Source organism: Christiangramia portivictoriae DSM 23547 (assembly GCF_000423045.1).
Taxonomy (GTDB): domain Bacteria; phylum Bacteroidota; class Bacteroidia; order Flavobacteriales; family Flavobacteriaceae; genus Christiangramia; species Christiangramia portivictoriae.
In genome coordinates, this window is the sequence record NZ_KE383971.1 from 298,449 (window position 1) to 355,754 (window position 57,306).

At 40.2% G+C, this 57,306-nt stretch carries 57 protein-coding genes and 3 tRNA genes (1 of these 60 cut by a window edge); 31 read left to right on the plus strand and 29 right to left on the minus strand.

Going from position 1 to position 57,306, the window contains the following annotated elements; all coding sequences use genetic code 11:
* Both G529_RS0109740 and G529_RS0109745 read left to right on the plus strand, forming a co-directional pair.
* Window positions 1-584 carry the 3' portion of a tetratricopeptide repeat protein gene (locus G529_RS0109740; protein ID WP_026915345.1) on the plus strand. It extends 2,437 nt beyond the left edge of the window, so only the last 584 of its 3,021 coding nucleotides appear in the window; its start codon lies beyond the left edge, outside the window; the stop codon is at window positions 582-584.
* 26 nt (window positions 585-610) lie between these two features.
* Complete coding sequence (locus tag G529_RS0109745) at window positions 611-2,347, plus strand: TonB-dependent receptor (RefSeq protein ID WP_026915346.1); 1,737 nt, start codon at window positions 611-613, stop codon at window positions 2,345-2,347.
* A gap of 47 nt (window positions 2,348-2,394) precedes the next feature.
* Here the strand turns inward: G529_RS0109745 and G529_RS0109750 are convergent, their stop codons facing one another.
* Window positions 2,395-2,964 (minus strand): hypothetical protein, encoded by a 570-nt coding sequence (locus G529_RS0109750; RefSeq protein ID WP_026915347.1) that lies wholly within the window; start codon window positions 2,962-2,964, stop codon window positions 2,395-2,397.
* Window positions 2,965-3,086: 122 nt separating this feature from the next.
* Here G529_RS0109750 and G529_RS0109755 point away from each other — a divergent pair, with 122 nt between their 5' ends.
* From G529_RS0109755 to G529_RS0109765, 3 genes are all read left to right on the plus strand, one after another.
* Window positions 3,087-4,715, plus strand: coding sequence for an amidohydrolase (locus G529_RS0109755; RefSeq protein WP_026915348.1), 1,629 nt, complete (start codon window positions 3,087-3,089; stop codon window positions 4,713-4,715).
* A 36-nt stretch (window positions 4,716-4,751) separates the two neighbouring features.
* Window positions 4,752-5,684 carry a peptidylprolyl isomerase gene (locus G529_RS0109760; protein WP_026915349.1) on the plus strand — a complete coding sequence of 311 codons (933 nt, stop codon included), beginning with the start codon at window positions 4,752-4,754 and terminating at the stop codon, window positions 5,682-5,684.
* Between the two features lie 61 nt (window positions 5,685-5,745).
* Window positions 5,746-6,294: a YfiT family bacillithiol transferase gene (locus tag G529_RS0109765; RefSeq protein WP_051201410.1), complete on the plus strand. Its 549-nt coding sequence runs from the start codon at window positions 5,746-5,748 to the stop codon at window positions 6,292-6,294.
* Window positions 6,295-6,323: 29 nt separating this feature from the next.
* On the opposite strand, the gene G529_RS0109770 is transcribed toward G529_RS0109765, so the two are convergent.
* Window positions 6,324-6,968 carry a peroxiredoxin gene (locus G529_RS0109770; protein WP_026915351.1) on the minus strand — a complete coding sequence of 215 codons (645 nt, stop codon included), beginning with the start codon at window positions 6,966-6,968 and terminating at the stop codon, window positions 6,324-6,326.
* Window positions 6,969-7,061: 93 nt separating this feature from the next.
* Window positions 7,062-7,619 carry a thioredoxin family protein gene (locus G529_RS0109775; protein ID WP_026915352.1) on the minus strand — a complete coding sequence of 186 codons (558 nt, stop codon included), beginning with the start codon at window positions 7,617-7,619 and terminating at the stop codon, window positions 7,062-7,064.
* A 65-nt stretch (window positions 7,620-7,684) separates the two neighbouring features.
* Between G529_RS0109775 and G529_RS0109780 the strand changes: the two genes are divergently transcribed.
* Window positions 7,685-8,026: a tRNA-binding protein gene (locus G529_RS0109780; protein ID WP_026915353.1), complete on the plus strand. Its 342-nt coding sequence runs from the start codon at window positions 7,685-7,687 to the stop codon at window positions 8,024-8,026.
* Here the strand turns inward: G529_RS0109780 and G529_RS0109785 are convergent.
* The 5 genes from G529_RS0109785 to G529_RS0109805 form a co-directional block, all read right to left on the minus strand.
* Window positions 8,023-8,733: a potassium channel family protein gene (locus G529_RS0109785; protein ID WP_026915354.1), complete on the minus strand. Its 711-nt coding sequence runs from the start codon at window positions 8,731-8,733 to the stop codon at window positions 8,023-8,025. The two genes, G529_RS0109780 and G529_RS0109785, sit on opposite strands and share 4 nt — an antisense overlap.
* Window positions 8,734-8,736: 3 nt before the next feature.
* On the minus strand, window positions 8,737-10,500 hold the full coding sequence (locus G529_RS0109790; RefSeq protein ID WP_026915355.1) for a TrkH family potassium uptake protein: 1,764 nt from the start codon (window positions 10,498-10,500) through the stop codon (window positions 8,737-8,739).
* A 177-nt stretch (window positions 10,501-10,677) separates the two neighbouring features.
* The gene (locus G529_RS0109795; RefSeq protein WP_026915356.1) at window positions 10,678-13,191 is read right to left on the minus strand and encodes a M14 family metallopeptidase; all 2,514 of its coding nucleotides are present in this window, start codon (window positions 13,189-13,191) and stop codon (window positions 10,678-10,680) included.
* Window positions 13,192-13,269: 78 nt separating this feature from the next.
* Window positions 13,270-13,650: a PUR family DNA/RNA-binding protein gene (locus tag G529_RS0109800; RefSeq protein WP_026915357.1), complete on the minus strand. Its 381-nt coding sequence runs from the start codon at window positions 13,648-13,650 to the stop codon at window positions 13,270-13,272.
* A 73-nt stretch (window positions 13,651-13,723) separates the two neighbouring features.
* Entirely contained in the window at window positions 13,724-15,481 is a 1,758-nt protein-coding gene (locus G529_RS0109805) for an ABC transporter ATP-binding protein (RefSeq protein WP_026915358.1), read from the minus strand.
* A 133-nt stretch (window positions 15,482-15,614) separates the two neighbouring features.
* Here G529_RS0109805 and G529_RS0109810 point away from each other — a divergent pair, with 133 nt between their 5' ends.
* The 4 genes from G529_RS0109810 to yajC all read left to right on the plus strand — a co-directional run bounded on the left by G529_RS0109810 (window position 15,615) and on the right by yajC (window position 18,567).
* Window positions 15,615-16,718, plus strand: coding sequence for a Glu/Leu/Phe/Val family dehydrogenase (locus G529_RS0109810; protein WP_026915359.1), 1,104 nt, complete (start codon window positions 15,615-15,617; stop codon window positions 16,716-16,718).
* An 84-nt stretch (window positions 16,719-16,802) separates the two neighbouring features.
* Window positions 16,803-17,747 (plus strand): transcription antitermination factor NusB, encoded by a 945-nt coding sequence (gene nusB, locus G529_RS0109815; protein WP_026915360.1) that lies wholly within the window; start codon window positions 16,803-16,805, stop codon window positions 17,745-17,747.
* Window positions 17,748-17,800: 53 nt separating this feature from the next.
* Window positions 17,801-18,265 carry a DUF1573 domain-containing protein gene (locus G529_RS0109820; protein ID WP_026915361.1) on the plus strand — a complete coding sequence of 155 codons (465 nt, stop codon included), beginning with the start codon at window positions 17,801-17,803 and terminating at the stop codon, window positions 18,263-18,265.
* A gap of 8 nt (window positions 18,266-18,273) precedes the next feature.
* Complete coding sequence (gene yajC / locus G529_RS0109825; protein WP_026915362.1) at window positions 18,274-18,567, plus strand: preprotein translocase subunit YajC; 294 nt, start codon at window positions 18,274-18,276, stop codon at window positions 18,565-18,567.
* Between the two features lie 47 nt (window positions 18,568-18,614).
* Here yajC and G529_RS0109830 read toward each other — a convergent pair whose 3' ends face one another.
* Together G529_RS0109830 and pepT are read right to left on the minus strand one after the other, a co-directional pair.
* Entirely contained in the window at window positions 18,615-18,818 is a 204-nt protein-coding gene (locus G529_RS0109830; RefSeq protein WP_026915363.1) for a hypothetical protein, read from the minus strand.
* A 325-nt stretch (window positions 18,819-19,143) separates the two neighbouring features.
* A complete protein-coding gene (gene pepT / locus G529_RS0109835) occupies window positions 19,144-20,385 on the minus strand; it encodes a peptidase T (RefSeq protein ID WP_026915364.1) in 1,242 nt (413 codons plus the stop codon).
* A 110-nt stretch (window positions 20,386-20,495) separates the two neighbouring features.
* Between pepT and G529_RS0109840 the strand changes: the two genes are divergently transcribed.
* From G529_RS0109840 to G529_RS0109870, 7 genes are all read left to right on the plus strand, one after another.
* Window positions 20,496-21,518 carry a quinone-dependent dihydroorotate dehydrogenase gene (locus G529_RS0109840; protein ID WP_026915365.1) on the plus strand — a complete coding sequence of 341 codons (1,023 nt, stop codon included), beginning with the start codon at window positions 20,496-20,498 and terminating at the stop codon, window positions 21,516-21,518.
* Between the two features lie 5 nt (window positions 21,519-21,523).
* Window positions 21,524-22,138, plus strand: a complete 615-nt coding sequence (locus tag G529_RS0109845; RefSeq protein ID WP_026915366.1) for a LysE family translocator — start codon at window positions 21,524-21,526, stop codon at window positions 22,136-22,138.
* Between the two features lie 105 nt (window positions 22,139-22,243).
* Window positions 22,244-23,107 (plus strand): hydroxymethylglutaryl-CoA lyase, encoded by an 864-nt coding sequence (locus tag G529_RS0109850; protein ID WP_026915367.1) that lies wholly within the window; start codon window positions 22,244-22,246, stop codon window positions 23,105-23,107.
* Between the two features lie 134 nt (window positions 23,108-23,241).
* Window positions 23,242-24,453 (plus strand): DUF4856 domain-containing protein, encoded by a 1,212-nt coding sequence (locus G529_RS0109855; RefSeq protein ID WP_026915368.1) that lies wholly within the window; start codon window positions 23,242-23,244, stop codon window positions 24,451-24,453.
* Between the two features lie 43 nt (window positions 24,454-24,496).
* Complete coding sequence (locus G529_RS0109860; protein WP_026915369.1) at window positions 24,497-25,615, plus strand: imelysin family protein; 1,119 nt, start codon at window positions 24,497-24,499, stop codon at window positions 25,613-25,615.
* A gap of 7 nt (window positions 25,616-25,622) precedes the next feature.
* Complete coding sequence (locus G529_RS0109865) at window positions 25,623-26,987, plus strand: HTTM domain-containing protein (RefSeq protein ID WP_026915370.1); 1,365 nt, start codon at window positions 25,623-25,625, stop codon at window positions 26,985-26,987.
* Complete coding sequence (locus G529_RS0109870; protein ID WP_026915371.1) at window positions 26,968-29,400, plus strand: TonB-dependent receptor domain-containing protein; 2,433 nt, start codon at window positions 26,968-26,970, stop codon at window positions 29,398-29,400. The genes G529_RS0109865 and G529_RS0109870 overlap by 20 nt, the downstream gene beginning before the upstream one ends.
* Window position 29,401: 1 nt before the next feature.
* Here the strand turns inward: G529_RS0109870 and G529_RS15740 are convergent, their stop codons facing one another.
* Window positions 29,402-29,644 carry a hypothetical protein gene (locus G529_RS15740; RefSeq protein ID WP_035695904.1) on the minus strand — a complete coding sequence of 81 codons (243 nt, stop codon included), beginning with the start codon at window positions 29,642-29,644 and terminating at the stop codon, window positions 29,402-29,404.
* Window positions 29,645-29,844: 200 nt separating this feature from the next.
* On the opposite strand from G529_RS15740, the gene guaB reads away from it, so the two are divergent.
* Window positions 29,845-31,317 (plus strand): IMP dehydrogenase, encoded by a 1,473-nt coding sequence (guaB, locus tag G529_RS0109880; protein WP_026915372.1) that lies wholly within the window; start codon window positions 29,845-29,847, stop codon window positions 31,315-31,317.
* Window positions 31,318-31,388: 71 nt separating this feature from the next.
* Here guaB and G529_RS0109885 read toward each other — a convergent pair whose 3' ends face one another.
* Both G529_RS0109885 and G529_RS0109890 read right to left on the minus strand, forming a co-directional pair.
* Window positions 31,389-31,940, minus strand: a complete 552-nt coding sequence (locus tag G529_RS0109885) for an OmpH/Skp family outer membrane protein (RefSeq protein WP_026915373.1) — start codon at window positions 31,938-31,940, stop codon at window positions 31,389-31,391.
* A gap of 61 nt (window positions 31,941-32,001) precedes the next feature.
* The gene (locus G529_RS0109890; RefSeq protein ID WP_026915374.1) at window positions 32,002-32,454 is read right to left on the minus strand and encodes an SRPBCC family protein; all 453 of its coding nucleotides are present in this window, start codon (window positions 32,452-32,454) and stop codon (window positions 32,002-32,004) included.
* 196 nt (window positions 32,455-32,650) lie between these two features.
* On the opposite strand from G529_RS0109890, the gene G529_RS0109895 reads away from it, so the two are divergent.
* From G529_RS0109895 to G529_RS0109920, 6 genes are all read left to right on the plus strand, one after another.
* On the plus strand, window positions 32,651-33,511 hold the full coding sequence (locus G529_RS0109895; protein ID WP_051201411.1) for a hypothetical protein: 861 nt from the start codon (window positions 32,651-32,653) through the stop codon (window positions 33,509-33,511).
* Entirely contained in the window at window positions 33,474-34,922 is a 1,449-nt protein-coding gene (locus G529_RS0109900) for a peptidylprolyl isomerase (protein WP_026915376.1), read from the plus strand. Before G529_RS0109895 ends, G529_RS0109900 begins: the two co-directional genes overlap by 38 nt.
* 3 nt (window positions 34,923-34,925) lie before the next feature.
* Complete coding sequence (locus tag G529_RS0109905; RefSeq protein ID WP_026915377.1) at window positions 34,926-35,876, plus strand: AAA family ATPase; 951 nt, start codon at window positions 34,926-34,928, stop codon at window positions 35,874-35,876.
* Between the two features lie 74 nt (window positions 35,877-35,950).
* Window positions 35,951-36,178 carry a PLDc N-terminal domain-containing protein gene (locus G529_RS15745; protein ID WP_157514602.1) on the plus strand — a complete coding sequence of 76 codons (228 nt, stop codon included), beginning with the start codon at window positions 35,951-35,953 and terminating at the stop codon, window positions 36,176-36,178.
* 184 nt (window positions 36,179-36,362) lie between these two features.
* Window positions 36,363-38,630 (plus strand): aconitate hydratase, encoded by a 2,268-nt coding sequence (locus G529_RS0109915; RefSeq protein WP_026915378.1) that lies wholly within the window; start codon window positions 36,363-36,365, stop codon window positions 38,628-38,630.
* A 192-nt stretch (window positions 38,631-38,822) separates the two neighbouring features.
* Window positions 38,823-39,389 (plus strand): TlpA family protein disulfide reductase, encoded by a 567-nt coding sequence (locus tag G529_RS0109920; protein WP_026915379.1) that lies wholly within the window; start codon window positions 38,823-38,825, stop codon window positions 39,387-39,389.
* On the opposite strand, the gene G529_RS0109925 is transcribed toward G529_RS0109920, so the two are convergent.
* The 8 genes from G529_RS0109925 to G529_RS0109960 all read right to left on the minus strand — a co-directional run bounded on the left by G529_RS0109925 (window position 39,384) and on the right by G529_RS0109960 (window position 44,701).
* Window positions 39,384-40,520: a lycopene cyclase family protein gene (locus G529_RS0109925; RefSeq protein ID WP_026915380.1), complete on the minus strand. Its 1,137-nt coding sequence runs from the start codon at window positions 40,518-40,520 to the stop codon at window positions 39,384-39,386. The genes G529_RS0109920 and G529_RS0109925 overlap by 6 nt on opposite strands.
* 13 nt (window positions 40,521-40,533) lie before the next feature.
* Window positions 40,534-40,983 (minus strand): sterol desaturase family protein, encoded by a 450-nt coding sequence (locus G529_RS0109930; RefSeq protein ID WP_026915381.1) that lies wholly within the window; start codon window positions 40,981-40,983, stop codon window positions 40,534-40,536.
* Between the two features lie 10 nt (window positions 40,984-40,993).
* Window positions 40,994-41,833 carry a phytoene/squalene synthase family protein gene (locus G529_RS0109935; protein WP_026915382.1) on the minus strand — a complete coding sequence of 280 codons (840 nt, stop codon included), beginning with the start codon at window positions 41,831-41,833 and terminating at the stop codon, window positions 40,994-40,996.
* Between the two features lie 3 nt (window positions 41,834-41,836).
* A complete protein-coding gene (locus G529_RS0109940; protein ID WP_026915383.1) occupies window positions 41,837-43,303 on the minus strand; it encodes a phytoene desaturase family protein in 1,467 nt (488 codons plus the stop codon).
* Window positions 43,304-43,312: 9 nt separating this feature from the next.
* A complete protein-coding gene (locus tag G529_RS0109945) occupies window positions 43,313-44,215 on the minus strand; it encodes a MerR family transcriptional regulator (RefSeq protein ID WP_026915384.1) in 903 nt (300 codons plus the stop codon).
* 158 nt (window positions 44,216-44,373) lie between these two features.
* Window positions 44,374-44,457, minus strand: a tRNA-Leu gene (locus G529_RS0109950).
* Window positions 44,458-44,528: 71 nt separating this feature from the next.
* Window positions 44,529-44,601, minus strand: a tRNA-Lys gene (locus G529_RS0109955).
* 27 nt (window positions 44,602-44,628) lie between these two features.
* Window positions 44,629-44,701, minus strand: a tRNA-Lys gene (locus tag G529_RS0109960).
* A 125-nt stretch (window positions 44,702-44,826) separates the two neighbouring features.
* Between G529_RS0109960 and G529_RS0109965 the strand changes: the two genes are divergently transcribed.
* Entirely contained in the window at window positions 44,827-45,348 is a 522-nt protein-coding gene (locus tag G529_RS0109965; RefSeq protein WP_026915385.1) for a shikimate kinase, read from the plus strand.
* Here the strand turns inward: G529_RS0109965 and G529_RS0109970 are convergent.
* Genes G529_RS0109970 through G529_RS0109980 form a run of 3 tightly spaced genes read right to left on the minus strand, consistent with a single transcriptional unit; the run spans window position 45,340 to window position 46,834 of the window.
* Entirely contained in the window at window positions 45,340-45,840 is a 501-nt protein-coding gene (locus G529_RS0109970) for a phosphoribosyltransferase family protein (RefSeq protein WP_026915386.1), read from the minus strand. The genes G529_RS0109965 and G529_RS0109970 overlap by 9 nt on opposite strands.
* A 3-nt stretch (window positions 45,841-45,843) precedes the next feature.
* Complete coding sequence (locus G529_RS0109975; protein ID WP_026915387.1) at window positions 45,844-46,419, minus strand: methyltransferase domain-containing protein; 576 nt, start codon at window positions 46,417-46,419, stop codon at window positions 45,844-45,846.
* Entirely contained in the window at window positions 46,412-46,834 is a 423-nt protein-coding gene (locus tag G529_RS0109980) for an RNA-binding S4 domain-containing protein (protein ID WP_026915388.1), read from the minus strand. The genes G529_RS0109975 and G529_RS0109980 overlap by 8 nt, the downstream gene beginning before the upstream one ends.
* 80 nt (window positions 46,835-46,914) lie before the next feature.
* Between G529_RS0109980 and G529_RS0109985 the strand changes: the two genes are divergently transcribed.
* The gene (locus G529_RS0109985; protein ID WP_026915389.1) at window positions 46,915-47,862 is read left to right on the plus strand and encodes an FKBP-type peptidyl-prolyl cis-trans isomerase; all 948 of its coding nucleotides are present in this window, start codon (window positions 46,915-46,917) and stop codon (window positions 47,860-47,862) included.
* Between the two features lie 51 nt (window positions 47,863-47,913).
* On the opposite strand, the gene G529_RS0109990 is transcribed toward G529_RS0109985, so the two are convergent.
* Window positions 47,914-48,690, minus strand: a complete 777-nt coding sequence (locus G529_RS0109990; RefSeq protein WP_026915390.1) for a hypothetical protein — start codon at window positions 48,688-48,690, stop codon at window positions 47,914-47,916.
* Between the two features lie 40 nt (window positions 48,691-48,730).
* Window positions 48,731-49,432: a class I SAM-dependent methyltransferase gene (locus tag G529_RS0109995; protein ID WP_026915391.1), complete on the minus strand. Its 702-nt coding sequence runs from the start codon at window positions 49,430-49,432 to the stop codon at window positions 48,731-48,733.
* On the opposite strand from G529_RS0109995, the gene G529_RS0110000 reads away from it, so the two are divergent.
* Together G529_RS0110000 and G529_RS0110005 are read left to right on the plus strand one after the other, a co-directional pair.
* A complete protein-coding gene (locus G529_RS0110000) occupies window positions 49,432-49,926 on the plus strand; it encodes a YkgJ family cysteine cluster protein (protein ID WP_026915392.1) in 495 nt (164 codons plus the stop codon). The genes G529_RS0109995 and G529_RS0110000 overlap by 1 nt on opposite strands.
* A 43-nt stretch (window positions 49,927-49,969) precedes the next feature.
* Window positions 49,970-50,812, plus strand: coding sequence for a thioredoxin family protein (locus tag G529_RS0110005; RefSeq protein ID WP_026915393.1), 843 nt, complete (start codon window positions 49,970-49,972; stop codon window positions 50,810-50,812).
* 7 nt (window positions 50,813-50,819) lie between these two features.
* On the opposite strand, the gene G529_RS0110010 is transcribed toward G529_RS0110005, so the two are convergent.
* Window positions 50,820-52,058: an exo-beta-N-acetylmuramidase NamZ family protein gene (locus tag G529_RS0110010; RefSeq protein ID WP_026915394.1), complete on the minus strand. Its 1,239-nt coding sequence runs from the start codon at window positions 52,056-52,058 to the stop codon at window positions 50,820-50,822.
* 6 nt (window positions 52,059-52,064) lie between these two features.
* Between G529_RS0110010 and G529_RS0110015 the strand changes: the two genes are divergently transcribed.
* The 3 genes from G529_RS0110015 (at window position 52,065) to G529_RS0110025 (ending at window position 56,511) form a co-directional block, all read left to right on the plus strand.
* Entirely contained in the window at window positions 52,065-53,297 is a 1,233-nt protein-coding gene (locus G529_RS0110015; protein ID WP_026915395.1) for an ABC transporter permease, read from the plus strand.
* An 89-nt stretch (window positions 53,298-53,386) separates the two neighbouring features.
* Window positions 53,387-54,367 (plus strand): PLP-dependent cysteine synthase family protein, encoded by a 981-nt coding sequence (locus tag G529_RS0110020; RefSeq protein WP_026915396.1) that lies wholly within the window; start codon window positions 53,387-53,389, stop codon window positions 54,365-54,367.
* A gap of 38 nt (window positions 54,368-54,405) precedes the next feature.
* The gene (locus G529_RS0110025; RefSeq protein ID WP_026915397.1) at window positions 54,406-56,511 is read left to right on the plus strand and encodes an alanine/glycine:cation symporter family protein; all 2,106 of its coding nucleotides are present in this window, start codon (window positions 54,406-54,408) and stop codon (window positions 56,509-56,511) included.
* Window positions 56,512-56,553: 42 nt separating this feature from the next.
* On the opposite strand, the gene G529_RS0110030 is transcribed toward G529_RS0110025, so the two are convergent.
* Window positions 56,554-56,925 (minus strand): hypothetical protein, encoded by a 372-nt coding sequence (locus tag G529_RS0110030; protein ID WP_026915398.1) that lies wholly within the window; start codon window positions 56,923-56,925, stop codon window positions 56,554-56,556.
* A complete protein-coding gene (locus G529_RS0110035) occupies window positions 56,922-57,119 on the minus strand; it encodes a hypothetical protein (protein WP_026915399.1) in 198 nt (65 codons plus the stop codon). Before G529_RS0110035 ends, G529_RS0110030 begins: the two co-directional genes overlap by 4 nt.
* Window positions 57,120-57,306: the final 187 nt, after the last annotated feature.

Genomic DNA, 57,306 nt, shown 5'->3' on the forward strand with positions numbered 1-57,306 from the left:
AGGCACTTCCTTTGCTGGAAAAACTGGAAACCCAGGCAGATAATAACGAAAATGTGGTGTTTGCTCAGCAAAACCTGATGAAGTCTTATTATGAAACTGGAAATTTCGCGAAGGCTAATGTGTATGCTGAAAAAGTATTAAGCAATACTACAGCTGATGCTGAAGCAAGAAATGATGCGAGAATTATGGTGGCCAGAGCGGCCATCAAATCTGGGAATGAGTCCAAGGCAAGATCTGCTTATAAGGAAGTTCAGAAAACTGCCACAGGAGAACTTGGAGCAGAAGCTTTGTATTATGACGCTTACTTTAAGAATCGCGATAAGAACTTTGAAGCTTCCAATGCTGCCGTACAGATCCTGGCGAAAGACTTTTCAGGTTACAAAATGTGGGGAGCAAAAGGCCTGGTACTAATGGCTAAAAACTTCTATGCTCTGGGTGATGCTTACCAGGCTACTTATATTCTGGAGAATGTGATCAAAAACTTCCAGAAATTCCCGGAGATTGTTTCTGAAGCCAAAGCTGAGCTAAGTAGGATCAAAGCTCAGGAAGCAAAAACCAATTCTTCAGTAGAAAACAACAACTAAAAATAATCTAATAGATTCACTGCTATATGCGATTTCAAGCAATTAAGAAAAATCTGTTTTTCGGTCTAATCCTTTTCGGTGGGATATTATATGCCCAGGACCCATTAGGTAGCGAAACGGTAACCGTAGTTAAACCATATACGCCATCTGTTCGCGATGCGAGTAAGATCAAAGCCACTCCGGTTAGAAACGATTCGGTTACCTTGCAAAAAAAGCCTGTACAATATTCCATATTTTCGGTTCCGGTGGCATCAACGTTCACTCCGGTAAAAGGTCGGGCTACCACCGTAGAGCGTGTACGACCACCAAAAGTTTATGACAACTACGCGACTCTGGGATTCGGTAATTATTCCAATGTGCTGGCAGAATTCTATTCTAATATCGAAATTGACCGTAGTAAGAATTTTGGTGTTTTTCTAACGCATAATTCGTCCCAGGGAGGGATTGATGATGTATATCTGGATGATAAATTCTACGATACCGAGTTAAATTTAAATTACAATACTCGTAACAGGGATCTTTCCTGGATCGCTGAGTTTGGAGCGGAGCATCAGTTATTCAACTGGTATGGGTTGCCGGAATATAGCATACCGGCAAATCCTGATACTTCTCAATTTCTGGCCAATCTCGATCCTCAGCAAAATTATTATTCAGTGTATGCCGGAAGTGAGATCGAATTATATGACAGCTTTTTTGAGAAAGCGAAAGCTAAATTCAGACATTCCGGAGATGCATTTTCCACTGCCGAAAATCACCTGAATGTGGATGGTCTTTTTGAACTCGAAATTGCGGAAGAGCTGATCACTACCAATGTTGGAGCAGATATTCTAAACGGAAAGTTCGAGCAACGTTATGACTCTAATGAAGGCTATGATTATACCTATATGATCTTCAATGCAAACCCAAGTTTATTGATCCTGAGAGATGATCTTAGTATTAACCTTGGTGTGAACTTCGTTTATGGCGCAGATGTGGAGAACAGCGATGGAGACATCTATATCTATCCTACCGTGAATGCAAGTTATAAGCTTGCCGGCGATTACTTTACGGCCTACGCCGGTCTTGAAGGTGATCTTGATCAAAATACTTACTATAATTTTTACCAGGCGAACCCATATATTTCACCAACGCTTACCATCAGACCAACCGATAGTAAGTACAATGCATACGTTGGTGGAAAGGGAAAGCTGTCTAATGCGATCTCTTATGATCTTAAGGCCAGCTACCAGTCTCAATTTGATAAGCCATTGTTCCAAAGAAATTACGATGCGATGGTTCTTGACGGGGAACCATATACCAATGGGAACAGTTTTGATGTGGTGTACGATGACGTGAAAACTCTGGCTTTTGCTGCGGAATTAAATGTGGATGTGAACAGGAATTTCAGACTTGGAATCAATACTGAGTTTTTAAACTATAATACAGATGACCAGGCAGAAGCATGGAATTTGCCAAATATGACGGCAAGTCTGAATGCAGATTATCAAATCACTGAAAAGTGGTATACTGGCGCGAACCTGTTTTTTGTAGGTGAGCGTAAGGATGAGAACAGGTCTTTAAGCCTTACGTTCGCAGACCCGGTGGTAACGCTAGACAGCTATTTTGATGCTAATGCTCATGTTGGTTATAGATTTAATGATCAATTATCTGCCTTTGTAAAAGGAAGTAACCTTCTCGACAATAATTATCAGAAATGGCTGGACTACAATGTTCAGGGAATACAGGTTCTGGGTGGAGTGACCTATAAGTTCGATTTTAATTAATCATTAAAACACTATAAAATTAAAGGAACCTGAAAAGGTTCCTTTTTTTATTCTACAGTAAATCTAAATAGATCGGGCTCATCTGAATCTTTAAACGTAGTAAGTAGATAAACCAGTACTCCGTTATTAGTATCTACAAGAAGGTTGAGAGGTTGCTGATAGTAACTGCTAATAAAAAACTCCCCTGGCTGTTTTAGAACAATACCAAATTCACTTTGAAAGTTCTGTCCGTTTAAAAAAGCGGTAGCAATGAGCGCGCTATTAGTAGAAACTTCCCCTTCCCGAATGATTACTTCATCAGGGCTCAGACTCAGTAGCGTAGGATTCTCAAATCCTGTTTGCTGGTATAGGTCCAGGTAGGCATATAATCTGTCTGAATTTCCAGTTACTTCAGAAATATTGATAATTTCATCTTGATGTTCCAGATTTACAGGAACTTCAGTTTTAATCCAGATAGTATCGTTCAATGCATAGGTGGTCCTTGAATCTGTAATTTCAATAAGTTCAGGTGTTTCAATAGTGTAGGTGGCGGGCTCGATATAGTCATCTTCTTCCGGACAGCAGAAACCTGCGCAAACGAAAACAAGTGACCAGCTAAATGTGCTTAATTTTATCATGGTATTATCAGGATACAGATTTATACAGTTGGTTGCGTACGAACACCTGCATTTACTTAATTTTCCGTGAATTACACTTCAAGCTTATGCTTCTTTGATTATTTTAGTTGAAAATTTAAAATATGAGAAGATTATTACTGGTTTTTGCCATTTTTCTTACGTTTTCAAGCGTAGCACAGAAACAGGAGGCAGATCTTTTGGTGTTCAATGGCGTAGTTTATACCGTCGATGCTGAATTTAATACTACGGAAGCTTTTGCCGTTAAAGATGGTAAATTCCTGAAGGTTGGAACTGAAGCGTCCCTTCGAGAAGAATTCGATTTTTCTGAAGAACTCGATGCCGAAGGAAAGGCGGTTTATCCAGGTCTTATCGATGCTCACGCACATTTTTATGGTCTTGGAATGCAGCAGCAACGTGTAGATCTTACTGAGACCAAAAGCTTTGCCGAGGTTGTTGCCAGAATTGAAAAATTTCAGGAAGAAAATAATACCGATTTTATTGTAGGTCGCGGTTGGGATCAGAATGACTGGGAAGTAAAGGAATTTCCTGTGAAAGATACCCTTGACCAGTTATTTCCAGATACACCCATCGCGATTACCCGAATAGATGGTCATGCGATGCTGGTGAATCAGGCGGCGCTGGACCTGGCTAATATAACGACCAGTACAGCCTTTGATGGAGGAGATATTGAGCAAAAGAACGGTAAACTTACCGGTATTCTTATTGATAATCCTATGATGCTTATCGAAGAAATTACCGAGCAGGCCGATGTGGAAACCCAGAAAAAAGCCTTGCTGGCTGCTCAGGAAATCTCATTTTCTTATGGATTAACTACGGTGGATGATGCAGGACTGGACAAGCAGGTAATTGAGCTTATTGATAGTCTAAATAACTCAGGAGAATTGAAGATTCGCTTATATGCGATGCTAAGCAATAGCGATAAGAATCTTGATTACTACCTTGAAAAAGGACCTTATAAAACTGATCTGCTCAATGTACGATCAGTAAAGTTCTACGGAGATGGAGCACTTGGTTCTCGTGGAGCAGCATTAAAAGAACCTTATTCAGATCGTGATGGTCACTATGGAGCATTGCTTTCACCGGTTTCAGAATTTAAAGCCACTGCCCGGCGTATTGCGAAAACCGGTTTTCAGATGAATACGCATGCCATTGGTGATTCTGCTAATTACATGGTTCTCAAAACCTATGATTCACTCTTAAGCGCTTCCGAAGATAGAAGATGGAGAGTGGAGCATTCGCAGGTGATCGACGCTAAGGATTTTAAATACTTCAGTAAAAATATCCTTCCATCTATCCAGCCCACTCATGCCACCAGCGACATGTACTGGGCTGAAGAAAGACTTGGAGCAGAGAGAATCAAAGGAGCATATGCTTATAAAAAACTATTAGATCAGGCTGGGATGGTTGCATTGGGTACAGATTTTCCTGTGGAACAGGTGAATCCGTTTCTAACGTTCTACGCAGCGGTGGACAGGCAGGATACCGAAAATTTCCCGGAAGGCGGGTTTATGAGAGAAGAAGCCTTAAGTAGAGATCAGACCTTACGTGGAATGACCATCTGGGCGGCATATTCTAATTTTGAAGAGCATGAAAAAGGGAGTATTGAAGCAGGTAAATTTGCAGATTTTGTGATCCTTGATCGTGATCTTATGAAAGTAGAGATCGATAAAGTTCCAGATACAAAAGTGATCTCAACTTTTGTAGCAGGGGAGCAGGTCTATAAGAACTAAAGCAATTATCTTTGTAGCTTATTAAAAATTAAAACAATGAACGACGGATTATACGCAAAATTCCATACTTCTAAAGGAGAGATCCTGGCTGAACTGGAATTTCAAAAAACACCCGGAACTGTAGGGAACTTTGTAGGCCTTGCAGAAGGGAAGATAGAAAATGACCCTAAGGAGTTGGGAGTTCCTTACTACGACGGACTCAAATTTCATAGGGTGATCCCAGACTTTATGATTCAGGGAGGAGATCCTCAGGGAACCGGAGCTGGTGGACCTGGTTATAATTTTGATGATGAGATCCATGCCGATCTAAGACATGACGCTCCAGGAAAATTATCCATGGCCAATGCCGGACCTGGAACCAATGGGAGTCAGTTCTTTATCACTCACGTGGAAACGCCTTGGTTAGACGGTAAGCACACAGTCTTCGGAAATGTGGTTGAAGGACAGGAAGTAGTGGATAAGATCCAGCAGGACGATACGATCGAAAAGTTGGAGATCGTAAGAGTTGGTACAGAAGCTGAAGCATTCAATGCTGCTGAAGCATTCAATTCTTTTACTGCTGAAAAGAAGAAAAAAGAAGCTGAAGCTAAGGAAAAAGCTGCAGCAGAAGTAGATAAACTTGCTGCAGGATTCAAATCTACAGAAAGTGGTTTGCGTTACCAGATCATCCAGAAGGGTGATGGTGTGCAAGCTGAAAAAGGGAAGAACGTATCGGTACATTATAAAGGTCAGTTAGCTGATGGTACTGTTTTCGATTCTTCTTACAAAAGAAATCAGCCTTTGGAATTTCCGGTAGGCGTAGGCCACGTGATCCCGGGATGGGATGAAGGGATACAATTGTTACAGGTAGGAGATAAAGCGAGAATGGTGATCCCATCAGACCTTGCTTACGGAGCACGTGGTGCAGGTGGAGTTATTCCGCCAAATGCGGTCCTGATCTTCGACGTGGAATTGATGGATGTAAAATAATATAGACTTATATATTTCTTAAAAACGCCCCGACTTTTCGGGGCGTTTTTTATTTTTAGATATGAGTACAGAAGAAGAGATCGAAAAACTAAAATTTCCTATTGGAGAATTCGAGATTCCGAAAGAGGTTTCCGTAGAAAACATAAGAAAACATATTGATGAGGTGGCAAGGCTACCTCAGGCATTGATCGAGGAGGTCGAGCATCTTGATCAGGATCAGTTACAAATGGTCTATCGCCCTGAAGGCTGGAATATTCGCCAGCTGGTTCATCACATTGCCGATAGCCATATGAATGGCTTTATAAGGTTCAAATTAGCGCTTACTGAGGACGAACCAACCATTAAAGCCTTTAACGAACAACGTTTCGCTGAACTGGCCGACTCAAAATTTACTCCGGTAACTTTATCTCTTGGTTTTTTGAAAGCGCTGCATGCGAAATGGGTCATTCTGCTCGAAAATATGAGCACTGAAGATTTTGAGAGAACTTTTATACATCCGGAAACTGGCTTTCGATATAGTCTAAAACAGAGTCTGGCGAATTACGCCTGGCATGGAAGGCATCACCTGGAGCATATTATTAATCTTAAAAAAAGAAAAGGCTGGGATTAACCAGCCTTTGCCATATTTGAATAAGGATATTACTTCTTCAATTCCGGCTGCGCCGTCGTTCTTAAGTAAGGTTTCACCGTGTTGTATCCCTTCGGGAACATTTTATCTGCTTCCTCATTACTTACAGAAGGGCTTATCACCACGTCATCGCCGTGTTTCCAGTTTGCCGGCGTGGCGACCTTGTTATATGCAGTAAGTTGTAATGAGTCGATCACCCTTAGCAGTTCATCAAAATTTCTACCGGTACTCGCCGGGTAGGTAAGCGTCATTTTAATGGACTTGTCTGGCGCGATCACGAATACCGAGCGTACGGTAAGTGTGCTGTCAGCTTTTGGATGGATCATTCCGTAAAGATTCGAAACCTTTTTATCCTCATCTGCAATGATGGGAAAGTTTACGGTCGTATTCTGCGTCTCATTAATGTCCTTGATCCAGTCTTTGTGAGACTTTACTCCGTCCACACTTAGAGCCAGTACTTTTACATCTCTTTTCCTGAACTCATCAGCGTAATTGGCAGCTGCTCCTAATTCAGTAGTACAAACCGGAGTATAATCTGCCGGGTGAGAAAATAGGATTCCCCAGCTATCACCAAGAAATTCATGAAATTTTATGGTTCCTTCAGAGGTATCTGCAGTAAAATCTGGTGCGGTATCGCCTAATTTCAAATCACTCATAATCAATCTGTTTAAATTATTAAATCCTACTAAAGTGGTAGGTCATTCAAATTTAAAAAATTGCAGGGAGTCTTATGAAAATATGAAGTTAAATTAAGATTTCCATTTGATACTGCAACCAATCGATGGTTTCTGTTCAGCGTTCACCATTCGATTATTCAAAACGGCGTCCATGGCTTCTCTAATATCTCTGCCACTCGAATGCAAGCCGTTATTAGACCTGCTGTCATCGAGTTGCCCTCGATAGATTAGTTTGAGTTCAGCATCGAAAAGGAAAAAATCTGGAGTACAGGATGCCTGGTATCTTTTTGCGATCTCCTGGGTGCCATCGTACAAATAAGGAAAAGAATACTGGTTTTTGGATGCAACTTCGGTCATAAGGTCTGGGTGATCTTCCTGGTAGGCTGAAGGATCATTGCTGCTAATGGCAGCGAAACCAAAACCTAGTTGCCGGTACTCATTAGCGATTCTCACTATTTCTCCATTTACATGTTTTACAAAAGGACAATGGTTGGAAAGAAACATGATAAGACTGCCTTTTTCACCTTGAATATCCTGAAGCTCGAGCAGATGCCCGGTTCTTGTGTCCATTAATTTGAAGTCTGGAGCTTCACTTCCTAGAGCAAGCATTTTTGAAGATGTAAGAGCCATCTTTTTGTTTAAAATTAATTATTAATGCTGAATATTCTCTAATTTCCATACTTTAAATTCTGAATATGGAGAATGCAATAAACTGGGAGGATTTCGCGAAAGTAGATATGCGGGTTGGAACGATCCTGGAAGCTGAAGATCTTCCGAAGGCAAAAAAGCCGGCCTACAAGATGCTGATAGATTTTGGAGAGGAAATTGGAACAAAGAGAACCTCTGCACAGATCACCAGGAGATACACGAAAGAAGAACTGCCCGGCAGACAGGTTATTGCTGTGGTGAATTTTCCTGAAAAAAGAATAGCCGGTTTTAAGAGCGAATGTCTGGTGATGGGTGTGGTAGGCGATAAGACTGATGTGGTCTTGCTTTCACCAGACCAGAGAGTGCCAAACGGACTCCGAATAGCTTAAGACTTTGCCTCTTTAAATTTTTTATGCTGATCCAGCAATTTCCGGATATCCTTATTATGGCCGTACAGTACCATGATATCATCCTTATATAATCTGGTATCTGCATGTACAACTCCCTGAACGGAGTTTTTCTCGGTGGGCGCCCCAAGTTCATTCTGGTCTTTGGAAACGTTCATGGTCGTAAGGATAAGAATATTGAATTCTCCTTTAATGTCCAGTTCCTTGACCGTCCTGTCGTGATATTCTTCAGGAATCCTTGTTTCAACGATACTATAATTACTATCCAGTTCGAAACTATCAACAACACCCTCAAGGTTAAGTCTTTGCGCCCAGCGATGTGCCGTCTCTTCTTCAGGATGTATGATTTCTGTAATACCCATGGTTTGTAGAACCGTGCGTTGTATGGGATCTATCGCCCGGCTAATAATCCTTTTTACCTTCATTTGCTTCATAAGCGCAGCCGCCATGATATTGGCACCCTTATCTTCTCCAATTCCCACAATCACCGTATCACAGTCTTTAAGGGGTAAATTCTTGACCGCTTCCATATCTGTGGCATCCAGGCTTATGGCATGGGTTATCTTTTCCTTTATACCTTCTACTTTACTCATGCTTATATCCACACCAATCACTTCATTACCCATTTCTGCAAGCTGTTCTGCAATGGATGACCCAAAGTTTCCAAGACCAATAACTATATATTTCATGCGCTAGTTTATTAAAATTTCATCTGTTGGGACCCTGTAATTAAGGTGTTTAGCTTTCCGAAGCATTGCAATCAAAAGGGTAAGCATACTAACTCTTCCAATAAACATGGTAAAGATAAGGACGATCTTGGAGGAAGAGCTAAGACTGGAAGTAATTCCAGTAGAAAGTCCTACCGTGCTGTAAGCAGAGAATGCCTCAAAAGCAAGATTCACGATCGCGATATCTTTATCGAAGATGGTCATCAGGAAAATAGCGATACTAATCACCATTAGTGATAAAGAAATAATGGCAAATGCCCTGCGAATGGAATTTGTAGAAACTTCCCGTTTGTATACCTCGATCCGATCCTTGCCCTTTCCCAGGCTTACAAAATTCAATGCGGCAATGGCAAAAGTACTGGTTTTAATTCCACCTCCGGTAGAAGCAGGGGAGGCTCCTATCCACATGAGCATAAATATGAGCATAAGTGTGCTTACATTCAGCGCCTGCATATCCACCGTATTAAAACCGGCGGTACGTGGTGTTGCAGCTCCAAAAAACGCGGTAACGATCTTTCCGAACCAGTTATGTTCAGTGAGGGTATTGTTATATTCCAATACATAGAAGCCCAGGGTTCCGGTGCTAAGCAGGATGATCGTAGTAACGATCACAATGCGCGTATTAAGATTGATTACCCAGGGTGAGTATGGCAATGGTCTTTTGCGTTCGAGTTTTAACAGTAAGTTGGAAAAAGAATATTTCAGGTATTTGTAAATATTCAGAACAATAGGAAACCCGATTCCTCCAAGAATGAATAAAACAGCGATCACCAGATGCAGGGGATAATTAAATCTGAAAACAGGTTCGTAAAGGCTATTCTCAAGAGTAGAGAATCCTGCGTTACAAAAACTGCTTATCGCGTGAAATACGGAGAAGAAAATACGATCTCCAATTTCGCTCAATTCATTTTCACTTAAGCTGAAATAAATAAAGATGGCTCCCAGCATTTCAGTAAGAAAAGTAATGGAAAGGATTTTTTTAAGAACGCCAAATACCTCCCCGATGCGTTCTGAATTCGTGGCATCCTTAAGTAATAGCTGATTCTCGAAGCTCGTTTGTCCGCGAAAAAAGTAACTGAAGTAACTGGCAAAAGTCATGATTCCAAGACCTCCCAGCTGCATTAAAAGTAACAGGACAGTCTGCCCGAAGGTGGTAAAGTAAGAACCGGTGTCAACGACGATCAGGCCAGTTACACACACAGCGCTGGTCGAGGTGAAAAGTGCGTCCAGGAGGCTGATTCCCTCGTGTGTGGCTTTGGGCAACATCAGTAAACCCGTACCAACAAGTATGATACCCAGAAAACTGCTTATAAATAACTGGGCCGGGTTTAAATATGCTTTATTAAACTTAAAATTGATAGTGGCTAGTTCCCGTATAAAGTAAACCAGCGATGCCAGGTACATATAGGCCATCTTGTTGAGAAATTGCAGACCAGGGAGATGCTCCATAAGAACATTGGTCTTGACAATGCTTAATAGGAGGATAAGAGTTCCAAGAATAGCATCCAGAATTCTTATTTTCGCGGGAACATTAACTTTTAGAACAAAATACCGGCACAGGATCGCTGCGCCCCCGATTAATAAAACTATATAGTAAAAACTGTTTAATTGAGCCTCCTGAAGATCTTCCTGCCTGAATCCAAGATCATATAGCGCTACGAGCAAAGCTATACAACTGGCAAAAAAGGAGAACCTGTTGAGGTAACTTAAAAACCTCTCATTTCGCAACCATGTCTTAAAACCGGAAAATTTCAATAACTGGAATTTAGAAGCATCAATATTAGTGTTCAAAAACAGGTCTGATAAGTTCAAAACTATATCAGACCTGTTATTTCTTTTGCAAACCTGCTACAAAAGTATGTAACCAAATTCTACAAGTTTGCTAAAATTTATACAAACTATCGCTTACATTTCTGTTCCAAAAAAGATGGCGTTCATCAGCAATTTATTGGTGCCATACCAGAAAGCCCTAAAGTTTGTATTGTCTGTGAATAACATGACTTCACCCCGGCCTAGTCGATCATGTTTGAAAGGGACTGTTCCGGCAAGTGAATCCAGATTTGGTTTGCTGATATAGCCACTCAACAGCGGTTTGCTTGTATAGCGAATGGGATTTTTATAACTCTGCTCATCTGCTTCCATGAAGATGGTCGTATTTCTGAAGAGCGCGATCCTGTCTTTGCTATACCCAAAAGCGATAGGATGTGTTCTGTCCAGTTCTGCTTCGAAAATAGCACCTCCAATTACCTGGGCACCACGAAAATCACCACGTTCCCCAAAGCTGATATTTTTGGCGGTGTTTTCAGTTTTTTTGGTCTTAAAGTCGATAAAGTCATTGCTCTTCAGCCAGTTTACGGCACTTCTAAAACCAATGATGGTTCCACCGTTCCTGGTCCATTCTTTCAGCTGAGTCGCTATATTATCATCCATTCCACCGCCCCAGGTACTAGGAACAATGATATCGGTATACCGGCTCAGGTCACTTCCGGAGAGATCTTTAAGATCAAGTTTGGTGATCTTCATGTCATAACGCTGATCGAACAAATGCCAGATCTCGCCAGCATCGTAGGAAGAGATGGAGCCGCCAACCAGAATTGCAACCTCCTGGGGTTCCACAGCACGAAACTGGTTGCTTCCAAGATTTATTCCTCCAGTCATTCCGGTTGAAATTCCCTTAATGGCTATATGACTTGCTTCAGAGACACGCATCATAAAGTCAAACAGCTCATCTTCTCCAAGTTTCTGATTCTGAACCGGGATCATGATGGTGCCGGCCGCGTACTCATCGCCTTCGAAGGTAAAAGCTTCCATAGAAACTTTGGCGCGAAGATCTTTTTCAAGAATCATATTCAGAGCTTTGGGAGCAAGATAGTTGTGCCAGTCTAGTAGATAGGCGTAAGAGCTTTTTTCAAACTTACCTGCTGCTGGAACTTCCAGTTGCTGGATCTTTTCACCAGCATTTTTTAGTGATACATCTTCAGAAAAATCCAGATTAAACGCCAAAGGAAAGGTCCAGGCAGATATGTCGTAGAACAGGCTATCCTGGAACTGAGTTCTTCGTTCGAACATTGCTTCCAGCAATCGGTGCTGTCTTTGATTTTTAGGAACCACATAAGAATTTCCTTTTTTGAATGTGATACCAGATGCCTCAAAATTGTTGTCTACCTTATGAACTTCGATTTCATGACGCTTCAGGATCTGCGCGAGTTCATAGGCTTTCACGGGATCATGTGCACTCCCAAATGCATAGGCACCATTTTTGGCTGAGCTTCGTGCGTCTTTAAAAAAATCACGCTGATAATTCAGTAATTTTTCCCGCATATTTTCAGCGGCTTTTAAAGTTGAAAGCGCCGCGGTGAATTGATTGCGAATTGTAAATGGAAATGTAAGAATACCATTATCGGTTTCCTGCGCATGCCCCCGGGAACTTCCCTGCTCGAAAAGAATTCCAATACTTCCATTAATGTCTGGAAAAGTGGAGCCTTTTCCGTAGTAAAAATCATCGTAATTTTCCTCGGTATAATACAGAGAACCAATTTCATCAAAGGCCTGGGCATGGTAGGTTCCAATTTCTTTGGTCAGATCCTGGTTTAGCTGCGGAGTGAGTGGGTGCGTACGTGATGGAATCCCAGGCTGAAAGAAGAACGAGGAATTGGATCCCATTTCATGATGATCTGTAAGAACGTTGGGATACCAGTCATGGAAAGTTTTAATCCTGGCCTGGGATTCCGGTAATTGTACAGGCAACCAGTCACGGTTCATGTCGAACCAGTAATGATTGGTTCTCCCACCTGGCCAGATCTCGCTGTATTCCCTGTCCTGAGGATCTGGATTGATGTTCTTGCTTTTATTAGTATTGGCCCAGTAAGCGAATCTTTGCAAACCATCAGGATTAAAGGCAGGATCGAGTAATATGATGGTATTTTTTAAAGTAGTTTCAATTTCGGGACCTTCAGCGGCCGCGAGGTAATAGGCGTAAAGTAAGGCTGCGTTGGATCCACTGGCTTCATTGCCATGGATGGAAAATCCCTGGTTGATCACTACGGGCATATTTGAAATTTCTTCTGAAGCATTTTCAGTGACCAGGCCGATATGCTTTTTCCTGATCTCTTCAAGATTGGCGATGTTTTCTTCCGAAGAAACAGTAAGCAGAATCAACGGTCGGCCTTCGTAAGTAGTGCCACGATTTTCAATTTTCATACGCGGCGAAGCTGCGGCCAGCGTTTGCATGTATGAAACCAGGCGGTCATGACTTACATGCCATTCGCCGGGTGTAAATCCAATACTTTCTTCAGGGGTAGGAATGGATTCATTGTAAGATATATCAGCCGGTAAATAATAGCTCATCGAAATTTCATCCTGTTGAGCGAAGCTTAATTGAAAAATAAGAAAGAAACTAAAAAGTAAAATTTTGCGCATTGATCTGGTTTTGAAAAGCTCTAATATAAAAAAAACCGTCCTGAATGGGACGGTTTGTATGCTGTATCGATTTATTGTCTAGATATCATCAAAGCTTACATCTGTAAATTTCTCTGCTGCCGGAGATGCTGTTTGCTCCATCGGCTGCTCCTCATATTCTTTTTTGAAATCTTTCTGGTGACGTTCGCTAATCACTTCCTCACCTTTTTCATTCACGATAAAGTTGGTCATTTCCTCGAGGATCTCTCTAAATCCGTCAAAATCTTCTTTGTACAGGTAGATCTTGTGCTTTTTGTAGTAAAAAGAACCGTCATCATTAGTGAACTTTTTACTTTCAGTGATAGTAAGATAGTAATCATCTGCGCGTGTACTTCTTACATCAAAAAAATAAGTTCTTCTTCCTGCTCTTAAAACTTTAGAGAATATTTCCTCTTTCTCCATCATTCCCTTGTCGCTCATAAAATAGATTCTTTAATGGTTGTTATTAACGAGCTCAAAAATCTAAAAATTTTTAACATCTAGCAAAAAATTTTCACATTTCTTTTTCATTTAGCTGTTTTGCATACAGTTCCTTATAGTATCCATCTGTAGCGATAAGCTGTTCATGACTGCCTTCCTGCACGACCACGCCATCTTCCAGAATTATGATCCTGTCGGCATTTTTAGCTGAAGAGATCCTATGAGATACAATAATCGTGGTTTTTTCCCGGGTGATCTCAAACAGGTTATTCAAAATTTCTTCTTCAGTTTCTGTATCTACTGCAGAGAGGCAATCGTCAAACAACAGGATTTCAGGATCATGTATGATCGCCCTTGCGATTGAAACTCGTTGTTTCTGTCCGCCAGAAAGTGTGATTCCCCGCTCCCCCAGGACCGTATCATATCCTTTACTAAAGCCTTCAATATTCTTGTGTACAGAAGCGTTCTTTGCTGCGGTGATGATTTCCTCTTCTGAGGCATCGGTTTTTCCAAATTTGATATTATTGCGAATACTATCACTGAACAGGAATGCATCCTGAGGAACATGACCAATATTTTCACGGAGGTTCTCCAGGTTTACAGTATCTATTTCACGACCGTCAATAAGCAATTGGCCCTGATCTATATCGTAAAGGCGACCAATTAATTCCAGAATGGTGGATTTACCAGAACCGGTTTTCCCAATGACCGCGAGCGTTTCGCCCTTTTTAACCTTAAAGCTTACGTTCTTAAGAGCGGTGATATTCGTATCGTCATAAGTGAAACTTACATTTCTAAATTCAATACTACCATTAATGGTGTCCTGCTCGGTTCTGGGATTGGTAATTTCAGGTTTTTCACTCAGGAATTCGTTGATCCTTTCCTGGGAAGCTTCTGCCTGCTGTACCAGCGAGGTTACCCAGCCAATCGCGGCTACCGGCCAGGTTAGCATGTTTACATAGAGAATAAACTCTACCAGCACATCAATATTTTCAATCTCTCCGGAAATGATCTGCCTTCCTCCAACATAGATCACGATAATATTGCTAATCCCAATTAGAAGGATCATTAACGGAAAGAAAAATGCCTGTACTTTGACCAGGTCAATATTCTTATCCCGGTTACCATTAGAAAGTTCAATAAAATTGGTGTTTGTTTGAGGTTCTAGACCATAAGATTTGATCACAGCGATCCCGCTGAAGCTTTCCTGCGTAAAGGTATTTAGTTTAGAAAGGTATTGCTGTACCACAGTACTTCGCTTATGAATGGCCACACTCAATTTGTAGATGGAAAATGCCAGAATAGGTAAAGGAATTACTGTGTACAATGTTAGCAAAGGAGCAGCCTGTATCATAAATATAAGCACCACCACTGTAGAGGTAAATGTTGTGACACTGTACATGATGGCCGGACCCAAATAAAGCCTGACTTTGGAAACATCCTCGCTAATCCTGTTCATAAGATCCCCGGTTCTGTTCTTCTTGTAAAAATTCAGGGAAAGATCCTGGTAGTGGCGGTAAACTTCGTTTTTAAGATCATATTCAATATGTCTGGAAACCACAATAAATGTTTGTCGCATCAGGAAAGTAAAGAATGCAGATAGAAGTGTTGTTCCCACAATAAGCAGAATATTATATAGCAATTCATTTTTCAGGACAGAGACGTCGCTTACTTCACCATTGATATATTCTTCGATAATAACCGTACTTTCACCAATTAGCGGGATATAATAAATCCCGAAAATCCTGGCGGCAATCGTGATGACCAGTCCAATAAGTAGTTTCCATTTATATTTGTAGAAATATTTATTGAGATGCTGAAGGTTCTTCATTCAGTGATATTCTATAAAGTTGAGGATTCTGTAATTTAACACGTTTAGAATCCATGCTTTTTAAATAATTATTATTTTTGCGCCGGATTTTTGAGCAAATTCAAAATCTGAATAATTTAAAAATCAACAAACTATGCAAGTTGACGTTCTAAATGCAAATGAACTAAAAAAAGCTGCTCCGGTTTTTGGACAGGTGTCTTTTGACGAACACGAACAAATCGTTTTTTGCAACGACAAAGATACAGGTTTAAAGGCAATAATTGGTATCCATAATACGGTTTTAGGACCGGCTCTGGGAGGAACCAGAATGTGGAATTATACCAGTGAGTGGGAGGCTGTGAATGATGTATTGCGTCTTTCTCGTGGGATGACCTTTAAAAGTGCGATCACGGGTCTTAATCTTGGTGGTGGTAAAGCTGTGATTATAGGCGATGCTAAAAAGGATAAAACTCCAGCGCTTATGAAGCGATTTGGAGAATTTGTACATTCTTTAGGAGGTAAATATATCACTGCTGAAGATGTGGGCATGGAAACTTCAGATATGGATACCGTTCGTGAAGTAACCCCTTATGTTACCGGGATTTCAGAATCTCAGGGTGGGGCAGGGAACCCATCTCCAATTACTGCTTACGGAGTTTTCATGGGAATCAAAGCTTCAGCTAAGTTCAAGTATGGAACAGATGATCTTGAAGGTAAAAAAGTGCTGGTTCAGGGAATTGGACACGTTGGAGAGACCCTGGTAGAATATCTAACGGGTGATGGAGCTGAAGTTTATATCACAGATATTAACGAGGACAGGCTTGCAGAAGTAAGTAAGAAATACGGAGCACACATTTTTACTGATAGAGATATCTATGCTGCAGATGTGGATATTTATGCACCTTGTGCTCTTGGTGCGACAATCAATGATGACACCATAGACAGGCTCAAGGTTGATATCATCGCCGGAGCGGCGAATAACCAGCTTGCAGATGAGGTGGCTCATGGGCAGATCCTTCAGAACAGGGGGATTGTATATGCACCAGATTTCCTTATCAATGCAGGTGGGATCATTAATGTGTATGCGGAGTTGGAGAACTATGACAGGCAGGAGATCATGCGTAAGACAGAAAATATCTATAATACAACCCTGAGAATACTTGAAAAAGCTTCTAAGGATGATATTACTACACATTTCGCTGCATTGAAGATCGCGAAGCAACGTATTGCCGATAGAAAAAAACAGAATTTAAATTAGTCAGTTCTAATTTATTAATATTTTTGCAGGGCGAAAGTGAATAGCTTTCGCCCTTTCTAATTCCTAAAAAGTTCTTTTACAATTATGTTGACAAGAAGACATATCAGGGTTAAAGTAATGCAGTCGCTGTATGCATTTAACCAAAGCCAGAATGACAACCTTGCCACTGAAGAAAAATTTCTGCTGAAGAGTATGCAGGAAATGTATGATCTCTTTCTTCTTCAGTTAAGTTTGATCACAGAGATAAGAGAACATGCTGAAGTGTACCTGGAAAAATCACAGCAAAAACACCTTGCCACGAACGAGGAAAAAGATCCCAATAGAAAATTTATCGATAACCAGATCTTTCATATCCTGAATGAAAACGAAAGTATTCAGAAGGCGTTGGAAGACCATAAGATCAATCACTGGAAACAGGACGATGAATATGTGGCGATCATCTGGAATGAAATTAGAAATAGCGAAATGTATTCTGACTATATGAATACTCGTGAAGGTAGTTTTAAAGATGACAAGGAACTTATCATCAGGATCTTCAAGGAGATCATTGCTCCTAACGATAAGTTATACGACTACCTTGAGGATAAAAAGTTAACCTGGGTAGATGATCTGCCGCTTGTAAACACCGCTGTTTTGAAATTTCTTCAGAAGCTTAAAGAATCTACCGGGAGAGAAAAGAAAATCGCTCGCCTCTTCAAGAATGATGAAGATAAAGAGTTTGCTTTAAAATTGTTTCAGAAGACCTATCTTAATGATGAGGATCTTTCCCAAGAAATGCTGGGAAAAACTCCGAACTGGGATAAAGACAGGATCGCAGAAGTGGATATGGTGCTTATCAAAATGGCCATTTGTGAATTCCTGAAATTCAGCAGTATTCCCATTAAGGTTACGATCAATGAATACCTGGAAATTGCAAAGGAATACAGTACTCCAAAGAGCAGTATTTTTATTAACGGAGTTCTGGACAAACTTTCGAGGGAATACAAGACAGAGGGCAAGCTAAATAAAATAGGCAGAGGCCTTATGTAGTACAGATTTTTTAGTATTTTTACCCATAAGAAATTAAACAAAATAACTTCGTCATGAAAAGAACAATTTTGATGTTTGCAGCTGCAGGGGCTATGCTGTTTACCGGATGTAAAGACAATGCCTCAGATAAGGTAAAGGCCGAGAACGTAGAAGCTTCAGCAGAGCGTGATGCACAGGCTACAGTTTATCCTGAAATCACTTTCGAAGAGACTGAATTTGATTTCGGAAATATTGCCAAGGGAACGAATGTTGAACACGTATTTAAATTCACTAATACTGGAAAAGCTCCTTTAGTAATTACTAATGCTTCAAGTTCTTGTGGATGTACAGTACCAACTTATCCTAAGAATGAAACTATCAAACCAGGTGAATCTGGAGAGATGCTGGTAAAATTTAACGGTTCTGGTAATGGACAGGTCACTAAAACTGTAACAGTATCTGCAAATACTGAAGCTGGAAAAGAACAATTAAAGATCAAAGCTTTTGTAGAAGCTGCGGAAACTGAAACAGCTAGCTAAAAGCATTTATGGATCAATTAACCCAGTTTGCACCGATAATTTTAATGTTTGTGGTAGTGTATTTTTTTATGATACGACCACAAATGAAGAAAGCAAAACAGGAAAAAACATTTGCCGCTGAACTTAAGAAAGGAGACCGCGTGATCACAAAAAGTGGGATGCACGGTAAGATTGTTGACTTCAGCGAAAAGAACAATTCGGTTATTATTGAAACCGGAGCCGGAAAGATCACTTTTGACCGTTCTTCCATATCGATGGAAATGAGTCAGAAACTCAACGCTCCAGTTGCAGAGAAAAAGTAATATTCGAATACCTAATAATTGAAAAAGCAGCTCATTGAGCTGCTTTTTTATTTTCTATAGCGATCATTAAGTCCTCTTCCCTGTAATATTAGAGGTTCGAGCTTTTTAACCTGTTTGAACGTGTTATTTGTTCTTTTAGCTTCAGTAAGAAATTGAGCGTATTCCTTTAGTCTTCCAACATTTAGTTCATCAATGCTTTTTGTAGCAACTAATTGCCATTTAATATAGCTCAAATAATTCAGTAATGTCAAGCGACTTTGATTTTACTTTTAATTCCAAACCCGCTTTCTGCTGGCTAAAGGTTCTTCAGGACTTTTGTCTTGTCTTCCTTAGCATTGACCAGTAGTGCTGTGTTTTTCTTAAATAATACGTCCTGAAAAATCAGATGGTTTCATGATTTTTAAAAGCTTCTAGACCAATGATATTTTTGCCACCAGGCTATATTCCCGTGCTTCTCATTTGGTGGTGGCTGTAAGTTCAGTTTGTTCGAATACGCCTGCAATTTGCCTGAGTCGCATAGCTAATTCGACGTGCAGCAGACCAAATTGTTCCGTAGAAGAATCTAACTTAAATCTTCTATTCGTATTTCTTAGCAGTTAGTTCAGCAAGTTTTACGATCACTTCCGTAGCTTTTTGCATGCTCTCTACCGGAACATATTCATATTTTCCGTGGAAATTGTGTCCGCCAGCAAAGATATTGGGACAGGGAAGTCCCATAAAACTAAGTTGCGCTCCATCTGTTCCTCCACGAATTGGTTTGATAATAGGTTCGATATCCACTGCTTCCATCGCATCACGGGCCAGTTCTACGATATGCATCACAGGTTCAACTTTTTCCCGCATGTTCCGATATTGATCCTTAATCTCCACATTGATACAATCCCGTTCATATTGCGAACAAATCTCATTGGCAAGATCCTGCATCATTTCCTTACGTGCCTGGAAATGTCCCATATCATGATCTCTGATGATATATTCCAGAACCGTTTGCTCAACATCTCCGTGAATACTACTTAGATGAAAGAAACCCTGACGGCCTTCGGTATGCTCGGGAGTTTCCAGTCTTGGCAGGGAATTAATAAAGTCCTGAGCGATGTACATGCTATTTATCATTTTGTCTTTTGCATAACCAGGATGTACGCTCTTTCCTTCAATTCTTACCACTGCTCTTGCCGCATTAAAGTTCTCGTATTCCAATTCTCCAATCTGGCTGCCGTCCATCGTATAAGCCCATTCTGCACCAAATTTCTCCACATCAAATTTATGAGCACCCCGACCAATTTCTTCGTCTGGAGTAAAGCAGACTCTTATTTCGCCATGTGCGATTTCAGGATGATTAACCAGGTATTCCATTGCGGTCATGATTTCAGTGATTCCTGCCTTATCATCTGCGCCCAACAGGGTAGTGCCATCTGTGGTGATAATGGTCTGCCCTTTATACTGAAGCAGGTCATCAAAATATTCCGGAGAAAGGATGATATCTTTCTCTTTATTCAGAATGATGTCCTTCCCATTATAATTTTCAATAATCTGAGGATTCACATTAGTTCCTGAGAAATCTGGAGTGGTATCAAAATGCGAGACAAAACCTATTACCGGTGCTTTGTGCGCTACATTGGAAGGTAAAGTAGCCATGACATAGGCGTGTTCATCTATGCTTACTTCCTGCATTCCAATAGCCTTTAACTCATCCACAAGTTTATTTGCCAGGTCCCATTGTTTCATGGTGCTGGGTGTAGAATTACTTTCTGGATCACTCTGAGTATCAATTCGTACGTAGCTTAAAAATCTGTCGATAATTTGCTCTTTATTGGTCATGAAGTATAGCTTTTGTTCAAAAGTACATATATAGCCCAGCGTGCCAAAACCTTTTAAGTTTTCATATAGAAATTACCGAATTCCTGTTATTTTTGCACAAACCTACCTAGATGTATAAGTCACTCATAAGACCAGCGCTTTTTAAGTACGATCCTGAGCAAATTCATTATTTCACCTTTAATTTTCTTCGGAAGTTTTGCAAGATCCCCGGGGCATTGGCTTTTCTAAGATCCAGATTCAATGTTTCAGATTCGCGTTTGGAGCGAGAGGTCTTTGGTCTGAAATTTAAGAACCCGGTAGGACTGGCGGCAGGTTTTGATAAAGATGCAAAACTCTATAAAGAACTTTCAGCATTGGGATTTGGTTTTGTAGAGGTGGGAACGGTTACTCCAAAACCACAGCCGGGAAATGAAAAAACCAGGTTATTTCGATTGCCTGAAGATTCAGCCATCATAAATCGTATGGGTTTCAATAATGAAGGGGTGGAGCAGATGGTTTCCAGGTTAAAGGAAAATTCCAGTGTTCTTATTGGGGGTAATATTGGTAAGAACAAGGTCACGCCTAATGAAAAAGCGGTAGATGACTATAGCTATTCCTTTGAAGCGCTTTATTCTTATGTAGATTATTTCGTTGTGAATGTGAGCTCTCCAAATACACCAAACCTAAGAGAACTTCAGGATAAAGAACCATTAAAATTACTACTGAATACGCTTCAGCAGAAAAATGAATTAAAGAAAAAGCCGAAGCCTATCTTATTGAAGATTGCACCAGATCTTACAGACGAACAACTTTTGGATATTATTGAGATCGTTCAGGAAACCAAAATCGCCGGGGTGATCGCCACCAACACTACCATATCGCGGGACGGACTGAAGTCTGAGAACAAAAACGAAATGGGCGGTCTTAGTGGAAAACCTCTCACTAAACGGGCTACAGAAGTAATACGTTTTCTTTCAGAAAAAAGCAATCGATCTTTCCCGATAATCGGAGTTGGCGGAATTCATTCAGCTGAAGATGCCGTGGAAAAACTGGAAGCAGGAGCGAGCCTGGTGCAATTATACACTGGGTTTATCTATGAAGGCCCTCAATTGATCAAAGATATCAATAAGAAGATTCTTGAAAAAGACTTGTAGTCTAGATGATCGAACAACTAATCCCATTTCTCACCGCCAGTATACTGCTTACCTTTTCTCCAGGACCAGATATCATTTATGTGCTGGTGAGATCGATCGCTTACGGAGCCAAGCAGGGAATAGCGACAGCATGCGGACTCGTTTCGGGAATTATTGTTCATACCAGCCTGGTCGCTTTTGGAGTTTCTGCGATCATTCGGCAATCTGATATTACATTTCTAATCATCAAAGTACTGGGCGCGATCTACTTATTATATCTCGCGTTCCAGGTATATCGGTCTAATCCGGAAATTGCTTTTTCTTCGGAAGGAATTAAACATAAAAGTCTGTTGTCAATGTTTCAGCAGGGATTCATCATGAATGTCCTGAATCCAAAAGTGGGCATCTTTTTCCTGGCATTTTTCCCTGGTTTTTTATGGGAACCCGATGGTAATACCGTTTGGCAATTTTATATTCTTGGTTTTGTATTCATGCTGCAGGCACTCATCATCTTCTGTCTGGTGGCATTTGCAGCGAACAAAATCTCCGGCTGGGTAAGATCGTATCCTTCTTCCGGAATATTTCTGAAATGGTTACAAGTGGTTATTTTTATTCTGATAGCGATTCTTATTCTTATCTAATTGTGGAATTCTTAGCTACAATGGGAATAGTTGATTCTGAAATTTCAGATTATCAATAAAATCTTATTCTTTTTAAATTTTCTGTAAAACACTATCTTTGACCATATGGCTCAAGTGAAACTAATTGAATGTCCCCGCGATGCGATGCAGGGAATCAAAGAATTTATACCTACAGAAAAAAAGGCACAGTATATACAGTCACTTTTAAGGTGCGGATTCGATACGATCGACTTTGGAAGTTTCGTTTCCCCGAAAGCCATTCCGCAAATGAAGGATACGGCAGATCTGCTTTCCAGATTAGATCTTTCAAAAACCCAATCCAAATTACTTGCCATCGTGGCCAATACACGCGGAGCTCAGGATGCCTCTGTTTTTGAGGAAATAGATTACTTAGGTTACCCTTTCTCAATTTCTGAAAATTTTCAAATGCGGAATACCCACAAAACCATTGCAGAATCTGTAGAGGTATTGCAGGAGATCCTGGACATTGCCAATGGTTCAAATAAGGAAGTGGTTGCTTACCTGAGCATGGGATTTGGCAATCCTTATGGAGATCCGTGGAATGTTGAGATCGTGGGTGAATGGACAGAAAAACTGGCGGGAATGGGAGTGAAGATTCTAAGTCTATCAGATACCGTTGGAACTTCTTCGCCAGATATCATTGAATATTTGTTTTCAAACCTAATTCCCAGATACCCTGAGGTAGAATTTGGTGCGCATCTGCATACGACTCCTTCAAAGTGGCACGAAAAGATCGATGCAGCGTACAAAGCGGGATGCAGAAGATTTGATGGCGCGATCCAGGGATTTGGCGGGTGCCCTATGGCTAAAGATGAACTAACCGGGAACATGCCATCAGAAAAAATGCTGTCCTATTTTAATGCTGCGAAAGCAGATAGCAACATCAAAATGACCAGTTTTGAGTCATCCTATAATGAGGCTTCTAAAATCTTCAACGCCTATCATTAATAGCGTTTATTGAAATGAATACAGGTATCTAAAAAACCTATTTAAAATTAATCTAAATAAATTTGCGGTAATTATAAGCTCATATTATATTTGCGCTGGAATTAGTTATTTTAAACCAGTCTAAATAAAACTATATGAAAAAGCTGTTCGTTTCAGCCTTTGTTGCAGCCCTTACTTTAAGCTCTTGTTCATCTGATGATGACACCGATATACTGAATGAAAAAAATATTGAAGTCCCAGTTTCTTATGAATTTACAAGAAACGGAGCTTCTACCGTTAATTTTGAAGGCCAGACTACCAGGTTACAGATGTCTGCGGAAATCCTTTCAAACTTTACAGATTTTGACAACGCTTCAGAAGAAATGTTGTTGAATATGTTTGCCAATGAGAATTCACCTTTCGCCAATGAAGATCTTAATGCTTCCAGTAAAAGTATCAAATCCAAAGTAGCAGCTTCAAACCTGTATTTTTCTACCAATAATGTAGAAGCTAGTGAGATCAAAGCCGATTTTGATTCCTGGATCACCGAGCAAATGACAACGGTGAAAGCGAATAAAGACATGCTGGCAGAAGCAGGTCAGGCAGGACAGATCGCACAGGGAACCCGTGTAAGATACGTGAATGGAAAAGGTCTGGAATTGAATCAGGCGTTTGCCAAGTCTCTTATTGGTGGTCTTCTGGTAGATCAAATTCTCAACAATTACCTGTCTCAGCCAGTTCTTGACGAAGCCGATAATAGATTGAACAACGATGATGAGCTTCCTGAGGAAGGTAAGAATTACACCACGATGGAGCATAAATGGGATGAAGCTTATGGTTACCTGTATGGTGATCCTTCAATTCCTGCTTCCAATCCAAATGCTGTCCTTAATGAGAGTGATGATTCTCTTTTATTTAATTATCTGGGACAGGTGGATGAAGATGAAGATTTTGCTGGCATCGCCGAAGAAACTTTCGAGGCTTTTAAAACCGGTAGAGCAGCAATCGTTGCAGGAGATTACATAGTACGTGATGAGCAAGTCGCGATTATTCGTGAAAATATTTCTAAGACGATCGCGGTAAGAGCGGTGTACTACCTGCAGGATGGTAAGAACCTTCTTGCAAATGGTGAGTTTGGTGCAGCATTCCATGCGCTGTCTGAAGGTTATGGATTCTTATACAGTCTAAGATTTACCAATGATCCAATGACCAACATGCCTTATGTAAGTGTGTCTGATATCAACAATTTTAAAGATCAGTTATTAAGCGGGAATGGTTTCTGGGAGGTAAGTCCTGATACTCTGGACAGTATTTCAGAAAAGATCGCTGCAGAATTTGATTTTAGTGTAGCTGAAGCTGCAGAATAATAATTTACCGGAGTCTTGTGCTCCGGTTTTTCAATTAAACGATATGATTAAATTTTCAAGACTATTCATTGTATTTGCATTGATCTTCGCGGCATGTTCTTCAGAAGATGACGGCACGGAGACAGGTGGGGAAACCGGTGGAACAGATTCTTTTGATCGTGGCGCCATGCTTATAAACTGGGCAGATAATATCATCGTTCCAGCTTACAATAACATGGCCGCTAAGACTCAGAATGTGGAAACGGCAGCAACGGCTTTTACAGCAGCTCCAGATGCTGCAGGATTTCAGCAACTTCGTGAGGCTTACGTAGATGCGTATAAGAGTTTCCAGTCGGTTTCAATGTTCCAGGTTGGAAAGGCGGAGGAAATTAATTATCGAAGCTATTTAAATACCTATCCGGCCAATACCTCAAATATCGATTCTAAAATAAGCTCTGGTTCTTTTAATCTGGAATTACCATCCAGTTTTGCTGAACAGGGACTGCCAGCTTTAGATTACCTTTTATTCGGTATGGGAACTTCGGAAGAAACTGTGGCTTTATATAGTTCTAATGAGAATTACCGTTCTTACTTAAATGCTGTTGCCTTAAGAATGAATTCTCTTACTGCTGAAGTTTCAAATTCCTGGAACGGGGATTACAGAGATACTTTTGTAAGCAATACTTCGTCATCGAGTACAGGTTCTGTGGATAAATTCACAAATGATTATGTAATGTACTTCGAGAAGATTCTTAGATCTGGAAAGATAGGATTCCCGGCGGGTGCATTTACAGGGACAGCGTCTCCTTCAAATGTTGAAGCGCGTTTTAACGCCGAAATTTCCAGAGAACTTTACCTGGAAGCGGTACAGAGCTTTGAAGACTTTTTCTATGGAAGACATTTCTCCGGAAATGGAACCGGAAGCAGCTACAAACAGTATCTTGAGTACCTGGATAGTATTAAGGATGGAGCAGATCTTGCTGGTTTAATTGAGAACCAGTTAGATGCCATTCAATCTCAAAGTTCATCTCTGGAAACGAATCTGAAATCACAGGTAGAAAAGGACAATACTAAAATGCTCGAAGCTTATGATGAATTGCAGAAGGCTGTGATTCTTCTAAAAGTTGACATGATGCAGGCTCTTTCTATAAGTGTGGATTATGTAGATTCAGATGGAGATTAGTATCTGAATGCCTTTTTCTGCAAATAAATATCTAAAAAAGTATACGGAAGCTGCCCCTTTGGCGGCTTTTCGTTTATTTTTTGGTTTAATGATGTTTGCCAGTATTGCGCGCTTCTGGGCAAATGGCTGGATCGAGAAACTATACATCGCTCCCAAGTTTTTCTTCTCCTACTATGGTTTCGAATGGGTGCAACCCATAGGCGAGTATACCTATCTGATATTTGTCATTTGCGGACTTTCTGCCCTGGCCGTCGCAGCGGGTTTTAAATATAGACTTTCTATAATACTGTTTTTCCTGAGTTTCACTTATATCGAGCTTCTGGACAAGACAACTTACCTGAATCACTATTATTTTATCAGTATCCTTAGCTTTCTGATGATCTTTCTACCAGCCAATGTCTATTTTTCTATTGACGCCTGGAGAGATAAGGGCAAATCATTTCAAAAAGTACCAGCCTGGTGCGTGGACTCTATCAAACTGCTTTTAGCGATCGTATATTTCTATGCGGGACTCGCAAAGCTAAATTCAGATTGGCTATTAAGGGCGATGCCTTTAAAGATCTGGCTACCCTCCAAATACGATCTTCCAGGACTGGGAGATCTTATGCAACAGGAATGGCTGCATTACGCCTTTAGCTGGAGCGGGATGTTGTACGATCTTTTTATTCCCTTTCTATTGCTATGGCGTCGTACACGATTTGCTGCTTTTATCATGGTGATCATTTTTCATGTACTCACGCGTGTTCTTTTCCCTATCGGAATGTTCCCTTACATTATGATCGTAAGCGCTTTGATATTTTTTAGTGCAAAGCAACATCACAGAATTCTCAATTTTATTGCTGAACTATTTAAATTCGATAAATCGAGATTTGATACTTCTGAAGTATACCAGTTTCCAGATGTTACCGGCAGGATCGTGAGAACTGTAGTAGTTCTATTCTTTGCCATACAGCTTTTATTACCCTGGAGATATCTCGCCTACCCGGGAGAATTATTCTGGACTGAAGAAGGTTTTAGATTCAGCTGGAGGGTGATGCTTATGGAGAAAGCTGGCTACGCGCAGTTTAAAGTCGTAGATGGAAAGACTGGAAATCGTTTTTACGTCAATAATTCAGATTTTCTTACCCCTTTTCAGGAGAAGCAAATGTCTTTTCAGCCAGATTTTATACTGCAATACGCGAAATTTCTTGAAGAACATTTCAGAAAGGATGGTCATCAAAATATAGAGATTTACGTAGAGAACTACGTGGCGCTGAATGGCAGAAAGAGTGCGCCTTACATCGATCCTGATGTAAATTTGCTTAATTTTGCCGACTCGTTTGAACACAAAGAAATCATATTACCATTCCAGGATGAAATTAAAGGTCTTTAGTCTCATATTTTTGTTTACTTCACTGGCTCAGGCCCAATTCACGGTTAGTGGAACGGTTACTTCAGTGGAAGACGGTTCACCTATTGCTAATGCTGAGGTTTGGAACAAGACAGTTTCAGAAATGGTACTTACCAATGAAAATGGTGTCTTCAGCATAGAGAATCTGCAGGAAGGTGAATATGAATTCGCGGTTTTCAGTTTTGAATATGCCATTTCAGAAAAGACGGTTCTGGTTGAGAAAGATACCCAACTTAATTTTCAGCTGGGAAAACTTGCCAACAATCTTAGTGAAGTCATGATCACCAACCGCAGGGAACAGATCTTTGCGCTAAGAAAACTACGTAAGGTGGAAGGAACTGCTATCTACGCGGGTAAGAAAAGTGAAGTAGTACTGCTCGATAAGACCTTAGGAAACCTGGCGACAAATAACGCCAGGCAGATCTATAACCAGGTGGTAGGACTTAATATTTATGATAATGGCGATGCCGGTTTACAGTTAAACATTGGAGGTCGTGGACTCGATCCCAACCGAACCCAGAATTTTAATACCAGGCAGAACGGTTATGATATTTCTGCTGATGTTCTGGGGTATCCGGAAAGCTACTATACACCTCCCGCAGAAGCGCTGAAGGAGATCCAGGTGGTTCGTGGTGCTGCTTCTTTGCAGTATGGAACCCAGTTTGGTGGAATGATCAATTTCAAATTCAAGGAAGCTGTAAAGGATAAGAAAATAGAACTGATTTCCAGGCAGAGTGTTGGTTCATATAACCTTTTTACCAGTTTCAACAGCCTTAGTGGGACTGTGGGAAAATTAAGTTACTATACTTATTTTCATTATAAGGGTGGCGAAGGTTTCCGGCCTAATTCTGGCTACGATTCCAGGAATGTGTTCGCTTATTTAGGTTACCAGCTTAGTGATCGTACCAATATCAGTTTTGAGTATACTTACCTGGATTACCTGGCACAACAACCGGGCGGACTTTCAGATTTTCAATTCTATGAAGATCCGGATTTCAGCAATCGTGAAAGGAACTGGTTTGATGTGAACTGGAATCTTTATGCCTTCAAACTGCAACATGAGCTTACAGACAGGACAGATGTAAGTGTTAATTTTTTTGGGCTGGATGCGACAAGAAAAGCACTGGGATTTAGAGTAGATAGAGTTTCCCAGGTAGATGATCTGGATGCTCCAAGAGAATTGCTGGTAGACAATTTTTCGAACTGGGGAATCGAAACCAGGTTATTAACCAGGTACGACCTGCTGAATGACCAGTCGGTTTTTCTAATTGGTGCAAAGTATTATGACGCCAGCAATGACCAGAGACAAGGACCTGGTTCTACCGCGACCGGTCCAGATTTCTCATTTGCAAATGCTACCTATCCAGATTACGCCAGACAGGCTGAGTTTAACTTCCCTAATAAGAACCTTGCAATTTTTGGAGAGAATATTTTTAATGTTTCTGAAAGATTATCGGTGACACCCGGCTTTAGATTTGAATATATCAACACGGCTTCTGAAGGGTCTTACAAAAATATCATTCTGGATCTGGCAGGAAATCCACTTCAAAATGAAACTATAGAAGATAGTCGTGATTTCGAGCGTTCTTTTGTTTTACTTGGAGTAGGATCCAGTTACAGTCTGAATCCCAAAAACGAACTTTACGCCAATATTTCCCAGAATTACAGGTCTGTTACCTTTAATGACATTAGGGTTGTAAATCCCAATCTGGTCATAGATCCTGAAATTACCGATGAAGAAGGTTTCACTGCCGATATTGGTGTGCGCGGTAGACTGGCCGAAAAGGTTTCTTACGATGTTAGTATTTTTGGATTAAAATATAATGACAGGATAGGGGTTGTGGATGTGGCTACAGCTACAGATTATTATCGTTACAAATCCAATATTGGTGATGCTTTTATCTATGGTCTGGAAACCTTTGCAGACTGGGATTTAAAGAATACTTTCTTTAAAACTTCTGAAGATCACAAGCTCAACTATTTTGTGAATGCAGCTTTTACCAGTTCTGAGTATGTCAATTCCAATGAAATTAACGTAGAAGGCAATGATGTCGAATTTATTCCGAAGGTAAACCTGAAAACCGGTCTTAATTTTGGTTATAAAAACTTCCTCGCAGGTCTACAATACACCTATTTATCTGAACAGTTCTCAGACGCTACGAATGCTCCGCAAGATGTAGATGACAGGATCAATGGAATTCGAGGTTCCATTCCATCTTATGGAATCATGGATGTATCGGCCAGCTATACACTTGGCAAATTTAAGCTGGAAGCCGGGATCAACAATCTTTTGGATAATAGTTACTTTACTCGTCGAGCTACCGGATATCCCGGGCCAGGAATCATTCCCGCTCAACCGCTTACCTGGTATTCAACTTTACAGATTAAATTATAGATCACGCAGTAGCTTGTGGTGCCCAGTGGCTACATAACATTCCTGGCGCTGCTTTTTGAGGATTTGCACAGGTTGGACTTTCATATCTTGCACAGTTAAGGCAATTCTTCTCATTTTTGATAGCGGCTTTCATTTCAAAACTGTCGCAGGTATGCTGAACATTGACCGCGGTCTCATGTTTAGTACAAAAATTATTCTGAAAATTGTCGCAATTGGTGCAGCTGTTTCCTAATCTAATACTCATAATCGATTCATTTTAAACTAAAGATAGCGAGCAATTCATTAAGAATGAATTTAAATACCTGTAGACCATTTAATTAAGACATTTCTTAATTCTCGATGAAAGTTACTTGATCCTGTAGATTTATATTTTGTTATTCTGAATACTTCATTGATTCTCACTTATAAACCTTATCTTTGCATGCAATTAAATCTCTAATTGCAATGATCGCACACGATTCCAAAATTCTAGGTGACGGCTTAACTTATGACGATGTACTTTTAGTACCGGCATATTCTGAAGTTCTCCCAAGAGAAGTAAGTATTCAGTCCAAATTTACACGCAATATTCCAATTAACGTTCCTATCGTTTCCGCAGCGATGGATACCGTAACCGAATCCAGAATGGCGATTGCCATGGCCAGGGAAGGTGGGATTGGCGTACTTCATAAAAACATGACGATCGAGCAGCAGGCCCTGAAGGTTAGAAAGGTGAAGCGTGCAGAAAGCGGGATGATCATAGATCCTGTTACTTTGCCTATTACAGCCAAAGTTGGAGATGCAAAGGATTCCATGAAAGAGCATAGTATTGGAGGGATTCCAATCGTAGATGATGCCGGGAAACTCATTGGTATTATGACCAACCGTGATCTGAGATTTGAAAAAAATCTTGCCAGACCTTTAGAGGAAGTAATGACCTCCGAAAATCTGGTAACGGTTTCTGAAGGGACTTCTCTTGAGGATGCCGAAGTGATTTTACAGGAAAACAAAATTGAAAAATTACCGGTAGTAAATGCTGAGGACAAGCTGGTTGGTTTGATCACATTTCGTGATATTACCAAGCTAACCCAGAAGCCGATGGCTAATAAAGATACCTACGGAAGACTGCGTGTTGCAGCGGCTGTAGGAGTTACCGGTGATGCCGTAGACCGCGCTGAAGCATTGGTAAATGCCGGTGTGGACGCGATCATCATCGATACTGCCCATGGTCATACCAAAGGAGTGGTACAGGTTTTAAAGGAAGTAAAGAAAAAGTTTCCAGACCTTGATGTAGTTGTTGGAAATATCGCTACCGGGGAAGCTGCCAAATACCTGGTAGAGGCCGGTGCAGATGCCGTGAAAGTTGGTATTGGACCAGGTTCCATTTGTACAACGCGAGTTGTAGCTGGTGTTGGGTTTCCACAATTTTCAGCAGTACTGGAGGTTGCAGCAGCAATTAAAGGTTCCGGCGTGCCAGTGATTGCCGATGGTGGAATTCGTTATACCGGAGATATTCCAAAAGCGATCGCAGCTGGTGCAGATTGTGTGATGCTTGGTTCGTTGCTGGCAGGTACGAAGGAGTCGCCGGGAGAGACGATCATTTATGAAGGAAGAAAATTTAAATCTTACCGTGGAATGGGGTCTGTGGAGGCCATGCAAAAAGGATCCAAAGACCGCTACTTCCAGGATGTGGAAGATGATATTAAAAAACTGGTACCTGAAGGAATTGTTGGAAGAGTACCTTATAAAGGAGACCTGGAAGAAAGTATTCACCAGTTCATTGGTGGTTTGAAAGCAGGAATGGGTTATTGTGGTGCCGGCGATGTGGAAACTCTTAAAGAAACCGGGAAGTTTGTTAGAATAACAGCTGCCGGAGTTCATGAAAGTCACCCACATGATGTCACCATTACCAAAGAATCTCCAAACTATAGTAGATAATTTTCGAGAACAAATAAAATAAAAAACCCTGCAAATTTGCAGGGTTTTTTCGTTAGGAATTATTTTAGAACCTAGTTCTCTGCGGTAGTAGATCCAGCCGCCTGTTGTGTAGTTTCAGGTTTTACTTCCAGACCCATTTTTTTCATCACTTTCAATGTGATATCGTCCTGTTCTCTTGAAAAAGCAAGTCCGCCAGAACCAGAATGGAATATCTGAGTATATTTTTCTTCCTGGATCACTTCTTTCATAGCAGCGTCGATCTTTCCATAAAGTGGGCCGGTTAGTTCACTTCTTTTCATTTGCAACATGACAGAAGCTTTTTGTCTAAAGCCCTTGATCTCATTTTCCATTCCAATAATCTCGTTTTCTTTCTCTTTCTTCACATCCTCGGTAAGACCTACATTGGTTTCCTGATATTCTTTTACAGCAGTTTCATATTTTCCAATGGTATTCTTCAGATCACCCTGAAGCTCCTCGTTGTAAACTTCGAGAGATTTATTTACTTCTGCATTTTCCGGCATTTGTGCCAGAATATATTCTGCATCAATAGTTCCAATTTTAGATTGTGCGTTTGCAGAAATAGCAACAAACAGCATCAAAATGGCAAGACTTAATTGTTTCATTCTAAATATTTTTTCGCAAATATAACAGGCTGAGGTAAATATCAGCTATTCTTCAGAAATTTTATTGATCCAGCACACTTTTACCTTCTTCAGCAAAAGCCTTGAAATCTTCCATGAATTGCCTGGACTGATCCTTAAAAGTTCCTGGCATTAACATGCCAATTGCTTTCATAAAACCCGAAAACCGGAACTCATTATGCGTGCGCCATACCGTTTTACCACTATCGATCTGCTCGAAATAGTTGGCTTGTTGGTTCCAGACTCCCCTGGCAGTATAAGTAGCTTCGTATTTAAAAGGAAGTTCATTGGCCAGGATGGTCTCGGTCATTTCGATCTCACGACCTTTTATGCTGAACTTCAATAGATTCTGTGATCCTTCCTCGCCAAGTACACCGTTGATGGGCTTCATGAAAATAAAACCCTGTTGCCAGTGTTTGAGACTGTCTGGGTCTGAAAACTTTTCTATAACCTCATCAATAGGTTTGTTAATGGTAATTTTCTGTTCGTATTTCATAGGATTTCGCTTTAGCTTCTGCTTAAAGATACTACGGAAATAAAATCTTTCAGAATTTATAATTTAAGACGCTTATTATTCGTTATGCCTTTAGCTTGCAGAACCTCAAGTAATTGTTATTTTTGCGCGGATAGGAAGTTTAGTAAGAGCTGAAGCTAATTTCAGCTTCATTAAAGCGGTACTTAAACCATTGATTTTGAATAGACGTTTTTATTGGTTTTACCTCGGAATTTGCTTTTTGCTGTTTAGCAGTTGTGAGTATTTTCAGCAAACCGATAATAGGGTGCAGGTGGTAAGAGTTAACGACTCTTATTTATATGAAGAGGATATCCAGTCCCTCATTGATGAAGACACTTCACCAGAAGATAGTGCCATTATCGTAGGTAATTATGTCACTCGCTGGGCTACTCAGCAATTGTTGATAGACAGGGCTAAACTCAATTTACCTGGAGAGCAGCAGGCCGAGTTCAACGCGCTAGTGGAAAATTACAGAAATGAGTTGTATACGAACGCCTATACAGATGCTATTGTCACCCGCGATCTCGATACCTCGCTCAATCTGAATGAAATTGAATCTTATTACAAGAAGAATGGCGAAAACTTTATTCTGAATGAAGACCTGGTAAAACTCAGGTATATCAATCTACCGAAGAATACGAACAATCTTGATGAAATAAGAACTAAATTTCGCCGCTTTAATCCTGAAGATCAGGATGCATTAAGCAATATGGCGATTCAGTTTAAAAATTACAGTATGAACGATTCGGTTTGGGTGAAAACAAAATCTGTTTATGATAAAATTGGTCCGCTTTCTGTAGAGGACCGGTCAAAGTTATTGCGAAAATCAAATTTTCTGGAGTTAAAGGATTCATTAAATGTGTACCTTGTTTATGTGAATGATGTACTGGCAAGAAATGAGCAGGCTCCATTGGACTATGCTTCAGCAACCATACGCGAAATCTTGCTGAACAAGAGAAAGCAATCGCTTATTAAAGAATTAGAAAAGGATATTACAAAAGATGCAATTAAAAATAATGAATTTGAAATCTACAATTAAACCACTTTTTTCAGGAGTATGTATGCTATTTACAGCTCTTGGATTTTCACAGGAAGTGATCGTAACAGATAGTACGGCGATCCAGCCAGATGCTGAGGTAAAAAAGGTGGAAAACGAAATGCAGGGTAAACAGCGAATGAAGGTTGATGGCATCGCTGCTGTGGTTGGAGAATATATCATTCTTGAAAGTGATATCGACCTGATGTACAAGGATATGCAGTCGCAGGGAATGACAACTGCCGAGGTGACCGACTGTAAACTGGCTGGTTCACTGATGGAGAATAAATTATATGCGCACCATGCCATACAGGACAGTATAATTATTAACGACAACCAGATAAACGGTATTGTTGACCAGCAGATACAGGGATTGCAGCAACAGGCTGGTTCTATGGAAAAAGTGCTTGAATTCTATAAAAAGGATAGCGAAGCTGAACTAAGGGACGAGATATTTACACTTACCAAACAAAGACAGCTTGCACAGCAAATGCAGGAAAAGATCATCCAGGACCTGGAAGTTACTCCGGAAGAGGTAAGACAGTACTACGTGCAAATGGAAGAGAAACCAATGTTTGGAACTGAAATTGAACTTTCCCAGATCGTGATCGAACCTGAAATTCCTCAGGAAGAAAGTCAGAAGGTTATCGATCGATTAAAAGGTTTCAAGGCAGATATCGAAGAGAACGGTTCCAGTTTTTCTACCAAGGCCGTTTTGTATTCACAGGATCCAGGGACTGCTCCAGACGGAGGTAGAATTACACTTACCAGGAAAGATGCATTTGTAAAAGAATTTAAGGACGTAGCTTTTAGTCTTCAGGAAGGTGAGGTTAGTGAGCCTTTTGAAACTGAATTTGGTTACCATATTATACAGGTCGACAAAATTCGTGGGCAAACCGTGGAGCTAAGACATATACTGCTGATCCCAGATGTGACGAACGCATCTGTACAGGCGGCGAAAGCTGAAATCGATACTTTAAGAAGTAAGATTGTAAAAGGAGATTTAGATTTTGCTGCAGCTGCACGGGAAGCTTCAGATGAGGAAGAGACTAAAACTGAAGGTGGAAAATTGATCAATCCAAGAACTGGTGATACTAGATTTGAACTAACCAAAATCGATCCTAAATTATTTGAGCAGGTGGAATCCCTGAACGAAGGTGAAGTTTCCCTTGTACTTACACAACAGGACAGAACAGGTAGACCTCAATTCAAGATCATCAAGGTGACTAAGAAAATTGAGGAACACGAAGCAGATTACGCAACAGATTATCTTAAGATCAAAGAGCTGGCTTTAAGAGACAAGCAGCTGGATGTGATTGAAAAGTGGCAAAAAGAGAAGATCGCAGACACTTACATTAAAGTAAACGGCAAGTACCGTGATTGTGATTATGCTAACGACTGGTTAAAAGAATAATCAATGTCTGATGTTATTCTGATTGAAAACCTGGTAAAAAAACACGCTGAGCTTAGAGCAGAGATCGCGAAAGTGATCGTTGGTCAGGATGAGGTGGTGCAACAGGTTCTGCTTTCTATTTTTTCAGGAGGACATTCACTATTGATAGGCGTTCCAGGCCTGGCAAAGACCTTGATGGTAAATACCATCGCGAAGGCTCTTGGCCTGGACTTTAAAAGAATCCAATTTACGCCAGATCTCATGCCCAGCGATATTCTGGGATCAGAGATCCTGGATGAAAATCGAAAATTCAAATTCATCAAAGGGCCGGTTTTTACTAATATTTTACTGGCAGACGAGATTAACCGTACTCCTCCTAAAACCCAGGCAGCTTTGCTGGAGGCTATGCAGGAACGAGCGGTGACCGTGGCTGGTCATCATTACAAGCTTGATCAACCCTATTTTGTTCTGGCTACGCAAAACCCTATAGAACAGGAGGGAACCTATCCTTTGCCTGAAGCTCAGCTGGATCGTTTCATGTTTGCGATCAATCTTGAATATCCGAGCTTTCAGGAAGAAGTAGAGGTAGTAAAATCTACCACCACAGATGTTCACGCAACAGTAAACCCGTTATTCAATGCTTCAGAAATATCTGAAATACAGCAGGTGATTCGGCGTATCCCGGTACCGGATAATGTGATAGAATATGCAGTGCGGCTGGTAGGAAAAACAAGACCCGGCAAGGAAGCTTCAGAATTTGTTCAGAATTATATTGACTGGGGAGCAGGACCAAGAGCTTCTCAGAATTTAATTCTGGCAGCCAAAACACATGCTGCGGTACGTGGTAAATTCTCACCAGATATTGAGAACGTACAGGCTGTGGCCATAGGAATTTTAAGGCATCGTATTATTAGAAACTACAAAGCCGAAGCTGAAGGAATCTCTGCTGAAGAAATTATTAAAAATTTGTTCTAGTGATCAATTTTCTTGAACGATATAAAGTTATTTTTTCCATCCTTTTTTATCTCGCTTCTGCAAACAAGTTGCTCATGAACATAGCGGAACTTGAAAGGACTCCAGCCTTAATACTTAAACTTATATGTATTGCATTTCTGTCTGGATTCTGGATCATTGTTCTGCTGGATATGATTCTGAACAAATTGCATGACAAAACATTCTGGATTCTGTCCATGTTTTTTATCGCTTTCATGGCTCCCGTGGTGTATTTATTCCGTAGGCAAAAGACTCTTCGTGAACCCGCCAGATATTCAATTTGAAGCTCGAATATTATCGAATTCTCAATAATCTTACTTTAAAATCAATTTTGCTGAATTTATCATTATAAAAAATGAATTTTCAGAAATTATTTATAGTAAATTTTGAGTATTGCTCCTTATTTTTAAAATCGCTCTATTTTTCCTATTTTTGCAAGACTTTTTTAGAATAAAAACAAAACAGAATATGGCATACGATATTGATATGATTAAGAAGGTGTATAGCCACATGGCTGAACGTGTGAACACTGCACGTGAAGTTGTAGGCAAACCTTTGACGCTTTCAGAAAAGATCCTTTATTCTCACTTATGGGATGGGAGTGCTAAAGAAGCATTTCAAAGAGGTAAGGATTATGTAGAATTTTCCCCAGATAGAATTGCTTGTCAGGACGCAACTGCGCAAATGGCGTTATTGCAATTCATGCAGGCAGGTAAAAAGAAGGTTGCCGTGCCAACAACTGTGCATTGTGATCACCTTATCCAGGCGAAAATGGGAGCTGCGATAGATTTGCAATCTGCAAACAAAAGCAGTAGCGAGGTTTTTGATTTTCTGGAATCGGTATCAAATAAATACGGAATTGGTTTCTGGAAACCAGGTGCAGGTATTATTCACCAGGTTGTTCTTGAAAATTATGCATTTCCAGGTGGAATGATGATTGGAACCGATTCTCACACGGTAAATGCAGGTGGATTAGGAATGGTTGCCATTGGAGTTGGTGGAGCAGATGCTGTAGATGTAATGGCAGGTATGCCATGGGAGCTTAAATTCCCTAAACTAATTGGAGTAAAGTTAACCGGAAAACTTTCTGGATGGACTTCCTCTAAAGATGTTATTCTTAAAGTTGCTGGTATCCTAACTGTAAAAGGTGGTACAGGTGCAATTATTGAATATTTTGGTGAAGGAGCACGTAATTTATCTTGTACAGGTAAAGGTACAATTTGTAATATGGGAGCTGAAGTTGGTGCAACTACTTCTACTTTTGGATATGACGACTCTATGGAGCGTTACCTGAGAGCTACCAATCGTGCAGATGTTGCCGATGCTGCAAACGAAGTACGTGAGCATTTAACTGGTGATGATGAAGTTTATGCAAATCCAGAGCAATATTTTGATGAATTGATCGAGATCAATTTAGATGAATTGAAGCCTCATCTAAACGGACCGTTTACTCCAGACCTTGCAACTCCAATTTCTGAAATGGGAGTTAAAGCTAAGGAACATGACTGGCCAATCAATGTAGATTGGGGTCTAATTGGATCATGTACAAACTCTTCTTACGAGGATCTTACCAGGGCAGCTTCTATCGCTAAACAGGCCGTAGATAAAAAAGTAAAAGCAAAATCTGATTTCGGAATTAACCCGGGATCTGAGCAAATTAGATATACTGCAGAGAGAGACGGATTACTTAAGATATTTGAAGATCTTGATGCTACTATTTTTACGAATGCATGTGGACCATGTATTGGTCAATGGGATCGTTCAGATAGAAAAGGTGAAGAAAAGAACACAATCGTTCACTCTTTCAACCGTAACTTCTCTAAAAGAGCAGATGGTAACCCAAATACCCACGCCTTTGTAGGTTCACCTGAAATGGTTGCTGCAATTGCAATTTCTGGTAGACTGGATTTCGATCCAACTCGAGATAAGTTGATTAACGAAGATGGAGAAGAGGTGATGCTGGATGAGCCACAAGGTATCGAGCTACCAACAAAAGGTTTTGCTGTGGAGGATGCTGGATATGTTGCTCCAAACGAAGATGGAAGTACCGTAGAGGTAAAAGTTGCTGAAGATAGTGAAAGACTTCAATTGTTAACTCCATTTGAGCCTTGGGATGGTAAGAATCTTACCGGTGCTAAATTGTTGATCAAGGCATGGGGTAAATGTACAACAGACCACATTTCCATGGCAGGTCCATGGTTGAGGTATAGAGGGCACCTGGATAACATTTCCAATAACTGCCTAATTGGAGCTATCAACGCATTTAACGAGAAAACTAATTTCGTAAAGAATCAGTTGACTGGTGAGTATGATGGTGTGCCAGCGGTACAGAGAGAGTACAAAAAAGCAGGAATTCCTACGGTAGTAGTGGGAGATCATAACTATGGTGAAGGTTCTTCCAGAGAGCATGCAGCTATGGAGCCAAGACATTTAGGTGTTAAGGTGGTATTGGTAAAATCTTTTGCTCGTATCCATGAGACTAACCTGAAAAAGCAGGGGATGCTAGGTCTAACTTTCGCTAATGAAAGTGATTATGATCTAATCCAGGAAGATGATACTTTCAACTTTACAGATCTTGAAAACTTTGCACCAGATACGCCGCTTACGATAGAGATCGTACATGCAGATGGTAGCAAAGATACGATCAAAGCGAATCATACTTATAACCAGCCACAAATAGAATGGTATAAGCATGGATCTGCACTAAACCTTATTAAAAAGGAAAATGCAGCTTAAGCTCTCATCAGTACAATTTGAAAAACCCCGGGAACATTCCCGGGGTTTTTTGTTTTCAAAATTGAAGTTCTTTTTGAAAATTAATTTAATCGTAGCAGAGGTACACACTTACAGATTATGCTAGAATTACCATCTCGTAAACCAGAAGCAGAATTGTAATTTTTCCGTTCTTTGCAGGACTTAAGCAATGCTATGAAATTATTTAAAAACGAGTGGTTAAATATTATTATCATCGTGATAATCCTGGTTACGGTAATACCACAAACCAGGAAACCGGTCCAGATCTTTGTGAACAAGCTTATATCGTTTGCACCTTCTGTGAATGATGAGGACGATCAGGAGAAATTAACCAGTTATGATTGGATCCTGGAAGATAAAAGAGGTAAAAGAATTGAATTTACTGAATTTGAAAACGAAGTAATTGTAGTTAATTTCTGGGCAACCTGGTGCCCGCCATGTATTGCTGAAATGCCAAGTTTCCAGGAGGTTTATGAAGATTATGGCGATAAGGTACGTTTCGTATTTGTGTCAGGAGAGCAGCATCAAACTACAGACAATTATATGAAGCGCAAACGCTTTAGCTTACCATCATATAAAATGCGTACAAAAGCTCCAGAGCCTATGCTGGGTAAAACATTGCCTACCACTTATGTGATCTCTAAATCAGGAAAAATTGTGATCGACAAAGTTGGCTCTGCCGACTGGAATTCAGACAGTTTTCGAAGTACTCTTGATAAATTGCTGCAAGAGAAATTATAGTTTATTGAAAAAAGATTTTAAGAACTGCGGGTGAAACATGCTCTGCATGATCCTGATCTCTTCTGAAAATTTGGTTTCTTCATCCAGAAATCTTAGAATATTCTGAATACTGTTCTTCGTATAAAACTTAGTGAAAAGGGATTCGCCAAGATCATTCCGCTTTTCCAGAACATCCAGAAAAATGGCATCATACTGCTGAAATTTTTTACTGGTTAGGTGCTGCTCAGGTCTTTTCCCGCTTTTGATATTGGAGAGCAATCTGCTTACTTTTCTTTCGGTGTTTTTAAAAGAATACCCGGAAGATGCTTTCACCCAGCCTCCCGCAGTTCCAATTTTAGTAATGTGTCTGGAATGATGTCTATGGAAAGGATAGTCGGTCATGGGAATAACGCCTGTTTCGCTCTCAACGATCTTGAAATCTTCAATTCTTAGAACTTTCTGAATATATTCGTGCAGTTTCTCGTCATAAACCTTTTCTTCAGTAAGAAATGGCGTAAAGAAAGTGAATTCTATTAGAGCTTGCTTAGACGATAAGGGAAGTACATAAGTAAAACATGTACTGTGATTGTATTTAACACGGTAGTCCATCATTACGAAACGTTCAGGATCAAATTGATCATCAACGGTTTCGATGGTGATGCCTTTAAAGTGCTGAAAAATTTTAGCGCTGCCAGAGTCCTCCTTATAGGCGGTTGGAGGTCGGCTATCAAAAAAATGAGTAGCAGTGTAGGATCTTTGTTCTCCTATAGCCGTACGGGTAACCTCATCGATCCTGGTAATGGTATCCTGGATAAAATATGTATCGGGATCTTTTTGAAGTTCTGCTTTTGCATACTCATAGAAATCTATGGACCGCAACATCTTGTAACTATAAGGTGCTAGATCCAGGTTTTTTTCTACGGAATCTGAAATGAATTTCCCTTGCTGCCAGTCTTTGTGAACGAGCTCATCCCATTTGCCTTCGCCTTTTTCCCAGAAACACCAGGTCTTATCGTTCTCAGATTTTTCTGAAGGATCGATAATAGCAATCTTTTTTCCCTTAAAAAAAATGTCTTTTCTTATTTCCAGAGCCAATTGCAGCCCGGCCAGCCCACCACCAACGATGATGTAGTAATAGTCTGGCGTGATCATTTAGCGGGAAATTTTATTTTCTGAAATATTTAAAGGGTACGAATAGCATTCCGAAGCATTCGCCATCATCTTTGCCAAGGTGTTTATGGTGCATTTTGTGCGCTCTTCGAATTCCTTTAGCATATTTGTTATTCGCATTTCTGAACATTTTAAATCTTTGATGTATAAAAATGTCATGAACGGTAAAGTAGGTGATTCCGTAGGCAAGAATCCCCAAACCAATAGGCAGGCCAATCCAGACATCTTCATATCTCCAGAGTAAAAAACAACCAATGCTTACCAGGGCGTAAAAAACAAAAAATAGATCATTGCGTTCCCACCAGCTACTATGGTCTTTATGATGGTGATCCTTATGTAATTTCCATAAAAAGCCATGCATCACATATTTATGAGTGAACCATGCCATTCCTTCCATCATCATAAATGTTCCAAAAAATACTAATAGCCATAAAATCACTTGCATCATCACCAGTTTAAATTAAATTAAGTCTGTAAGAAATATAGGATTTCGCCAGGAGTCCGGCCTTTTGATAATTAGGAACTCTTATCCGGCAATTTTTAATCTCCAAAGATGGGACGTTTTTAAGTTTCTGAAGCAATTTTCTGTAATAGATATAAGCGGTATAAACACCGAATTTAGCTTCTACCGGCAGGTGTGCAATACCGCTGAGACCTTTGCTGAAATCTTCTTCAATCTCAGCAACGATTTGTTGTTTATTAATTTCATCCAATTCAGATAGATCCACATTTGGAAAATAGGACCTGCTAAGATCCTCGTAATCTGCTTTAAGATCTCTCAGGAAATTAACCTTCTGAAATGCTGATCCCAGGCTCATCGCTGAGGCTTTCAGTTCCTCATATTTTGTTTGATCACCCTTTACAAAAACTTTCAGGCACATTAGACCTACCACGTCTGCACTCCCATAAATATACTGTTGATATTCCTCCACGCTCAGGTACTCAGATTTATGAAGATCAAGTCGCATACTTTCCATGAATGCTTTATAAAGTTCTGGAGAAATATCGTAGCGGTGCACCGTCTCCTGGAAAGCATTCAGAATTGGATTCAGAGAAATTTTTTGTTCCAGTGCCTTATATAGATCGGCTTCAAAATCCTTAAAAAGTAATTCCTTATCATAATCGTGAAAGCTGTCTACGATCTCATCTGCAAATCTTACAAATCCATATATATTATAAATATCCTGTCTAATAGAAGGAGCCAGCATTTTGGTGGCCAGGCTAAAAGATGTGCTGTAGCTATTGGTAACAGTTTTGCTACAGGACCGGGATACCGTATCAAAAATCGCTTTCATAAATTAGTTTTGTTCATTTTTTTGTATCAGTCCAGCTGCGAGTTTCCCTGATATTAGAGAAGGTGGTACACCTGGTCCGGGTACGGTTAGCTGCCCGGTAAAATATAATTGCTTCACCTTTTTGCTTCTAATTTTAGGTCTTAAGAACGCCGTCTGGAAAAGGGTATTTGCCATTCCATAGGCATTTCCCTTATAAGAATTGTATGCTTCCTTGAAGTCCTTTACACAAAAGGATTCCTTAAATATAATATTTGTTTTTATTTTCTGCCCGGTAAGTGCCTCAAAACGTTCGATAATCATATCAAAATATCGTTCCCTGATCTCTTCTGTATCTTCCAGATCTGGAGCAAGTGGAATCAGGAATATTCCTGCTTCCATCCCTTCTGGAGCCACAGTATCATCGGTCTTAGAAGGGAAACTGGCATAAAATAAAGGATCCTCAGGCCAGGCTGCTTTATCATAAATCGCTTTCGCATGTTCTTTAAAGCTACTATCGAAAAACAATGTATGATGTGATACGTTTTTAAGTTTCTTATCGAATCCTACATAAAAAAGGAGCGAGGATGGCGCGAAAGTCTTCTTCTGCCAGTACTTCTCGGGATATTGTCTATCGAATTCAGGTAGCAAAGTTTCGGTATGGTGATAATCTGCACCCGAAAGAATGATATCTGCCGGATAAAGTTTCCCGTCGATTTTCAGCGCTTTTGCTGCACGATCTTCAGTAGTGATAGATTCAACATTGGCATTTAGGTGAAACTTAACACCTAAAGACTCTGCGAGTTCTTTAATACCTTCGATGACCTTGTACATCCCTCCGTGAGGATGCCAGGTGCCCAATCCAAAGTCGGCGTAATTCATAAAACTATAGAATGCCGGAGTGTCGCTAGGTTTTGCTCCCAGGAATAGAACGGGAAATTCCAGGATCTGTCTCAGTTTTTCATTGGAGAATTCTTTTCTAACATCCCTGCTAATATTCGTGAAAAAACGCCCTAACCTGGTTGCAGTTGCGGTTGTTACCAGCTCCAGAGGAGATACTCCGGGACGGTACACCAGATCCTTGATCGCGATATCGTAGTTGTCCCGAGCTTTCGCTATGAACTTTTTCAGTTTTTCTGAACTTCCTTTTTCTACTTCTTCAAAAGTCTCGTAGATCTCTTCCAGGCTTCCCGGAATGATTACTGAATCGTCCTTACCAAAATATACTTCATAAGCAGGATCCAGTCTGTCGAGTTGAAAATAATCTGAAGCTGATTTTCCGAAGTCTGAAAAGAAGCGTTCAAAAACATCGGGCATCCAGTACCACGTAGGACCAATATCAAAAGTGAACCCATCACGTTTTAACTGACGGGCTCTACCACCAACGGTGTCATTTTTCTCGAATACTTCTACCTCATAACCAGCCTGAGCCAGATAACATGAAGCGGCCAGTGAAGAAAAACCAGATCCTATAATATTTACTTTTTTAGACATTGGGAGCTTTTACAGATTATTAATAAAATCTTTAATAGAGGTTTGTACTTTGATGTTTTCAGGAAGACCTGCTTGGTCTATTTCCTTCGTTCTTTGCCCGAACAATAGCAATTCCCTTGGTTGATCTTTACATAATTTCTCCTGAAAGTCATTGACGAATTCTGTGACATCTGTATTTACAGGCGAGATGGTAAGGTAACTTACGAAAACCGGATCTTTATGGATTCTCATAAGGTAATCCATGTTATCCAAAGGTAAACTTGGTCCAACATAAATAACGTTCTTACCCGCAATCAAAAGTTCATAGTTGAGATACAGGATACCGATATCATGAATTTCATTATAAGGGAGAAAGAGAACATATAATTTATCGTGATGTTCAGTTGCTTCTTTCGATTTTAGTTCGGCTATGTTGATATATATCTTTTGCTTGATGAGCTCAATGATATAATGCTCATGTATGGGTTTGATCGTGTCTGTCTGCCAAAGTAGCCCAATTTCCTCAAGGAGTGGAATAAAAACATCATAAAACACATCTCTAAAGGATAATTTGGAGATAAGGTCGTTGTAGGTCTTTTGAAATAATCTGTCGTCAAAATTCATCATTGCGAGCTTGAACGCATTCTTCGCCCGGTTCTCTACACTGGAAGAGGCAGATATACGCCTTACCAGTGCCTGTACTTCATCATCCTTCATCTTGGATATGCGTGAGATCTTGTAGCCGTGAATATTGAGAAAGGAGATGTTTAGCAGCTTTTGCAGATCCTCACCGTCATAAGTACGAATGTTAGTATCTGTCCTGTCGGGATTTAAGATATTATATCTCTTCTCCCAGATCCTGATGGTGTGCGCTTTTATTCCGCTCAGGTGCTCCAGGTCCTTGATACTAAAATTTTGTCTAATATGTTCCATACTTTATTTATCCTATTAAACAAATCTAAACAATAATTAAAGTGAAAGTGATAGAGAAAAGTTAAAATGTTTAATAAAATATAAACTACATTAAACAAAATAGGAAAGAGATATAAAAAAAAGCCTGATAGGCTAGTTTTAATTAAAATATAAAGTAGTACCCGAGGCGGGACTTGAACCCGCACGCCCTAATGGACACATGGCCCTCAACCATGCCTGTCTACCAATTCCAGCACTCGGGTTTGAGTTTATGGAAAGCCTCCATAAGGCTGGTTAATTTGTTCCGGTGCAGGACCGGAGCGAGCAATAATAGTGATCTGGCTGGGGCTCGAACCCAGGACCCTCTCCTTAAAAGGGAGATGCTCTACCAACTGAGCTACCAGATCCTGAACAATAAAATATGAACTTATTTGTGATCTGGCTGGGGCTCGAACCCAGGACCCTCTCCTTAAAAGGGAGATGCTCTACCAACTGAGCTACCAGATCATTAAAAAGCATCCGTCTTTTTGCGAATGCGGGTGCAAATATACATGCATTAATTTATTTTTCAAGACATAATTGCTATAATTTTACCATAGTTTTGCCTTTTGCTCATTTTAAGTGCTTTACAGATGAAATTTTTTTTGATAGGTTACATGGGAAGCGGTAAATCTACCGTTGGAAAACTGCTCTCGGAAGAGTTAAATTACAAGTTTTATGATCTCGATCAGGAGATTGAAAAGGAATATGATTTGACCATCTCTGAAATCTTTTCGAGAAAAGGAGAAGTTTTTTTTAGAAAAGCGGAGAGAAAGATGCTGGATAAACTGATCAACCTGGAGGAAGATGCTGTTGTCTCCCTCGGTGGGGGTACTCCATGTTACGGAGATAACATGGAGCTTATTAAAAGCTCAGATACTGTGCGATCTATTTATCTTAAGCTGAATATTCAAACATTGCTGGAGCGATTGCAGCGAGAAAAAACAGAAAGACCCATGATAAGTCATTTGCAGACCAGGGAACTGCTGGAAGAATTTATTCGAAAGCATTTATTCGAAAGAGGCTTTTACTACAATCAGAGTGAACTAATTTTAGATTGTAATGGTAAAGATCCTTCTGTAATAGTCCATAATTTAATGGAGAACTTAAGATAGTTCTACACGTTCATGATCCTTCTCAAAAATGACCTTGACCGTCTCGCTTAGTGAAGTAGAGAGAGAAAGTCCTTTAAAATCGGCTTTAACCGGAAAGCGTTTATGGTTTCTGTCCACTAGTACCGCAGTCTTAAAATTTTTGATAGGAACATCGAGAAAGTATCGCACTCCGTAGATAAGAGTGGAGCCTGAATTGAGAACGTCATCCACCAGAATTAAAGATTTGTTTTTATATTCTTCTGGATTTAAAGAAACACTAATGGGATCTAAAGGTGCTTTCTTGTTTATCACTACTTTACCCAGGGTAGTCTTTAAGGGCGAAATCTGTTGAAGTTCCTGCTCCAGTTTTTGGGCCAGTATATAACCATTATCAGCAATTCCTGCAATGATAATCTCTGTCTCATCCACGTTGCTTTCGTAGATCTGGTAGGCTATTCTCCTAATTTTATGCTTGATCTCGTCCTGGTTGAGAATCGAATGTTTTGCTTTCATCAATTATTTTTTTCGAAATTTGAAGAAGAGTTCATTTCCTGAACGTGGTTTTATTGAATTATAAGCCCTCTCCAGAATCTCAATATGAAAATATGGACTAAAATAAGTCAAATATTCTTCACGACTACCGCCGTAAGGTGGGCCATCTTCCTTTAATTCAAAATCAAATAGCAAGCCTGCCAGTACACCTCCGGATCTTAGAAGCTCACTCGTTTTTTGTGCGTAAGCACTTCGCTGGTTAACAGGTAAAGCGCAGAAAAAAGTTTGCTCCAGTACAAGGTCAAAACTTCCCTGAAGCTCAAAATAATCGCAATGCAGCGTTTGTAGTTCCGGAAATTCAGGATTGCGATCTAAAAATGACTTTAAAGGAATTTCAGCGATATCGCATAGAAAGACATTTTTAAATCCGTTTTTAAAAAGATATTCTGCTTCGTAAGCGTTTCCTGCACCGGGTATCAGGATATTTAATTCCTTATCCTCAATCCCGTCTGCAAATGCCTTGATTGGAGGAGAAACAGCGCCAAGATCCCATCCTGTTTGATTATTTCTATAGCGATTGTTCCAATAAGATTTATTCATCTTTTTTCTGCTCTAAACTATCATCTTTTTCTCCGCCTAAGCCATCATCAGTATTGTCAAACCAGTCATCAATATCCCGACGGTCTTTCTTAGTAGGACGTCCAGTACCTTTTTTACGGTAGTAGTCTTTGGAATACTTTAAAAGATCAAGTTGCTCGAATGCTTCTTTCGGGGTGGTATCGTGAACATAGATATTAACCAGTTTGGCACCCACGCGACTCTTGGGAAGATCGAGGATTTCCAGTTCGTAATTGATCTGGTTTTTGCGAACTTTTAATTTATCACCGGGAAATACATCTTTGCTGGGCTTCTGGATTTCATCGTTCATTCTTACCTTTCCCTGCTTGCAGGCAGTTGTTGCCAGGCTTCTGGTCTTAAAATAGCGTACGCACCATAAAAACTTATCAACTCTCATACTTATACCTTCAAATCGCCGTTCAATATTGAACAAAAATACAAGATTATTGTATCTTGCGGCTCCAAAATAAAATTCTGATGAGAATAAACAAATTGATGCTGGTTGGTCTTACCGCATTTCTGGCATTTGCATGTAATAATGATGATGACGGCGGATTGGTACAGGTTGAAGTTCGTGACCGTACAGAGGTTGCAGTTGAAGATGACCAGGCACTTTTAGATTATCTTTCCACGCATTTTTATAACTATGAAGATTTTGAAAATCCTTCTGAAGATTTCGATTACCAGATCGTATTTGACACGATCGCAGGTGAGAATGCAGACAAGGAGCCGATTATCAATTCAGATAAATTAATAACAAAGACTGTTAATAATGAGGGCGTTGACCAGAACCTGTATGTGCTTAGGGTACGTGAAGGTGTTGGTGCAAAACCTACCTTTGCAGATTCCACTTTTGTTACATACCAGGGAGAATTACTAGATGGAACAGTATTCGACTCCAATTTAAGAAACCCAGTATGGTTCAATCTTACTCCATATTTCGGGATCGTGAATAATAGTGTGGCTCAGCTTGGCGGAGTAATCAAAGGATTTCAGGCTGGATTGACAGAGTTTGGTGCTGCCAGCGGATTTGAAGTTAAAGCAGACAATACGGTTGAATGGAATAACGACTATGGAATTGGCGCTATTTTTATGCCTTCGGGACTGGCGTATTTCTTCAATTCACCTGAGACAATTCCAGTGTACTCGCCGCTTGTTTTCCAGGTTAGCAGTTACGTGGTAAACCAGGCAGATCACGATAATGATGGTATTCCTTCTTTTATGGAGGATCTGGATGGTGATGGTGATGCATCTACAGATGATTCAGATGAGGACGGATTACCAAATCTATCAGATCCAGATGATGACGGGGATGGTACTCCTACAAGAGATGAAATTGAAATTTCTGAGGATGGGACATTGATTCTTACCGATTCCAATAACGACGGAACGCCAGATTACCTGGATCCAGACGTATTTCAATAGAAAAATAGCTTTGATAAACTAATTTAAAAACCTGGCGATTGCCGGGTTTTTTTATCTTCCCCCGGCAGCCTGAAGATCCATAATACAGGCGTCGTCTAATTGTGGCAAATTGTTATTATCTATCGTATTGATAACACCGCTACCAAATTCTATACTGGCTTTCATAAGACACTTATCTGTGATGCAGTGTGCAGGATTGTTAGGGTCTTCGTGATCTGTAACTGGTTCTGTGCCAAGATCTACGAGCCCGAATAAATGACCAAATTCATGGTTTAATGTGGCTGCTTCTATGATCGCTTTACTAGGTGCATTGAATTTGTTAGAAAAGTTCTGGATAGTTTCCCCATAAAGAATAATCGAAGTGTTTCTAAATGCGGTTCCCAATGTGATCTTGGTTTCCGAATCATTAATTTTTTTACCAGCAGCAAAATAGATCCACACTCCAATTTCATCACCTACAGTGTATACCGTTCGTGTATTACTTTCCACTTCTCTTAAATCATCTTCGTCGAATGGGCTAAGTCCCGAGCTGGCAACAGACCGTAAATTGATCCTGATACCATCTGGTTTGTAAACTCTGCTTTCCAGGAAATTTCTAAAGGCTTCGATCGCTGCTGTTTCAGGCTTAAATCCTTCAGCATATACAATCTCAATATTCATCGATGTAAATTCGGTATCGCTTAATAGATCTGAGGCAGAAGAACCAGTTACCTTCAAATTAGCCGCTTTATTATTTTCTTCTTCGGAATCATTATCAAGATCCTTACTACATGAGACAGCGAGGCTGCTTAAAAATATGATTAAAAAAGTTTTGTAAATTTTATTCATTCTGTAATAGATCTTGCGTAAAAATATGAAAAATAACGAGTTAGATTTTCCTTAGAACGGCCAGGTAATCATAATGTTCTCCTTCCAGAACGATTTCGCAGGAGAAATTGTTGTTCTTTGCCGCCTTCTGAAGAATTTCCTTGTCCACATATAACCAGTCAAATGGATCTGAAGTTTCTCCCTTGTAACTCAGTTCGTAAGTAAGTTCCCCGTAATAATCTTCAGAATCTATGAATTCATCATCGAAAAGATAGATAAGATCTGAAGAATCCAGGATTAGCTGCCCTGCATCGTTCAGAAGTTGATGGCAATGCTGAAGAAAATCATTTATGTTTTCCAGTTTTCCAATGATCCCGGTTCCATTCATAAGCATAAGAATGCAGTCAAATTTTTCCGAAGAGATCTTATAAAAGTCCTGAACCACCGCGTTATGGAGTCCGCGTTCTTTCGCGATCTCTATTGCTCCGGCAGAAGTATCTATTGCCTTAACCTCCAGTTTGAGTTCATTTTGCAGATAAAGTGCATGACTACCAGCGCCGCAACCAACATCAAGAATACTGCCTTTGCAAAGTTTTAATGCTTCCTGTTCGAGCTTTGGCATTTCATTAAAATCACGAAATAGATAAGCGACGGGAATTTCATCGTTATCAAAGTCTGGAGAATGTACCGTAATGGGCGTTTCATCTTTTTCTTTGTAATAGCCTGCGATGGCTTTGCCGAATATATCCTTATTTTTGTCCAATGGATGAAGAGCTTAAAAGTTTACCTAATCGCGCCAAAGATAAGAAGAAGGAAAATAGGAAATTCTTTTCACGGCTAAAGAAGCGTCCTCCAAAAAACCTGGACAAGCTCATGGTAGAATTGCATGAGGAAGAATTCTCCAGAACCGACTGCCTGCAATGTGCCAACTGCTGCAAGACCACGGGACCTTTGTTCACTCAAAAAGATATTGGAAGGATCAGTAAACATTTTCGTATGAAGCCTGGTGAGTTTATAGACACCTATCTCAGGCTGGATGAAGAGAATGATTATGTGCTACAGCAAGTACCATGTCCTTTTTTGGGCGACGATAATTACTGTGGTATCTATGATCAGCGACCAAAGGCCTGCCGGGAATATCCCCATACAGATCGAAAGGACTTTCATAAAATTTCTTCACTTACTATTCGAAATACAGCAATATGTCCGGCGGCTTACAATATCGTTGAGGAAATGAAAAAAAGATTGAAATCGTAACACTTAGGTCTAAAAAATATTTATTTTTGGGAAAACCTTAACGATGAAAAGTCTTATTCTACTCCTTCTCCTAAGTAGTTCAAATCTAATTGCAAATAACTGGTATACCGATCTTGAAGCTGCCCAAAATGCAGCTATTGCAAGTAATAAATTAATATTGGTAGACTTCTGGGCCACCTGGTGCGGGCCATGTAAAGCAATGGATCGGGATGTGTGGAGCGACCAGGAGATCCAGAAAATCATGCAGAATTATATTCCTTTGAGAGTCGATTTCGATACTCAGCGCCAATTGAATATGCAATATGGAGTAAAAGGCATTCCATATGTGGTGATCATGGATCCCAACGGGAAGGTGATTCACAACAATTTGGGCTATACTAATAAAACTGAAACCATGCGGGTTCTGCAGAAGTATAAACTTAATTTATCCTTTCTGCAGGTTGAGTCGGCGTACTACAAAAGAAAGCCCAGTTACGCCACGGCGCTTAGACTTGCGCAGAAATACCTGGATTACAGTTTGTATCTGGATAAGGACCTTCGAAGACCAATTTTAAATATTACTGAAGAGTACCTTGAAGAAGCCCAGGAGCTGCTGGATGAGGAGCAGGCTAATTATGCGATGATTAGTCAGAAGTTGGATTTGCTGCTTACGAATGTGGATCTATATCAGGGCAATTACAGGAAGGTCGAACGTTTTCTGAAGAAGAAAGTAGATGAGGAAGAATTACGAAAATATAACTGGGGCTTATATACATTTCTGAATTACTGCATGGCTATTGAAAACGGGGAAGAAGCTCAAATTGATAAGTGGACTGTAGAATTGGATAAATTGAAAAATGCAAGTGTTTACAAAACCAGGATTAAAAATTTACAGGAAACGAGTTAGTTCGCTTCTAATACATTAGATATTTTTTACGTGTTTCTCGAAAAGCATCCAGACCTGCTTTCCAGCTTTGCCTGATTTCTTCAGCAGAAAGTCCTTCTTCAATTTGTTCCTTCAGCAAAGAGGTTCCTGCCAGTTTCCGGAAGAAATCGTTAAAAAACTGCACTTTACTTTCTGTATTGCGATATGCTTCAATTAACCATTCCAGGTTGATAGAATCCAATGATACTGCGCTGCTCAAATCACGCCCATAACACTCCTTGTTTTCATGTTTTGGATACTTTGCACCTTCCATAGATTTTGGAGTATAAGAGTAATTGAAATAAGTCTTATCCAGAAAAGGAGAACCAAAAACCTGAAACTGTAGTTCTGTACCACGGCCTGCATTTACATTCGTTCCTTCAAAAAAGCAAAGACTGGGGTAAAGATTGATCGATTTAGCGTTTGGAAGGTTCGGTGATGGCTTTACGGGTAATTTGTAGCTCATTGTATGCTGATAATTCTGCATGGGAACTGTCTCCAGGTCACACTCAATTCCGTTCTTCAACCATTTTTCACCATTGATCATTCTGGCGTATTCTGCGATGGTCATTCCGTGAACTACCGGAACCGGGTGCATTCCCACAAAGCTTTGATGCCGTTTTTCGAGAATTGGACCGTCAATATAATGTGCATTAGGATTTGGACGATCAAGAATTAGAACCGGAATTCCTTGTTCTGCACAGGCCTCCATGACATAATGCATGGTTGAAATATAGGTGTAAAACCTGGCGCCGACATCCTGGATATCGAAGATCAGCAATTCTATGTCTTTCAGGTCTTCAGCAGTTGGTTTTTTATGGTTTCCGTAGAGAGAAATAACCGGAAGGCCACTTTTCGGGTCCTTACCACTTTTTACAGATTCACCAGCATCTGCCGTCCCACGAAAACCATGCTCGGGGGCGAAAACCTTTTTTACCTGGACTTGCCTGCTTAATAAAGTGTCCACAAGATGTATATACTCTCCATTTTTTCTTTTTACTACGGAAGTCTGATTTCCCACGATTCCAATAGTTTTGTTAGCGATCTTCGGAAGGATAAGCTCCATGCGGTTAGCGGCCGGTAATACTTCAGAAGTAACCGAATCTGAAAGTTTTGCCTGTGGAGTAACCTCAGAATTTTCCGCAGAGCTTTCACTATGTGCGTTTCCGCAGGAAAGAATTCCAAAAACAAAGAATAATAATGTACTTTTGACCAACCTCTTAATCATAGCAATTTGAATTTCGAGTACTTTATAGTGAAGCGCCTAATTAGCGCGAAAAAATATAAAAGTAGCATATCTGCTCCTATAATAAAAATAGCGATCACGGCAATTGCCATAGGGGTTGTGATGATGCTGGTCTCGTTTGCTACCGGCCTTGGTCTGCAGGAAAAAATAAGGGATAAGATCGCTGCTTTTAATGGTCATATAAGTATTTCCAGCTATGATAATAATAGCTCCAAGGTTTCATTAACTCCAGTTTCAAAAAACCAGGATTTCTATCCCGAATTCACTAGTGTAGAAGGCATCGCTCACGTGCAGGCTGTTGCCACTACCTTTGGCGTTATTCGAACAGAGGAAGATTTTGAAGGCATCGTGGCCAAAGGAGTTGGAGCCGATTATAAATGGGACTATTTTGAGGAATTCCTGACGCAGGGTAGATTGCCCAACTATTCTGAAAATCTCAACAACGAAATTCTAATTTCCGAATATCTGGCGAATAGACTTAAGCTGAAGAACGGTGACCGTGTGGCTACATATTTTATGCGTGACGAAAGTGACCTGCCCCTGCAACGTAGTTTTGAAATTGTTGGTATTTACGAATCGGGTTTCCAGGAATTTGATGAATTGTATTTGCTAACCGATATCCGGCACATCCAGAGGATCAATCGCTGGGAAAAGGATGAGATCGGGAACTTTGAGGTTTTCGTAGAAGATTTTGATGAACTCGATACCAAGGGTAACGAAGTTTATGAGAATACGGGATCATTTCTGGATACTCAAACGATCAGTCAGAAATACTATTCCATTTTTGAGTGGCTGTCCCTTTTTGATTTTAATATGGCTCTTATTCTTGGGATTATGATTCTTGTCTCCGGGATCAACATGATCACTGCATTGCTGGTTTTGATCCTTGAAAGAACCCAGATGATAGGGATGCTGAAAGGACTTGGAGCCGCCGACTGGAGCATTCGAAAGATTTTTCTGTATAATGCGGCATATTTGATAGTCTTAGGACTTTTCTGGGGTAACTTGATTGGAATTGGTCTATTGGTGCTTCAGAAATATTTTAAACTGATTCCGCTGGATCCAAGAACTTATTATGTGACCGAAGTCCCAATTTATCTAAGTTGGGATTACATTCTACTCGTAAATACCGGTACATTGATCCTTTGTATGCTTATGCTGTTAATTCCATCGATCATCATCTCCAAAATCTCCCCAGTCAAGGCGATCAAATTCGATTAATAATTGCAGCTATCATAGTTGACGTGGTAAAGCTTGGTTTAAGGCCAAAGGTTTTTTTACATTTGCAGACGTTAAAGAAAAATGAAAGCATGGATTACGCTGAGAATATATTAGGAACCATTGGAAATACTCCCATGGTCAAGATGAACAAGATCGTCGAGGAGATCGATGCCCTTGTACTGGCAAAATATGAAACCTTTAATCCTGGTAATTCGGTCAAGGATAGAATGGCAGTAAAAATGGTGGAGGACGCCGAAGCCAAAGGCTTATTAAAACCAGGAGGTACGATCATAGAAGGAACTTCAGGGAATACTGGGATGGGTCTTGCTCTTGCGGCTATTGTCAAAGGTTACAAAATGATCTGCGTGATGAGTGACAAGCAGAGTAAGGAAAAAATGGATATTCTTCGCGCAGTGGGAAGTGAAGTGGTTGTTTGTCCTACAGATGTGGAACCAGATGATCCACAGTCTTATTATTCTACTTCCCGAAGACTTGCTGAAGAAACTCCGAACAGCTGGTACGTAAATCAATATGATAATCTCGCAAATCGTGAAGCTCATTACGAATCTACAGGCCCTGAGATCTGGAAACAAACAGATGGAAAAGTAACCCATTTTGTTGTTGGAGTAGGGACTGGTGGAACTATTTCTGGTGTTGGAAAGTATTTGAAAGAAAAAAATCCCGATATTAAGGTTTGGGGAATAGATACTTACGGTTCAGTATTCAAGAAATATCACGAAACGGGTGAATTCGATGAAAAGGAAATTTATCCTTACGTAACCGAAGGAATTGGAGAGGATATTTTACCTAAAAACGTTGACTTTGATGTGATCGACGGTTTTACGAAGGTAACAGATAAAGATGCAGCAGTTTATACGCAGAAATTATCAAAGGAAGAAGGGTTTTTCTTAGGTAATAGTGCAGGTGCAGCGGTAAAAGGGCTGTTACAACTAAAAGAACATTTTACTAAGGATGATGTCGTGGTAGTGCTTTTCCATGACCACGGAAGCCGATATGTAGGTAAAATGTATAATGATGACTGGATGAGAAAAATGGGTTACATCGACTAATACCAGTTATACAATGTAGGAACTAATTGATTTTTTATATGACTAAGAATGCATGGTTTTTAACCAGTTTATTCTTTATGCTAACGCTTTCAATAAATGCGCAGGATGATGAAAGGAAAGAATCAGATCTTAAAGTAACTTTAGATCTAAACAATCCTACCAGGGAGATCAATGATGGGGTCACCATGGTTAATGTTCAGGGAGGTAAAGCTCCTTACACTTACAAGTGGACCAGGCAAAGCACTTCCCTTCAATCTAATAAGGCTACAGGAATCACTGAAGGTCAGGAAGAATCGGTTACCGTGACCGATGCCAATGGCGTAAGCGTTACCAGGAAGTTTACCATTCCCGCGGAAGCGATCACAGAAGTTGTTAATAGTAAAGTACAGCCAGCGGTAGACTTTTTGGGCGGCATTTTGTTCTGGGATCCTTTTGCAGCAGTTGGAATCTATGACCCGGTGGTTTATACGAATGAAAAAGAAATTCCTATTCCAAACTGGGATGCCACTACCAATAAAACCTTCAGCTTAAAGCAATGGCTGGTGGATGATGGTAGCGAGGTAAGTGCAGGTGATAAAATTGCCATTATCGAAAATGAATCTGGAGAAGAAAATGAAATTTTTTCAGAAGATGCAGGTACGATAGATTACCTGGTTCTGGAAGGCAATGAAATTTTTGATCCAAACGACAAGGATGATGTGATCGAGCAAAATGCTCATATGATCGCCAAAATTAAATTCGAAGAGCCGCAACCTTTGCATCACCCTAACGGCGATGTGATTACCAATTCTATTCCGTTTATCGTGATCTGGCTAATTCTTGGAAGTATATTCTTTACTATCAGACTGGGCTTTGTAAATATTCGTGGTTTCTCTCACTCCATACAATTGGCTAAAGGAAAATACGATGATCCGGATGCACCTGGTAGAATAACACATTTCCAGGCAATGGCCACTGCAGTTTCCGCGACTGTAGGTCTTGGGAACATTGCCGGAGTTGCCGTGGCAATATCTCTTGGTGGAGCAGGAGCCACGTTCTGGATGTTCTGTGCCGGGTTTTTCGCGATGTCTTTAAAATTCACTGAGTGTACTTTAGGCGTCAAATACCGGAAAATCAAGGAAGATGGTAGAATATTTGGAGGTCCCATGAACTATCTGCGTTATGGTCTTGAGAAAAGAAACATGAAAGGTCTGGGGAAATTTTTGGCCAGCCTTTTCGCAGTGCTGGGAGTTGGAGCTTCGTTTGGAGGTGGAAATATGATACAGTCCAACCAGGCTTTTAAAATAGTTTCTGAACAATTACCTTTTCTGGAAGGCCAGGGATTCTTGTTCGGTGTTGGTTTTGCCATCCTGGTTGGTGCGGTGATCCTTGGAGGAATCAACAGTATTGCCCGGGTGACCGGAAAGGTCGTGCCTGTTATGGCGATCATTTATATTCTGGGTTGCGCGGTAGTGATTGGAGTGAATATAGAAAATATTGGTGCAGCATTTTCAGCTATCTATAACGGTGCTTTTTCAGCCGATGCCTTAAAAGGTGGATTTATAGGCGTTCTGATTGTTGGACTTCAGAGAGCGGCATTCTCCAGTGAAGCCGGGGTTGGTTCAGCCGCAATTGCTCATAGTGCTACCAAAACGAACAATCCAATTGCAGATGGGTTTACTTCTTTGGTGGAGCCTTTTATCGATACGATGGTAGTATGTACCATGACAGCATTGGTGCTTATATTTACCGGGATGCATGAAGTTGGTGGCGGAATGAAAGGTGTTGAACTAACGTCAGATGCCTTTGGAAGTGTAATTTCCTGGTTTCCTGCAGTGCTGGCACTGGCAGTTTTCTTATTCGCATTTTCTACCATGGTCTCCTGGTCTTATTACGGGATGCGTTCCTGGACCTATTTGTTCGGGCAAAGCAAGAAATCTGAAATTATTTACAAAGTGCTGTTCCTAATATTTGTAGTGGTAGGAGCATCGGTAAGTCTAGGAGCAGTATTGAGCTTCTCAGATATGATGATTCTTGCCATGTCCTTTCCCAACATCATTGGTTTATATATCATGTCTTCGGAAGTTAGAGCAGATATGGAAAACTACTGGGAGCGGCTTAAAAATGGGGAATTGTTTATCAATCCTAAATTCAGAGATGCCTGATAAAGTTATTTCTGAAAAGATCTATACTAAAAACTCTTCCTTCTACGGAAGAGTTTTTTGTTTGTGATTTCCTGATCCCTGCAGCAAAAGGAATATTATGGCTCCCGCAAAATAGAGTAAGACGTCGAAATTGTCGGCAACATATCTGTCTACAAACTGCGGAAGTATCCGTTCAAAATAAATGGCATAAAAACTAGTAAGTGTAAACGCCTGGGCAACATTTATTCTGATTGCTTTATCCCTGGTGAGGTAATGCACCATTTTTAGACAAATGGTCAGGATAATGGGCATGCAAAGAAAGTCGTTGAGGTATGAGGTGCTCCATTCTGGAACGCTTACTCCGGTAAATTTTATTGCTTCGAATAGTAAAAATATGATCGTAAAAAGGACGGCTGTAAAATATAGTGATCTCATAGAAGCGCTACAGATACTATAAAAGCGATCACGATTCCTACTCCAAGTACAATGAGCCATACAGTATATCCGGTCCTGGCCAGGAAGCGAACAATGGGATTTTTATGTTCTTCTGTAGGTTCTGCCGACTTTCGTTTGTATTCTCCGGGTCTTCGACTGGATTTAAGTTTGGTCTTTTTCTGATTTTCCTCCATGATGTACTGCTCTTTGGTCGATTAGTTCAGCTTTGTGAATTTTAAGGTCGAAATCCTAGTGTTCTTTAAATCGATTTCTAAAATATAAAAACTGCCAGTGCAAAGCATTTCAATTAGTGAAGCTTTATGAAAATCCTGAGTTTTCAGAATTATACTGAATTCTATTTCAGAATAAATTTATATAAAG

Excerpts from the sequence above, each read along its gene's own strand:
- G529_RS0109905 (WP_026915377.1), top strand. The coding sequence starts at position 34,926 with ATGTCTGATGTTATTCTGATTGAAAACCTGGTAAAAAAACACGCTGAG.
- G529_RS0109800 (WP_026915357.1), bottom strand. The coding sequence starts at position 13,650 with ATGAGCGACAAGGGAATGATGGAGAAAGAGGAAATATTCTCTAAAGTT.
- G529_RS0109940 (WP_026915383.1), bottom strand. The coding sequence starts at position 43,303 with ATGTCTAAAAAAGTAAATATTATAGGATCTGGTTTTTCTTCACTGGCC.
- G529_RS0110035 (WP_026915399.1), bottom strand. The coding sequence starts at position 57,119 with ATGGAGGAAAATCAGAAAAAGACCAAACTTAAATCCAGTCGAAGACCC.
- G529_RS0109755 (WP_026915348.1), top strand. The coding sequence starts at position 3,087 with ATGAGAAGATTATTACTGGTTTTTGCCATTTTTCTTACGTTTTCAAGC.
- G529_RS0109975 (WP_026915387.1), bottom strand. The coding sequence starts at position 46,419 with ATGAATAAATCTTATTGGAACAATCGCTATAGAAATAATCAAACAGGA.
- G529_RS0109920 (WP_026915379.1), top strand. The coding sequence starts at position 38,823 with ATGAAATTATTTAAAAACGAGTGGTTAAATATTATTATCATCGTGATA.
- G529_RS0110005 (WP_026915393.1), top strand. The coding sequence starts at position 49,970 with ATGAAAAGTCTTATTCTACTCCTTCTCCTAAGTAGTTCAAATCTAATT.
- G529_RS0110025 (WP_026915397.1), top strand. The coding sequence starts at position 54,406 with ATGACTAAGAATGCATGGTTTTTAACCAGTTTATTCTTTATGCTAACG.
- G529_RS0109820 (WP_026915361.1), top strand. The coding sequence starts at position 17,801 with ATGAAAAGAACAATTTTGATGTTTGCAGCTGCAGGGGCTATGCTGTTT.
- G529_RS0110000 (WP_026915392.1), top strand. The coding sequence starts at position 49,432 with ATGGATGAAGAGCTTAAAAGTTTACCTAATCGCGCCAAAGATAAGAAG.
- G529_RS0109780 (WP_026915353.1), top strand. The coding sequence starts at position 7,685 with ATGGAGAATGCAATAAACTGGGAGGATTTCGCGAAAGTAGATATGCGG.
- G529_RS0109855 (WP_026915368.1), top strand. The coding sequence starts at position 23,242 with ATGAAAAAGCTGTTCGTTTCAGCCTTTGTTGCAGCCCTTACTTTAAGC.
- G529_RS0109900 (WP_026915376.1), top strand. The coding sequence starts at position 33,474 with ATGCAATTAAAAATAATGAATTTGAAATCTACAATTAAACCACTTTTT.
- G529_RS0109985 (WP_026915389.1), top strand. The coding sequence starts at position 46,915 with ATGAGAATAAACAAATTGATGCTGGTTGGTCTTACCGCATTTCTGGCA.
- G529_RS0109870 (WP_026915371.1), top strand. The coding sequence starts at position 26,968 with ATGAAATTAAAGGTCTTTAGTCTCATATTTTTGTTTACTTCACTGGCT.
- pepT (WP_026915364.1), bottom strand. The coding sequence starts at position 20,385 with ATGACCAATAAAGAGCAAATTATCGACAGATTTTTAAGCTACGTACGA.
- G529_RS0109945 (WP_026915384.1), bottom strand. The coding sequence starts at position 44,215 with ATGGAACATATTAGACAAAATTTTAGTATCAAGGACCTGGAGCACCTG.
- G529_RS0109785 (WP_026915354.1), bottom strand. The coding sequence starts at position 8,733 with ATGAAATATATAGTTATTGGTCTTGGAAACTTTGGGTCATCCATTGCA.
- G529_RS15740 (WP_035695904.1), bottom strand. The coding sequence starts at position 29,644 with ATGAGTATTAGATTAGGAAACAGCTGCACCAATTGCGACAATTTTCAG.
- G529_RS0109845 (WP_026915366.1), top strand. The coding sequence starts at position 21,524 with ATGATCGAACAACTAATCCCATTTCTCACCGCCAGTATACTGCTTACC.
- G529_RS0109760 (WP_026915349.1), top strand. The coding sequence starts at position 4,752 with ATGAACGACGGATTATACGCAAAATTCCATACTTCTAAAGGAGAGATC.
- G529_RS0109970 (WP_026915386.1), bottom strand. The coding sequence starts at position 45,840 with ATGAAAGCAAAACATTCGATTCTCAACCAGGACGAGATCAAGCATAAA.
- G529_RS0109810 (WP_026915359.1), top strand. The coding sequence starts at position 15,615 with ATGCAAGTTGACGTTCTAAATGCAAATGAACTAAAAAAAGCTGCTCCG.
- G529_RS0109770 (WP_026915351.1), bottom strand. The coding sequence starts at position 6,968 with ATGAGTGATTTGAAATTAGGCGATACCGCACCAGATTTTACTGCAGAT.
- guaB (WP_026915372.1), top strand. The coding sequence starts at position 29,845 with ATGATCGCACACGATTCCAAAATTCTAGGTGACGGCTTAACTTATGAC.
- G529_RS0109990 (WP_026915390.1), bottom strand. The coding sequence starts at position 48,690 with ATGAATAAAATTTACAAAACTTTTTTAATCATATTTTTAAGCAGCCTC.
- yajC (WP_026915362.1), top strand. The coding sequence starts at position 18,274 with ATGGATCAATTAACCCAGTTTGCACCGATAATTTTAATGTTTGTGGTA.
- G529_RS0109890 (WP_026915374.1), bottom strand. The coding sequence starts at position 32,454 with ATGAAATACGAACAGAAAATTACCATTAACAAACCTATTGATGAGGTT.
- G529_RS0109885 (WP_026915373.1), bottom strand. The coding sequence starts at position 31,940 with ATGAAACAATTAAGTCTTGCCATTTTGATGCTGTTTGTTGCTATTTCT.
- G529_RS0109750 (WP_026915347.1), bottom strand. The coding sequence starts at position 2,964 with ATGATAAAATTAAGCACATTTAGCTGGTCACTTGTTTTCGTTTGCGCA.
- G529_RS0110030 (WP_026915398.1), bottom strand. The coding sequence starts at position 56,925 with ATGAGATCACTATATTTTACAGCCGTCCTTTTTACGATCATATTTTTA.
- G529_RS0109980 (WP_026915388.1), bottom strand. The coding sequence starts at position 46,834 with ATGAGAGTTGATAAGTTTTTATGGTGCGTACGCTATTTTAAGACCAGA.
- nusB (WP_026915360.1), top strand. The coding sequence starts at position 16,803 with ATGTTGACAAGAAGACATATCAGGGTTAAAGTAATGCAGTCGCTGTAT.
- G529_RS0109745 (WP_026915346.1), top strand. The coding sequence starts at position 611 with ATGCGATTTCAAGCAATTAAGAAAAATCTGTTTTTCGGTCTAATCCTT.
- G529_RS0109915 (WP_026915378.1), top strand. The coding sequence starts at position 36,363 with ATGGCATACGATATTGATATGATTAAGAAGGTGTATAGCCACATGGCT.
- G529_RS0109795 (WP_026915356.1), bottom strand. The coding sequence starts at position 13,191 with ATGCGCAAAATTTTACTTTTTAGTTTCTTTCTTATTTTTCAATTAAGC.
- G529_RS0109805 (WP_026915358.1), bottom strand. The coding sequence starts at position 15,481 with ATGAAGAACCTTCAGCATCTCAATAAATATTTCTACAAATATAAATGG.
- G529_RS0109765 (WP_051201410.1), top strand. The coding sequence starts at position 5,746 with ATGAGTACAGAAGAAGAGATCGAAAAACTAAAATTTCCTATTGGAGAA.
- G529_RS0109775 (WP_026915352.1), bottom strand. The coding sequence starts at position 7,619 with ATGGCTCTTACATCTTCAAAAATGCTTGCTCTAGGAAGTGAAGCTCCA.
- G529_RS0109840 (WP_026915365.1), top strand. The coding sequence starts at position 20,496 with ATGTATAAGTCACTCATAAGACCAGCGCTTTTTAAGTACGATCCTGAG.
- G529_RS0109865 (WP_026915370.1), top strand. The coding sequence starts at position 25,623 with ATGCCTTTTTCTGCAAATAAATATCTAAAAAAGTATACGGAAGCTGCC.
- G529_RS0109965 (WP_026915385.1), top strand. The coding sequence starts at position 44,827 with ATGAAATTTTTTTTGATAGGTTACATGGGAAGCGGTAAATCTACCGTT.
- G529_RS0109930 (WP_026915381.1), bottom strand. The coding sequence starts at position 40,983 with ATGCAAGTGATTTTATGGCTATTAGTATTTTTTGGAACATTTATGATG.
- G529_RS15745 (WP_157514602.1), top strand. The coding sequence starts at position 35,951 with ATGAACATAGCGGAACTTGAAAGGACTCCAGCCTTAATACTTAAACTT.
- G529_RS0109935 (WP_026915382.1), bottom strand. The coding sequence starts at position 41,833 with ATGAAAGCGATTTTTGATACGGTATCCCGGTCCTGTAGCAAAACTGTT.
- G529_RS0109860 (WP_026915369.1), top strand. The coding sequence starts at position 24,497 with ATGATTAAATTTTCAAGACTATTCATTGTATTTGCATTGATCTTCGCG.
- G529_RS0109925 (WP_026915380.1), bottom strand. The coding sequence starts at position 40,520 with ATGATCACGCCAGACTATTACTACATCATCGTTGGTGGTGGGCTGGCC.
- G529_RS0109850 (WP_026915367.1), top strand. The coding sequence starts at position 22,244 with ATGGCTCAAGTGAAACTAATTGAATGTCCCCGCGATGCGATGCAGGGA.
- G529_RS0110010 (WP_026915394.1), bottom strand. The coding sequence starts at position 52,058 with ATGATTAAGAGGTTGGTCAAAAGTACATTATTATTCTTTGTTTTTGGA.
- G529_RS0110020 (WP_026915396.1), top strand. The coding sequence starts at position 53,387 with ATGGATTACGCTGAGAATATATTAGGAACCATTGGAAATACTCCCATG.